The sequence below is a fragment of the Variovorax sp. GW821-FHT09D07 genome (assembly GCF_059416345.1).
Genome location: NZ_JBWKOY010000002.1, coordinates 278767 through 335403, shown reverse-complemented (window position 1 = coordinate 335403; position 56637 = coordinate 278767). Strand labels below are relative to the sequence as shown.

The 56637-nt window shown below is 69.4% G+C and carries 54 protein-coding genes (2 of these 54 cut by a window edge); 25 read left to right on the top strand and 29 right to left on the bottom strand.

What is annotated here, in order from left to right:
* On the top strand, positions 1–335 hold the 3' portion of the coding sequence (locus AC07OX_RS07865; protein WP_495260725.1) for a LuxR C-terminal-related transcriptional regulator. Its footprint begins 268 nt before the window's first position; only the last 335 of its 603 coding nucleotides appear in the window; its start codon lies beyond the left edge, outside the window; it ends in the stop codon at positions 333–335.
* Between the two features lie 90 nt (positions 336–425).
* On the opposite strand, the gene AC07OX_RS07860 is transcribed toward AC07OX_RS07865, so the two are convergent.
* Both AC07OX_RS07860 and shkS read right to left on the bottom strand, forming a co-directional pair.
* Positions 426–1619 (bottom strand): hypothetical protein, encoded by a 1194-nt coding sequence (locus AC07OX_RS07860; protein ID WP_495260726.1) that lies wholly within the window; start codon positions 1617–1619, stop codon positions 426–428.
* 104 nt (positions 1620–1723) lie between these two features.
* Positions 1724–3139, bottom strand: a complete 1416-nt coding sequence (gene shkS, locus AC07OX_RS07855; RefSeq protein ID WP_070061585.1) for a surface-behavior sensor histidine kinase ShkS — start codon at positions 3137–3139, stop codon at positions 1724–1726.
* Between the two features lie 198 nt (positions 3140–3337).
* Between shkS and AC07OX_RS07850 the strand changes: the two genes are divergently transcribed.
* On the top strand, positions 3338–3739 hold the full coding sequence (locus AC07OX_RS07850; protein ID WP_307586370.1) for a phage holin family protein: 402 nt from the start codon (positions 3338–3340) through the stop codon (positions 3737–3739).
* Between the two features lie 28 nt (positions 3740–3767).
* Here AC07OX_RS07850 and AC07OX_RS07845 read toward each other — a convergent pair whose 3' ends face one another.
* Positions 3768–5132 (bottom strand): amidohydrolase, encoded by a 1365-nt coding sequence (locus AC07OX_RS07845; protein WP_495260727.1) that lies wholly within the window; start codon positions 5130–5132, stop codon positions 3768–3770.
* A 182-nt stretch (positions 5133–5314) separates the two neighbouring features.
* Here AC07OX_RS07845 and AC07OX_RS07840 point away from each other — a divergent pair, with 182 nt between their 5' ends.
* From AC07OX_RS07840 to AC07OX_RS07825, 4 genes are all read left to right on the top strand, one after another.
* Positions 5315–6265, top strand: a complete 951-nt coding sequence (locus AC07OX_RS07840) for a LysR substrate-binding domain-containing protein (RefSeq protein WP_495260728.1) — start codon at positions 5315–5317, stop codon at positions 6263–6265.
* A gap of 206 nt (positions 6266–6471) precedes the next feature.
* On the top strand, positions 6472–7707 hold the full coding sequence (locus tag AC07OX_RS07835) for an efflux RND transporter periplasmic adaptor subunit (protein WP_495260729.1): 1236 nt from the start codon (positions 6472–6474) through the stop codon (positions 7705–7707).
* Positions 7708–7716: 9 nt separating this feature from the next.
* The gene (locus AC07OX_RS07830) at positions 7717–10881 is read left to right on the top strand and encodes an efflux RND transporter permease subunit (protein WP_159278060.1); all 3165 of its coding nucleotides are present in this window, start codon (positions 7717–7719) and stop codon (positions 10879–10881) included.
* Positions 10881–12338 (top strand): efflux transporter outer membrane subunit, encoded by a 1458-nt coding sequence (locus AC07OX_RS07825; protein ID WP_495260730.1) that lies wholly within the window; start codon positions 10881–10883, stop codon positions 12336–12338. Before AC07OX_RS07830 ends, AC07OX_RS07825 begins: the two co-directional genes overlap by 1 nt.
* A 12-nt stretch (positions 12339–12350) precedes the next feature.
* Here AC07OX_RS07825 and AC07OX_RS07820 read toward each other — a convergent pair whose 3' ends face one another.
* Positions 12351–13778 carry a short-chain fatty acyl-CoA regulator family protein gene (locus tag AC07OX_RS07820; RefSeq protein WP_495260731.1) on the bottom strand — a complete coding sequence of 476 codons (1428 nt, stop codon included), beginning with the start codon at positions 13776–13778 and terminating at the stop codon, positions 12351–12353.
* A 120-nt stretch (positions 13779–13898) separates the two neighbouring features.
* On the opposite strand from AC07OX_RS07820, the gene AC07OX_RS07815 reads away from it, so the two are divergent.
* The 5 genes from AC07OX_RS07815 (at position 13899) to AC07OX_RS07795 (ending at position 20205) form a co-directional block, all read left to right on the top strand.
* A complete protein-coding gene (locus tag AC07OX_RS07815) occupies positions 13899–14309 on the top strand; it encodes an acyl-CoA thioesterase (protein WP_062469424.1) in 411 nt (136 codons plus the stop codon).
* Positions 14306–15463, top strand: coding sequence for a bifunctional 2-methylcitrate synthase/citrate synthase (prpC, locus tag AC07OX_RS07810; protein ID WP_095744095.1), 1158 nt, complete (start codon positions 14306–14308; stop codon positions 15461–15463). Before AC07OX_RS07815 ends, prpC begins: the two co-directional genes overlap by 4 nt.
* A gap of 61 nt (positions 15464–15524) precedes the next feature.
* Positions 15525–18119: a Fe/S-dependent 2-methylisocitrate dehydratase AcnD gene (acnD, locus tag AC07OX_RS07805; protein WP_495260732.1), complete on the top strand. Its 2595-nt coding sequence runs from the start codon at positions 15525–15527 to the stop codon at positions 18117–18119.
* A 2-nt stretch (positions 18120–18121) separates the two neighbouring features.
* Positions 18122–19312 carry a 2-methylaconitate cis-trans isomerase PrpF gene (gene prpF, locus AC07OX_RS07800; RefSeq protein WP_495260733.1) on the top strand — a complete coding sequence of 397 codons (1191 nt, stop codon included), beginning with the start codon at positions 18122–18124 and terminating at the stop codon, positions 19310–19312.
* Between the two features lie 29 nt (positions 19313–19341).
* Positions 19342–20205: an isocitrate lyase/PEP mutase family protein gene (locus AC07OX_RS07795; RefSeq protein ID WP_495260734.1), complete on the top strand. Its 864-nt coding sequence runs from the start codon at positions 19342–19344 to the stop codon at positions 20203–20205.
* Between the two features lie 6 nt (positions 20206–20211).
* Here AC07OX_RS07795 and AC07OX_RS07790 read toward each other — a convergent pair whose 3' ends face one another.
* The 24 genes from AC07OX_RS07790 to fliE form a co-directional block, all read right to left on the bottom strand.
* Complete coding sequence (locus tag AC07OX_RS07790; RefSeq protein ID WP_070061574.1) at positions 20212–20946, bottom strand: RNA polymerase sigma factor FliA; 735 nt, start codon at positions 20944–20946, stop codon at positions 20212–20214.
* Positions 20947–20971: 25 nt separating this feature from the next.
* On the bottom strand, positions 20972–21775 hold the full coding sequence (locus AC07OX_RS07785) for a MinD/ParA family ATP-binding protein (RefSeq protein WP_495260735.1): 804 nt from the start codon (positions 21773–21775) through the stop codon (positions 20972–20974).
* A 5-nt stretch (positions 21776–21780) separates the two neighbouring features.
* Positions 21781–24105 (bottom strand): flagellar biosynthesis GTPase FlhF, encoded by a 2325-nt coding sequence (gene flhF, locus AC07OX_RS07780; RefSeq protein WP_495260736.1) that lies wholly within the window; start codon positions 24103–24105, stop codon positions 21781–21783.
* The gene (flhA, locus tag AC07OX_RS07775; protein WP_070061571.1) at positions 24102–26207 is read right to left on the bottom strand and encodes a flagellar biosynthesis protein FlhA; all 2106 of its coding nucleotides are present in this window, start codon (positions 26205–26207) and stop codon (positions 24102–24104) included. The genes flhF and flhA overlap by 4 nt, the downstream gene beginning before the upstream one ends.
* On the bottom strand, positions 26204–27346 hold the full coding sequence (flhB, locus tag AC07OX_RS07770; protein WP_095744088.1) for a flagellar biosynthesis protein FlhB: 1143 nt from the start codon (positions 27344–27346) through the stop codon (positions 26204–26206). Before flhB ends, flhA begins: the two co-directional genes overlap by 4 nt.
* 134 nt (positions 27347–27480) lie before the next feature.
* Positions 27481–28125 (bottom strand): protein phosphatase CheZ, encoded by a 645-nt coding sequence (gene cheZ / locus AC07OX_RS07765; protein ID WP_062469395.1) that lies wholly within the window; start codon positions 28123–28125, stop codon positions 27481–27483.
* A complete protein-coding gene (cheY, locus tag AC07OX_RS07760) occupies positions 28122–28514 on the bottom strand; it encodes a chemotaxis response regulator CheY (RefSeq protein ID WP_056582361.1) in 393 nt (130 codons plus the stop codon). The genes cheZ and cheY overlap by 4 nt, the downstream gene beginning before the upstream one ends.
* A 37-nt stretch (positions 28515–28551) precedes the next feature.
* Entirely contained in the window at positions 28552–29643 is a 1092-nt protein-coding gene (locus AC07OX_RS07755) for a protein-glutamate methylesterase/protein-glutamine glutaminase (protein WP_354343279.1), read from the bottom strand.
* A 2-nt stretch (positions 29644–29645) separates the two neighbouring features.
* Positions 29646–30239: a chemoreceptor glutamine deamidase CheD gene (gene cheD / locus AC07OX_RS07750; RefSeq protein ID WP_095946640.1), complete on the bottom strand. Its 594-nt coding sequence runs from the start codon at positions 30237–30239 to the stop codon at positions 29646–29648.
* Positions 30236–31096: a CheR family methyltransferase gene (locus AC07OX_RS07745; RefSeq protein ID WP_223301367.1), complete on the bottom strand. Its 861-nt coding sequence runs from the start codon at positions 31094–31096 to the stop codon at positions 30236–30238. Before AC07OX_RS07745 ends, cheD begins: the two co-directional genes overlap by 4 nt.
* Before the next feature lie 58 nt (positions 31097–31154).
* Positions 31155–32441 carry an EAL and HDOD domain-containing protein gene (locus AC07OX_RS07740; RefSeq protein WP_495260737.1) on the bottom strand — a complete coding sequence of 429 codons (1287 nt, stop codon included), beginning with the start codon at positions 32439–32441 and terminating at the stop codon, positions 31155–31157.
* Between the two features lie 22 nt (positions 32442–32463).
* Positions 32464–34479, bottom strand: coding sequence for a chemotaxis protein CheA (gene cheA / locus AC07OX_RS07735; RefSeq protein WP_495260738.1), 2016 nt, complete (start codon positions 34477–34479; stop codon positions 32464–32466).
* Between the two features lie 52 nt (positions 34480–34531).
* Positions 34532–35440: a flagellar motor protein MotB gene (motB, locus tag AC07OX_RS07730; protein ID WP_139700362.1), complete on the bottom strand. Its 909-nt coding sequence runs from the start codon at positions 35438–35440 to the stop codon at positions 34532–34534.
* 13 nt (positions 35441–35453) lie between these two features.
* A complete protein-coding gene (gene motA, locus AC07OX_RS07725; protein WP_070061563.1) occupies positions 35454–36314 on the bottom strand; it encodes a flagellar motor stator protein MotA in 861 nt (286 codons plus the stop codon).
* A gap of 62 nt (positions 36315–36376) precedes the next feature.
* Entirely contained in the window at positions 36377–36967 is a 591-nt protein-coding gene (gene flhC, locus AC07OX_RS07720) for a flagellar transcriptional regulator FlhC (protein ID WP_062469371.1), read from the bottom strand.
* Positions 36964–37332, bottom strand: coding sequence for a flagellar transcriptional regulator FlhD (flhD, locus tag AC07OX_RS07715; protein WP_370680118.1), 369 nt, complete (start codon positions 37330–37332; stop codon positions 36964–36966). The genes flhC and flhD overlap by 4 nt, the downstream gene beginning before the upstream one ends.
* Positions 37333–37682: 350 nt before the next feature.
* Entirely contained in the window at positions 37683–37967 is a 285-nt protein-coding gene (locus AC07OX_RS07710) for an EscU/YscU/HrcU family type III secretion system export apparatus switch protein (protein ID WP_492685892.1), read from the bottom strand.
* Positions 37964–39199, bottom strand: a complete 1236-nt coding sequence (gene fliK, locus AC07OX_RS07705; RefSeq protein WP_495260893.1) for a flagellar hook-length control protein FliK — start codon at positions 39197–39199, stop codon at positions 37964–37966. Before fliK ends, AC07OX_RS07710 begins: the two co-directional genes overlap by 4 nt.
* Positions 39200–39230: 31 nt before the next feature.
* Positions 39231–39596, bottom strand: a complete 366-nt coding sequence (locus tag AC07OX_RS07700; RefSeq protein WP_223301366.1) for a flagellar protein FliT — start codon at positions 39594–39596, stop codon at positions 39231–39233.
* A complete protein-coding gene (gene fliS / locus AC07OX_RS07695) occupies positions 39596–40015 on the bottom strand; it encodes a flagellar export chaperone FliS (RefSeq protein ID WP_070061560.1) in 420 nt (139 codons plus the stop codon). Before fliS ends, AC07OX_RS07700 begins: the two co-directional genes overlap by 1 nt.
* A 14-nt stretch (positions 40016–40029) precedes the next feature.
* A complete protein-coding gene (gene fliD / locus AC07OX_RS07690; protein ID WP_495260739.1) occupies positions 40030–41478 on the bottom strand; it encodes a flagellar filament capping protein FliD in 1449 nt (482 codons plus the stop codon).
* Positions 41479–41532: 54 nt separating this feature from the next.
* Positions 41533–41898: a flagellar protein FlaG gene (locus AC07OX_RS07685; RefSeq protein ID WP_095744080.1), complete on the bottom strand. Its 366-nt coding sequence runs from the start codon at positions 41896–41898 to the stop codon at positions 41533–41535.
* Positions 41899–42061: 163 nt separating this feature from the next.
* Positions 42062–43708, bottom strand: a complete 1647-nt coding sequence (locus AC07OX_RS07680; protein ID WP_159274394.1) for a flagellin N-terminal helical domain-containing protein — start codon at positions 43706–43708, stop codon at positions 42062–42064.
* Positions 43709–43875: 167 nt separating this feature from the next.
* Positions 43876–44193, bottom strand: a complete 318-nt coding sequence (gene fliE, locus AC07OX_RS07675) for a flagellar hook-basal body complex protein FliE (protein WP_159274393.1) — start codon at positions 44191–44193, stop codon at positions 43876–43878.
* A 280-nt stretch (positions 44194–44473) separates the two neighbouring features.
* Here fliE and fliF point away from each other — a divergent pair, with 280 nt between their 5' ends.
* The 14 genes from fliF to AC07OX_RS07605 all read left to right on the top strand — a co-directional run bounded on the left by fliF (position 44474) and on the right by AC07OX_RS07605 (position 56525).
* Complete coding sequence (gene fliF / locus AC07OX_RS07670; RefSeq protein ID WP_495260740.1) at positions 44474–46174, top strand: flagellar basal-body MS-ring/collar protein FliF; 1701 nt, start codon at positions 44474–44476, stop codon at positions 46172–46174.
* Complete coding sequence (gene fliG / locus AC07OX_RS07665) at positions 46167–47168, top strand: flagellar motor switch protein FliG (protein WP_062469343.1); 1002 nt, start codon at positions 46167–46169, stop codon at positions 47166–47168. The genes fliF and fliG overlap by 8 nt, the downstream gene beginning before the upstream one ends.
* Complete coding sequence (fliH, locus tag AC07OX_RS07660) at positions 47155–47919, top strand: flagellar assembly protein FliH (protein WP_495260741.1); 765 nt, start codon at positions 47155–47157, stop codon at positions 47917–47919. The genes fliG and fliH overlap by 14 nt, the downstream gene beginning before the upstream one ends.
* A gap of 4 nt (positions 47920–47923) precedes the next feature.
* Complete coding sequence (gene fliI, locus AC07OX_RS07655) at positions 47924–49351, top strand: flagellar protein export ATPase FliI (RefSeq protein ID WP_495260742.1); 1428 nt, start codon at positions 47924–47926, stop codon at positions 49349–49351.
* On the top strand, positions 49348–49806 hold the full coding sequence (gene fliJ / locus AC07OX_RS07650; protein ID WP_495260743.1) for a flagellar export protein FliJ: 459 nt from the start codon (positions 49348–49350) through the stop codon (positions 49804–49806). The genes fliI and fliJ overlap by 4 nt, the downstream gene beginning before the upstream one ends.
* 28 nt (positions 49807–49834) lie before the next feature.
* Complete coding sequence (locus AC07OX_RS07645) at positions 49835–51157, top strand: flagellar hook-length control protein FliK (protein WP_495260744.1); 1323 nt, start codon at positions 49835–49837, stop codon at positions 51155–51157.
* A gap of 116 nt (positions 51158–51273) precedes the next feature.
* On the top strand, positions 51274–51789 hold the full coding sequence (gene fliL / locus AC07OX_RS07640; RefSeq protein ID WP_495260745.1) for a flagellar basal body-associated protein FliL: 516 nt from the start codon (positions 51274–51276) through the stop codon (positions 51787–51789).
* A 30-nt stretch (positions 51790–51819) separates the two neighbouring features.
* Positions 51820–52821 carry a flagellar motor switch protein FliM gene (gene fliM, locus AC07OX_RS07635; protein ID WP_062469328.1) on the top strand — a complete coding sequence of 334 codons (1002 nt, stop codon included), beginning with the start codon at positions 51820–51822 and terminating at the stop codon, positions 52819–52821.
* The gene (fliN, locus tag AC07OX_RS07630; RefSeq protein WP_062469325.1) at positions 52814–53242 is read left to right on the top strand and encodes a flagellar motor switch protein FliN; all 429 of its coding nucleotides are present in this window, start codon (positions 52814–52816) and stop codon (positions 53240–53242) included. Before fliM ends, fliN begins: the two co-directional genes overlap by 8 nt.
* Positions 53239–53721, top strand: a complete 483-nt coding sequence (fliO, locus tag AC07OX_RS07625; RefSeq protein ID WP_495260746.1) for a flagellar biosynthetic protein FliO — start codon at positions 53239–53241, stop codon at positions 53719–53721. Before fliN ends, fliO begins: the two co-directional genes overlap by 4 nt.
* Positions 53718–54476 carry a flagellar type III secretion system pore protein FliP gene (fliP, locus tag AC07OX_RS07620; RefSeq protein WP_062469318.1) on the top strand — a complete coding sequence of 253 codons (759 nt, stop codon included), beginning with the start codon at positions 53718–53720 and terminating at the stop codon, positions 54474–54476. The genes fliO and fliP overlap by 4 nt, the downstream gene beginning before the upstream one ends.
* Positions 54473–54742, top strand: coding sequence for a flagellar biosynthesis protein FliQ (gene fliQ / locus AC07OX_RS07615; RefSeq protein ID WP_062469313.1), 270 nt, complete (start codon positions 54473–54475; stop codon positions 54740–54742). Before fliP ends, fliQ begins: the two co-directional genes overlap by 4 nt.
* Positions 54739–55536, top strand: a complete 798-nt coding sequence (fliR, locus tag AC07OX_RS07610) for a flagellar biosynthetic protein FliR (protein ID WP_495260747.1) — start codon at positions 54739–54741, stop codon at positions 55534–55536. The genes fliQ and fliR overlap by 4 nt, the downstream gene beginning before the upstream one ends.
* Positions 55537–55646: 110 nt before the next feature.
* Positions 55647–56525, top strand: coding sequence for a hypothetical protein (locus AC07OX_RS07605; protein ID WP_495260748.1), 879 nt, complete (start codon positions 55647–55649; stop codon positions 56523–56525).
* Between the two features lie 33 nt (positions 56526–56558).
* Here the strand turns inward: AC07OX_RS07605 and AC07OX_RS07600 are convergent, their stop codons facing one another.
* Positions 56559–56637, bottom strand: partial view of a LytR/AlgR family response regulator transcription factor gene (locus AC07OX_RS07600; protein WP_495260749.1) — the final stretch only. 716 nt of this gene lie beyond the right edge of the window; 79 of the gene's 795 nt are visible here — the last part of the coding sequence; the start codon falls outside the window, past its right edge — the gene reads right to left on this strand; its stop codon occupies positions 56559–56561.

Sequence of the window (56637 nt, the reverse complement as noted above, 5' to 3'; positions counted from 1 at the left end):
AAGACGCCTGCATCGAGGCCGGCGCCGACACCTACATCGAAAAGTCGGCCAGCTCCAACGAGCTGGCAGCCGCCCTGCGCGGCCTGCTGATGGCCGGGTCGGAAGACGACACCGAGGAGATGCCGGCCGCCAACAGCGGCAAGCTCTCCAAGCGCCAGACCCAGCTGATCGCCATGCTCGACAAGGGCATGAGCAACCGCGACATCGCGACCGACCTGGAGATCAGCGAACACACGGTGAAGGTGCACCTGTGGCGCCTGTTCCGCCGTCTGAGCGTGAAGAGCCGTACGCAGGCCTTGCACTATGCAAGAACGAATGGGCTGCTGTCGGGCTGAGCCTGAACCAGAGCTGGCTTGATCAGGAACCGCGCCTCGTGCGCGGTTTTTTCATGGAGGCGCCCCCTGCAGGCGCCTCCGTTCATCCGCTCAGGAGGGCTTTCGCCGGTACACAAGCTGATGCACGACCTCGACGGTGTAGATCCCCTGCGTGTTCGGAACCACTTGATAGACCGCCGCATTGAGGTCGAGCTCGACGTTCTCGGAAAACTCCGTGTCGAAGGTCTTTGAATAGACGGGGACCTTGACGTACGGACTGTCCCGATCGGTGATCAACGTGACCTCGATGCGAACCGAGGTCTGCCCTGTCACCTCCCACCCGAGAGGCGCGTTGGCCGGCACCACCGTTCCGGCAATGCGGTATCGCGCCTTGGGCCGCTGGATGGCAACGCGCGGATCATCCGGCCAGTAGATCATCCGGGCCCCTTCCAGGCTGTAGCGGAAGGAGAACCCGTTGCTCTTGCCGATCGGGGTCCGCGCCAATGCCCCGGGATTTGCCGTCACTTCATAGGCCGCACTGACCGGTGTGGCCGGCGTGTCAGCCGGCAGGGTTCCGGGGGTCGCAACGACGGTCTCACCCATTCGGCGGACCAGGAAGTCCAGACTTCCTGCCGAACCGGAACCCATCGAACGCCCCTCGAGTTCGAGCGGGGAATTGATCGCAAAGCAATCCCGCGCATCGAGTGCTGCCGGCCAGAAATCCTTGAAGTGCGTGTCGGGCCGATAGCCGCCGCAGCTCGCATCGGGGATGTACCTGTTTCCGTTGTCCGGCGTGGCAAGCGTCTCGATCAACGCGAACTTGAGATGCGGCCCCGTCGCCGCCGGCGCGGTGGGCGTGACCGTCAGGTAGGCCGCCTCGCTGTCCTTCACCCCGTCGTTCACCACCAGGCGAACGACGAACTCGCCGGGAACGTCCGGGAGGAAAGAAGGGGTTGCACTGTCGGCGCTCGTGAGCACCGCCTTGCTGGTCAAGGGCTTGGACTGCAGCACCCACACGTAGCGCAGCGAACGCCCTTGTGCCGCCTGGCTCGTGCGGCCGTCGAGCTTGAGGACCAGCCCCAGGGTCGTATCGACGGGTTTTGCCACGCGGGCTTGCGGCGGTTCATCCCCGACGGGTGCCGGTGTCTCCGGCTCCGAGGGGCCGGAAGGCCCGCCCGTGCTCGTGCCCGAATTTGGCAAAGGCAGGCCGAAGACAGGCCCTCCACCGCCGCCACCTCCGCCACCGCATGCGGTCAGCAATGCGAGCGCCGCAACGCCCAACGCGTGTTTGAACTGAATAGCCATATCCGCTCGATCCTCCCTTGTGTATTGACAGGGAAGATAGCAGAGCCGGCGACGCATTCGCGCGCTCGCCGCGGCTTCGCGGCACCTGTGTGATCGAGCGCCGCTCAGCCGCCCGACGCACTCACCCGCGCCTGCGCCACCGCCTCGTCGGCATCGTGCAGCGCCACGCGGAACACGCTGCCGCTGCCCAGGCGCGAGCGCACGCTGACCGGGTGGCCCAGCACGTGCGACAGCCGCGCGACGATGGCCAGGCCGAGGCCGAAGCCGTCGGAGGTGCCGGCGTGGTCGGCGACCTTGTAGAACTCCAGGAACACGTCGCGCAGGTGCTCGGGTGCGATGCCGATGCCGGTGTCCCACACCTCCACGCGCATGCCCTCGCGGGTCTGGCGCGCGGCCAGCAGCACGCCGCCTTCGGTCGTGTACTTGATGGCATTGGCGAGCAGGTTGCCGATCATGCGGCGCACGCGGATCGGGTCGGTGAGGAACGAGCCCTCGGTCACGTGCACCCGGAAGTCCAGGCCCCGGCTCTCGGCCACGGGGCGGTACTGCAGCTCCAGGTCGTGCAGCAGCTCGGCCACGTCGACGCGCTCGATGTGCAGGCGCACCTGACCCGCGTCGATGCGCGCCAGGTCGAACATGGAGTCGAACAGCGCGTTCACCGCGTGGGTGGCGCGCACGATCTTCGGAGCCAGTTCGAGCACCAGCTCGGGCTCGTTGCGCAGCCAGTCAGCGTACAGCGACAGCGCCAGCACGGGCTGGCGCATGTCGTGCGCGGCGCTGGCCAGGAAGCGGTTCTTCATGGCCACGGCCGACACCGCCGCCTGCCGCTGCTGCGTGAGCGACTTGATCAGGATGTGGTTGTGGAACAGCAGCTCCAGGCTGTTGCGCGCGGTCTCATGGATGTTGCGGCCGGCGCGCAGCAGCAGGAACCAGTGCAGCGCCGGCAGCAGCGGCATGAGGTAGCCGTACTGGAAATGCGGATGCTGCATGGTGACGGCCACCAGGCGCACCAGCACCGCGCCGAGCATGGTGATGAACAGCGTATTGACGTAGCGCTTGAGCAGCGGCGGGTGCAGCGCCAGCCCGTTGAGCGGGAAGGTGCCCACGCCGGCCACGATGAGCCAGCTCATGAACTGGTTGACCTGCGGCGTGCGCTCGAAGAACAGCAGCACCGAGCAGCCCCAGACCACCGCGCTGGTGCTCCACACGAAGCCGTAGCGGTCGGTGAACTGCTGCTGCGCGACCGCGCTGCGCCCGGCATAGCGCACGGCGTACACGCGCGCGCCCCAGGCCCGGCAGGCGGTGGCGATGATGCCGGCGGCCAGCCAGGTCAGCAGCTCCCAGCGGGGCACGTGGCCCCAGCTCAGGCCGACCATGGCGGGCATGAGCGCCGCCGAGACGAGGTAGGAGCCGCGCGCCGAGCGCATCAGGCTGCGGATGAGTTCTCCGCGCACCCACGACTCGGCCTCGTCGGCCGACGCCGGAGCGGGTGTCACGCTTGCGATCGACGCATTCGCCATGGATGCATGACCGTGGTGGATTCGGCCAAACCAGAGAAAGATGGAGACAGGCGCCTGCGCAGGCGCCGGAAGTTCGCGATCTTAACGGCCTGTCGGCCATGGTTTCGGGAAGTAACCGCAGAAAATCCGCCCGCCCCGCGCAGCGGTCCGCCGCGACGCCCCGTTTACCATGCGGGCTGCCGACACACACCGCACGCCATGCTGAACAACATCACCCCTTTCCTCGTCCACTGGGCCATCACCGGCATCTCGCTGTGGGTCGCCAGCCATCTCTTCAAGGGGCTCAAGTTCGACAGCACCGCGGCGCTGATCGTGTCGGCGCTGCTGCTCGGGCTGGCCAACGCCATCGTCAAGCCGCTGCTGATCTTCCTGACGCTGCCGCTGACGCTGCTGACCTTCGGCCTGTTCCTGTTGGTCATCAACGCGCTGATGATCCTGCTGGTGGCGGCGCTGGTGAAGGGCTTCAAGGTGTCGGGCTTCTGGACCGCGCTGTTCGCGAGCATCTTCGTCTCGCTGCTGAGCATCGTCATCGGCTCATTCGTGACGGGCGGCGACCCGGCCGAGCAGATCCAGATGCCGCAGGGCGGCAACTGGCTCTGACGGGCTCGGGCCGGCCTGAGCGCAGCGCCTAGCGCTGCGCTCCCGCCATGTAATCCACCGTCAGCTGCGTCAACGTGCGCACGCCCACCAGCAGGCTGGCCTCGTCGACGAAGAAGCGCGGCGAGTGGTTGGGCTCGGCCTTGTTCGCGTCGCGGCCGGGCGGCGTGGCGCCGATCATCACGAACAGGCCGGGCGCCTTCTGCGCGAAGAACGAGAAGTCTTCCCCGCCGGTGCCCTTCGGGATCACGATCGGCGTGGCGCCGGGCACGCGCTGCAGGCTGGGCACCATCTTCGCGGTCAGGGCCGGGTCGTTCACGGTGGGGGCGTAGCCGTCGGCCTCGACACGGACCTCGGCCGTGCCGCCGCCGCTTTGCGCGATGTGCGAGGCGGTCTCGCCCATGCGCTTGATGATGAACTGGCGCATCTCGTCGTCGTAGGTGCGCAGCGTGCCGCTCATCTCCACAGAGTCGGGAATGATGTTGTAGCGCGTGCCCGCGTTGAAGGTGCCCACGCTGAGCACCGAGGGCTCCTTGGTCACGTTGACCTGGCGGCTCGCGATGGTCTGGAAGCCCAGCACGATCTGCGAGCCCAGCACGATCGGGTCGACCCCGCTCCAGGGCTGCGAGCCGTGCGTCTGGCGGCCCTTCACGCTGACCTTGAAGGTGTCCGAGCTCGCGGTGATGGGGCCGCTCTTGTAGCCGATCTGCCCGGTGTTCAGCGCCGAAACCACGTGCAGGCCGAACACCGCGTCGGGCTTGGGCGCGTCGAAGGCGCCTTCGGCCAGCATGCGGCGCGCGCCGCCGATCTCGGCATTGGGCAGCTTCTCTTCGGCCGGCTGGAAGATCAGCTTCACCGTGCCCGGCAGCTGCGCCTGCATCGAGGCCAGCACCTCGGCCACGCCCATGAGGATCGCCACGTGGCCGTCGTGCCCGCAGGCGTGCATGACGTCGACCGTGGCGAAGCCCCACTGGGCACGCGCCTTGGAGGCGAAGGGCACGTCGACCTGTTCCTTCACGGGCAGCGCGTCCATGTCGGCGCGCAGCGCCACCACCGGGCCGGGCTTGCCGCCGCGCAGCGTGGCGACCACGCCGGTCACGGCCACGCCTTCGCGCACCTCGTAGCCCAGCGCCTTCAGATGGGCCGCGACCAGTGCGGCAGTGCGCTTTTCCTGGTTGCCCAGCTCGGGGTGCTGGTGGATGTCGCGGCGCCAGTCGATCACCTTCTGCTCGATGGCCTTGGAGCGCTCGGCAATCAGCGGGTACAGCGGCACGGCGGCGGCCGGTGCGGGTGAGGCCGCTGCGACAGGGGCGTCCTGCGCCGAGGCGCACAGGGACGAGACGGCAAGGACGATGGGCAGGCACAGGCGCGTGGCCGGACGGAATCGGTGGGACATGGTGATGTGTTGTCTGAAAAGCAAGAAAGGGAAGGACCCGCCGGGCGGGAGCCCTTCGTCCGCACGGCCCCCTCGGGCCGGCAGCCGATGCGCCCTTGTCTGCCGCCCGACCCCGTGAGCGTAGGAAGGCCACCGATTGGCGTCCAATCGCTTTTGCATCGACTGATAATGATTGCCTATCGATGGCCGCCGACACGCCCACCCCGTCTTCCGTGCTGCACGAGCGGCTGCTCGCGCGCCTGCGCCTGCGCCACCTGAAGCTCATCGACGCGCTGGCCGCGCACTCGCACCTGCGCCGCGCGGCCGACGCGATCCACATCAGCCAGCCGGCGGCCACACAGATGCTGCAGGAGGTCGAGGGCCTGCTCGACACCCCGCTGTTCGAGCGCCACGCGCGCGGCATGCGCATCACCGAGGCCGGGCGCCTGCTGGCGCTGCACGCGCGCATGGTGATCGACGCCATGCAGGTGGCCAGCGACGGCCTCGCGGCGCTGGCCGCGCAGGAGACGCGCGCGCTGCGCATCGGCGCCATCGAGGCGGCCATCGCCAGCGTGCTGCAGCCCGCGCTGAACCTGCTGCATGCCAAGCACCCCAAGCTGCGCCTGTTCATCGAGGAAGGCAACATCGAGCGGCTCACGATCGGCCTGCGCGCGGGCGCCTTCGACGCCGTGCTGCTGCGCCAGCCGGCGCGCGTGCCCGACGCCCACCGCTTCGTGCCGCTGCGCAGCGACGAGGTGGTGCTCATCGCCGGCATCGGCCACCCGGCCGTGCAGCGCAAGCGCCTGCGGCTGCGCGACCTCGCCGATTCGCGCTGGGTGCTGCCGCCCGCGCACTTCGCGGTGCGCCAAGTGATGGAGGCCGCCTGGGCCGCCGAGCGGATCGTGCCGCGCCCGCATGCCATCCAGGTGCTCACGCCGCAGCTGGTGCGCGCCCTGCTCTCGCAGCCCGACGTGGTGGTGCCGGTGCCGCGCACCGTGCTCGACCAGCTCGACCGCTCGGCCGTGGCCGAGCTGCCGCTGCGCATGAACGCGCCCATCGCGCCGCTGGGCATCCTCTACCGCACCGACAACGAGGTCGGCCCGCTGCAGCTGCTGGTCGATTTCCTCGTCGCGCAGGCAAAGAAGAAGCCATAGAGAGCGCTTCAGTCGGGTTTTTCGTGCGGGCAATGCCCCGCTTCACACCCGCTTAACTGTGGGGCCGCACACTCGACGCCACCCGCCAGTCCCCTCGGGACATGGCACGGTTTCCGCTCTGTAAAGTTCGCCGCCCCCGCGCCGCGGCATTGAACTCGACGGCGCGAGCCCGCTCCATCTTTGGCTTTCGTTACTTCTGCCTGTCCATGCCCGTCCACTTTGCCTCCCGCTCCGCCCCGCTCCTCACGGCCCTGTGCATCGCCGCCGCCCTCGCGGGGTGCTCGCGCACCAATGTGGAGGCCGCCGGCGCGGCCAAGGCGGCCAACGCCCCGGCGAAAGAAGTCGGCATCGTCACGCTCAAGTCAGAGGTGCTGGCCCTGAGCACCGAGCTGCCCGGTCGCACCGCGGCCCCGGTGATCGCCGAGATCCGCCCGCAGGTCGGCGGCATCCTCAAGGAGCGGCTCTTCACCGAAGGCTCGCAGGTCAAGGCCGGCCAGGTGCTCTACCAGCTCGACCCCGCCTCGCTGCAGGCGGCCCACGCCAGCGCGCAGGCCAGCGTGCGCAAGGCCGAGTCGGCCCTGGCCACGGCCCGCACCGTGGCCAAGCGCAATGCCGAGCTGGTGAAGATCGACGCCATCAGCCGCCAGGTGTTCGACGAGACCCAGGCCGCCGAGCAGCAGGCCGAGGCCGACCTCGGCGTGGCCCGCGCCGCCGAGCAGACCGCGCGCATCCAGCTGGGCTACACGCGCATCACCTCGCCGATCACCGGCTGGGCCGAGCTGTCCACCGTCACGCCGGGCGCGCTGGTCACAGCCAACCAGGCGGCGGCCATGACCACCGTGCAGCAGCTCGACCCGATCCACGTGCACGTCACGCAGTCGAGCAGCGAGCTGCTGCGCCTCAAGCGCGAGCTGGCCAGCGGCCGGCTGCAGCGCGCCAGCGAGGCCGAGGCGCGCATCCAGCTGCTGCTGGAAGACGGCAGCCCCTACCCGCACGCGGGCCGCCTCACCTTCAGCGGCGTGACGGTCGATGCCGGCACCGGCAGCGTCACGCTGCGCGCCGTGGTGCCCAACCCCGACAAGCTGCTGATGCCCGGCATGTACGTGCGCGCCGTGCTGCAGGAAGGCGTGAACGACGCCGCGCTGCTGGTGCCGCAACAGGCCGTCACGCGCGCGCCCGACGGCAGCGCCTCCACGCTGGTGATCGACGCCGAGGACAAGGTCCAGAAGCGGCCCATCCGCATCGGCCGCGCCGTCGGCACGCGCTGGCAAGTCATCGACGGCCTGGCCGCGGGCGACCGCGTGCTCATGGAAGGCTCGCAGCGCGTGAAGGTGGGCGACAAGGTGCGCACGGTCGACCTGGGCGCGAAGCCGGCCGGCACCTCCGTCGCGAGCGCCACGCCTGACACCACGTCGGCCGCTTCCGCCACCCTCGCACGCTGAGGCCGACCCATGGCCCAGTTCTTCATCGACCGCCCCATCTTCGCGTGGGTGCTCTCCATCGTCGTCATGCTCGCCGGCCTGATGGCCATCCGCACGCTGCCGCTGGAGCAGTACCCCGACATCGCGCCGCCGCGCGTGTCCATCAACGCCACCTACACCGGCGCCTCGGCCAAGACGGTCGAAGACTCCGTCACCCAGGTCATCGAGCAGCAGATGAAGGGGCTGGACAACCTGCTGTACATGCAGTCGACCAGCAACTCGTCGGGCGTGGCGCGCCTGTCGCTCACCTTCAATGCGGGCACCAACATCGACGTGGCCCAGATGCAGGTGCAGAACAAGCTGCAGCAGGCCATGTCGCGCCTGCCGCAGCAGGTGCAAAGCCGCGGCGTCACCGTCACCAAGGGCGGCAACGACTTCCTGCTGATCGTCTCGATGTTCTCCGGCGACGGCAGCGCCTCGGCGGTGGACGTGGGCGACTACATCAGCAGCAACCTGGTCGACGTCATCAGCCGCGTCGACGGCGTGGGCGAGGTGCAGACGCTGGGCACCGGCTACGCCATGCGCCTGTGGCTGGACCCCGACAAGCTGCGCAAGTACGCGCTCATGCCCTCCGATGTGGGCAGCGCCATCACCGCGCAGAACGCGCAGGTCTCGGCCGGACAGCTCGGCGCGCTGCCGGCCGGTGCGCAGCAGCAGCTCAACGCCACCATCACCGCGCGCAGCAAGCTGAAGACGGTCGAGGAGTTCGAGAACGTGGTGCTGCGCGCCACGCCCGACGGCGCCGTGGTGCGCCTGCGCGACGTGGCCCGCGTCGAGCTGGGCGCCGAGAACCTCACGGTGCGCTCGGTGCTCGGCGGTCGCCCGGGCGCCGGCATGGGCATCGTGCTGGCCGACGGCGCCAACGCAGTGCAGGTGGCCGAGGCCGTGAAGGCCAAGGTGGCCGAGCTGCAGCCGCTCTTTCCGAACCAGATGCAGACCTTCGTGAGCTACGACACCACGCCCTTCGTGAGCGCGTCCATCGACGAGGTGGTGAAGGCGCTGGCCGAGGCCATGGTGCTGGTCGTGCTGGTGATGTACATCTTCTTGCAGAACTTCCGCGCCACGCTGATCCCGGCCATTGCCGTGCCGGTGGTGCTGCTGGGCACCTTCGGCGTGCTCTCCGTGGCGGGCTACTCGATCAACACGCTCACCATGTTCGGCATGGTGCTGGCCATCGGCCTCTTGGTGGACGACGCCATCGTGGTGGTGGAGAACGTCGAGCGCGTGATGCACGAGGAGGGCCTGTCGCCCAAGGAGGCCACGCGCAAGTCGATGGCCGAGATCACGCCCGCGCTGGTGGGCATTGCGCTGGTGCTGTCGGCCGTGTTCATTCCGATGGCCTTCTTCGGCGGCTCGACCGGCGTGATCTACCGCCAGTTCTCGATCACCATCGTCTCGGCCATGGCGCTGTCGGTGTTCGTGGCGCTCACGCTCACGCCGGCGCTGTGCGCCACGCTGCTCAAGCCCGTGGCCAAGGGCGGCCACGCGGCCCCTCGCAAGGGCGTGCTGGGCGCGGTCGACCGTTTCTTCGCGGGCTTCAACCGCCGCTTCGACCAGGGCGCCGACCGCTACCAGGGCATCGTCGGCGGCATCGTGCGGCGCGGCAAGCGCAGCCTCGTGGTGTACCTGCTGATCGCGGCCGTGATGGCGCTGCTCTTCATGCGCCTGCCCACCTCCTTCCTTCCCGATGAAGACCAGGCCTTCCTGCAGGTGCAGGTGACGCTGCCGCCGGGTGCGTCGGATGCGCGCTTGCAGCCGGTGGTCACGCAGATGCAGGACTACTTCACCAAGCAGCCCGAGGTGGTGAGCGTGAACGTCATCACCGGGCAGAACGGCGACCAGAGTTCGGCGCGCGCCTTCGTGAAGCTGAAGGACTGGGCCGAGCGCGAAGGCGCCGGCCAGTCGGCCGCCGAACTCGCGCGGCGCGCCAACAAGGAGCTCTCGACCATCCGCGACGCGCGCATCTTCGTGCTGCTGCCGCCGGCGGTGCGCGGGCTCGGCGCCAACGCGGGCTTCAACTTCCACCTGAAGGACATCAACGGGCTGGGCCACGACGCACTGGTGAAGGCGCGCGACCAGCTCATCGACCTGCTCTCCAAGCGCCCCGAGGTCGCGAACGTGCGCAGCAACAACCTGGACGACACGCCGCAGTTCGCGGTGGACATCGACGACGCGCGCGCCGGCGCGGCCAGCCTGGCCACGTCCGACATCGACAGCACCCTGTCGAGCGCGATGGGCGGCACCTACATCAACGACTTCCTGGACAACGGCCGCGTCAAGCGCGTGTACATGCAGGGCGACACGGCCTTTCGCATGCTGCCCACCGACATCGACCGCTGGAGCGTGCGCAACAGCCTGGGCCAGATGGTGCCGTTCCCGGCCTTCTCCAGCTCGCGCTGGACCTATGGCTCGCCGCAGCTGCAGCGCTACAACGGCAGCCCGAGCTACGAGTTCGTCGGCGATGCCGCACCGGGCGTGAGCTCGGGCGACGCCATGGCCGCCGTCGACGAAGTGATGAAGCAGATGCCCGCCGGCATCGGCTACGAATGGACCGGCGCCTCGTTCCAGGAGCGCCTGTCGGGCGCGCAGGCGCCAGTGCTGTATGCCATCTCGATCCTGTTCGTGTTCCTGTGCCTCGCGGCCCTGTACGAGAGCTGGTCGGTGCCGTTCTCGGTGATCCTGGTGGTGCCGCTGGGCATCGTCGGCGCGCTGCTGTTCACCAGCCTGCGCGGCCTGAGCAACGACGTGTACTTCCAGGTCGGCCTGCTGACCACGGTGGGGCTGTCGTCGAAGAACGCGATCCTGATCGTCGAGTTCGCCAAGCAGCTGCAGGAGCAGGGCAAGGGCGTGATCGAGGCGACGCTGGAGGCCGTGCGGCTGCGGCTGCGCCCCATCCTCATGACCTCGCTGGCCTTCGGCTTCGGCGTGCTGCCGCTGGCCATCGGCACCGGCGCGGGCGCAGGCGGCCGCCAGTCGATCGGCACCGCGGTGCTGGGCGGCATGGTGGTCGGCACGGCGCTGGGCATCTTCTTCGTGCCGCTGTTCTTCGCGATGATCCGCGGCTGGCTGGAAGGCCGCCGCAAGCCGGCCGACACGCCGCCGGATGCCTTGCCCGCGGAACAGGGAGCCCAGTGATGACGCGCACCACCCTGCCCCGCCTTCCCCTGCGCGCACTGGCCTGCGCCGCCCTGGCCTCGGTCGTGCTCGCCGGCTGCGTCAACCTCGCGCCCGCGTACGAAACGCCGGCCTCGCCGGTGCCCTCGGCCCTGCCCTCGGCCGGCGTCGCCACGGCCACGCCCCTGGACATCGGCTGGCGCGACTTCTTCGTCGACAAGCAGCTGCAGGGCGTGATCGAACTCGCGCTCGCCAACAACCGCGACCTGCGCGTGGCGGCGCTCAACATCGAGCGTGCGCGCGCCCAGTACGGCATCGCGCGGGCCGACCTGTTCCCCACCGTGAACGCCGGCGCGGCCGGCACGCGCTCGCGCACGCCGGGCAGCCTGTCGACCAGCGGCGAATCGCGCATCGCCTCGCAGTACAGCGCCAACCTCGGCATGACGGCCTACGAGCTCGACCTGTTCGGGCGCGTGCGCAACCTCGGCGAGTCGGCGCTGCAGGGCTACTTCCAGACCGAGGAGACGCAGCGCAGCACGCAGATCAGCCTCGTGGCCTCCGTCGCTACGGCGTGGCTGCAACTGGCTGCCGACGAGCAGCGCCTGCAGCTGGCGCGCGGCACGCTCGAGAGCCAGCGCAAGTCCTTCGAGCTGGTGCAGCGCAGCCACGCGCTCGGCGCGCAGTCGGGCCTGGCGCTGGCGCAGGCGCAGAGCACCGTCGATGCCGCGCGCGCCGACGCCGCGGCCTTCGACAGCCAGGTCGAGCAGGACCGCAATGCGCTCGCGCTGCTGGTCGGCGCCACGCCGCCGCCCGAGCTGCTGCCGAGCGCCGCGATGACTGCCGACGTGGCGCAACTGCTCGTGCCCCCGGCCGGCCTGTCGTCGAGCGTGCTGCAGCAGCGGCCCGACGTGCGCGCCGCCGAGCACGCGCTGCGCGCGAGCAATGCCGACATCGGCGCGGCGCGCGCGGCCTTCTTCCCCCGCATCGCGCTCACCGCCTCGGCCGGCACCGCGAGCAGCACGCTCTCGGGCCTGTTCACCAGCGGCAGCAAGGCCTGGAGCTTCGCGCCGTCGATCAGCGTGCCGATCTTCGACGGCGGCGCCAACCGCGCCAACCTGCAGGTGGCGCAGGCACAGCAGAAGATCCAGATCGCGACCTACGAGAAGGCCGTGCAGACCGCCTTCCGCGAGGTGGCCGACGCCCTGGCCGAACGCCGCACGCTGGCCGAGCGCCTCGACGCGCAGCGCTCGCTGCGCAGCGCCACCTCGCGCAGCTTCGAGCTCTCGCAGTCGCTCTTCAAGAGCGGTGCCGCCAACTACCTCGACGTGCTGGACGCGCAGCGCAGCGACTATGCGGCGCAGCAGACGCTGATCGGTTTGCAGCTCACGGAGCAGACGAACCGGCTGGCGATCTACAAGGCGCTGGGGGGTGGGTGGAGCGAGGCGCCCGGCACGCAGCAACCTGCGCAAGGCGACTGATGCGCCGCCGCCCTACGCACCAGCCACAGCGTAGGGCGTGAACCTGCTTTCGTTCTCGTTCACATCCAGCGGCCGCCCGATGAACGGGAACGCCCGCTGCGGGCAGGCCACGCGCTCGCACACCTTGCAGCCCATGCCGATGGGCGTGGGCACGTCGGGGTCCTTCAGGTCCAGGCCCTTGGCGTAGACCAGGCGCGGGGCGTGGCGGATGTCGCAGCCCAGGCCGATCGAGAAGGTCTTGCTCGGTGAGCCGAAGCCGCGCTGGCCGTGCGACACGGTGCGCGCGATCCACAGGTAGGCGCGGCCGTCGGGCATGCGCGCCAGCTGCGGCAGCACGCGCCCGGGCTGCTCGAAGGCCTCGTACACGTTCCACAACGGGCAGGTGCCGCCGGTCTTCGAGAAGTGGAAGTGCGTGGCCGACTGCCGCTTGGAGATGTTGCCGGCCCGGTCCACGCGGATGAAGAAGAAGGGCACGCCCGACGCGCCCGGGCGCTGCAGGCTGCTCAGGCGGTGGCAGACGGTTTCGAAGCCCACGCCGAACTGGCGCGCGAGCAGGTCGATGTCGTAGCGCAGCGCCTCGGCCGCCTGCAGGAACGGGCCATACGGCAACAGCACGGCCGCCGCGAAGTAGTTGGCCAGCCCGATGCGCGCGAGCGCGTGGGCCGGCGCGTCGCCGAAATCGGCCTGCACGACCAGCGACTCGATGAGTGCGGCCTGCTCCAGCAGCGCGAGCTGCGTGGCCAGCTGGAAGGCCTGCTGGCCCGGCTCCAGGCCGGCCGACAGGCGCAGCACGCGGCGGGCCGGGTCGTAGCGGCGCTGGCTGTCGAGCGCGCCCTCCGCTTCGTCGCCCGGCACCACGCGCACGCCGTGGGCCGAAAGAAGCCGCTGCTGGAGCCATTCGGCGAGCGGTCCGCCGTTCGCACGGGCCTCGGCGGCGAGCGATTCGGCGGCGGTGTCGAGCGGGTCGAAATGGTTCTGGTGGGCAAAGAAGAAATCGCGCACCACCTCGAAAGGCATCGGCCGGCTGCGCGAGATGTCGCCGCGCCCGTCGCCCAGTTCGGCGGCCATGAGCTCCAGCCGCTCCTGCGCCTCCTGGTGGCGGCGGTGCAAGGCGAGCAGCGCGCGCGCCACGGCCGGCATCTGCGACGCCACCTCGCGCAGCTCGGGCAGCGCCACGGCCTCGCCGCCGGGGTTGTCCGCCAGCGCCTCGCGCATGCGGGCCACGAGCCGCGCCTCTTCGTCTTCGGAGAACTGCTGCACGTCGACGCCGAGCGTCTTGCTGATGCGCAGCAGCACGGCCACGGTGAGCGGGCGCTGGTTCTGCTCGATCTGGTTCAGGTAGCTCGGCGACAGGCCCAGCATCTGGGCCAGCGCCACCTGCGTGAGGCCGCGTTCGGCGCGCAGCGTGCGCAGGCGCACGCCCATGAAGGTCTTGCTCATCGGGTCACCTCGTGGGTCTTTGCGATATTCGCAATATTTGCAAAATCAGCCATCTTCATTCGCAATGATTCGCCAATTCAGGCCTTCATTATGGGCGTTCGATTGCGTAAATTGCGAAGCATGACAAACCGATCCGCCGCCATCGAGCTGACCGACATCGTGTTCCCCGAGCACGCCAACCACTACGGCACGCTGTTCGGCGGCAACGCCCTGCTGCTGATGTCCAAGGCCGCCTTCCTCGCCGCGCGCGCCTTCGCGAAGTCCGACGTGGTGATGGCCAGCCTGGGCGACGCGCAGTTCTTGGCGCCCGTGCCCGTCGGCCATGTGCTGCGCCTGCGGGCCTGGGTGACGCGCGCCGGACGCAGCTCGCTCACGGTCTGCGTCACCGGCGCGGCCGAGCCGCCCGACGGCGAAGCCCGCCCCTCGCTGAAAGGCCTGTTCGAGATGGTGGCCGTCGATGGCCGCGGCCGTCCGGCGCGCCTGCGCAACACCTACCTGAACACCGTGCCTACAGACAAGGAACCCGCATGAACGACACCGCCACCCCTATCGGCTTCAAGCCCAAGAAATCCGTCGCCCTGTCGGGCGTGACCGCCGGCAACACCGCCCTGTGCACCGTGGGCCGCACCGGCAACGACCTGCACTACCGCGGCTACGACATCCTGGACATCGCCGAGGTCTGCGAGTTCGAGGAAATCGCGCACCTGCTGGTGCACGGCAAGCTGCCCACGGCTGCCGAGCTGCGCGCCTACAAGGCCAAGCTCAAGGCCATGCGCGGCCTGCCCGCGAGCCTGAAGGAGGCGCTGGAGCAACTGCCCGCCAGCGCGCATCCGATGGATGTGATGCGCACCGGCGTCTCGTCGCTGGGCTGCCTGCTGCCCGAGAAGGAAGACCACAACCTGCCCGGCGCGCGCGACATCGCCGACCGCCTGATGGCCTCGCTCGGCTCGATGCTGCTGTACTGGTACCACTGGTCGACCCAAGGCCGGCGCATCGAAGTGGAAACCGACGACGACTCCATCGGCGCGCACTTCCTGCACCTGCTGCACGGGCGCAAGCCCAGCGCACAGTGGGAGCGCGCGATGCACACCTCGCTCAACCTCTATGCCGAGCACGAGTTCAACGCCTCGACCTTCACGGCGCGCGTGGTCGCGGGCACGGGCTCGGATGTGTACTCGGCCATCACCGGTGCCATCGGCGCGCTGCGCGGCCCCAAGCACGGCGGCGCGAACGAGGTGGCCTTCGAGATCCAGAAGCGCTACGACGCACCCGACGAAGCCGAGGCCGACATCCGCCGCCGCGTCGCCGCCAAGGAGGTCGTGATCGGCTTCGGCCACCCCGTCTACACCGTGAGCGACCCGCGCAACGTGGTCATCAAGGGCGTGGCGCGCACGCTGTCGCAGGAGGCCGGCTCGACCAAGATGTTCGACATTGCCGAGCGGCTCGAGGCCGTGATGTGGGACGTGAAGCAGATGTTCCCCAACCTCGACTGGTTCAGCGCCGTGAGCTACCACATGATGGGCGTGCCCACGGCCATGTTCACGCCGTTGTTCGTCATCGCGCGCACCTCGGGCTGGGCGGCGCACATCATCGAACAGCGCATCGACAACAAGATCATCCGGCCCAGCGCCAACTACACGGGCCCCGAAGACCTGAAGTTCGCGCCGATCCAGGATCGGAAGTAAAAACACGAGAAGAAGAAAAAGCGCCCGTGCCTGCGCGCGGGTGCCGAGCGACAAGCGCCCCATGAACACCGACTACCGCAAGAACCTTCCCGGCACCGCGCTGGACTACTTCGATGCGCGCGCAGCCGTCGAAGCCATCCAGGCCGGCGCCTGGGCCACGATGCCCTACACCGCGCGCGTGCATGCCGAAAACCTCGTGCGCCGCTGCGACCCGGCGATCCTCGTGCAAAGCCTCACGCAGCTCATCGAGCGCCGGCGCGACCATGACTTTCCGTGGTTCCCCGCGCGCGTGGTCTGCCACGACATCCTGGGCCAGACCGCGCTGGTCGACCTGGCCGGCCTGCGCGACGCCATCGCCGAACAGGGCGGCGACCCGTCGCAGGTGAACCCCGTGGTGCCGGTGCAGCTCATCGTCGACCATTCGCTGGCGGTGGAGTGCGGCGGCTTCGACCCCGATGCCTTCGCGAAGAACCGCGCCATCGAGGACCGGCGCAACGAAGACCGCTTTCACTTCATCGAATGGACGAAGCGGGCCTTCCGCAACATGGAGGTGATCCCGCCGGGGAACGGGATCATGCACCAGATCAACCTGGAGCGGATGTCGCCCGTCGTGCACACGCAGGACGGCGTGGCCTACCCCGACACGCTGGTGGGCACCGACAGCCACACGCCGCACGTCGATGCGCTGGGCGTCGTCGCCGTGGGCGTGGGCGGGCTCGAGGCCGAGAACGTGATGCTCGGCCGCGCCTCGTGGATGCGGCTGCCCGACATCGTCGGCGTGCGCCTCGCAGGTCGGCCGCAGCCGGGCATCACGGCCACCGACGTCGTGCTCGCGCTGACCGAGTTCCTGCGCGCAGCGAAGGTCGTGGGCGCGTACCTGGAGTTCCACGGCGAAGGCGCGGCCAGCCTCACGCTGGGCGACCGCGCGACCATCTCCAACATGGCGCCCGAGTACGGCGCCACCGCCGCGATGTTCGCCATCGACACGCAGACGCTCGACTACCTGCGCCTCACGGGCCGCGCCGACGAGCAGGTGCGCCTGGTCGAGGTCTATGCGAAGCAGGCGGGCCTGTGGGCCGACACGCTCGCCGAGGTCGTGTACGAGCGCGTGCTGCAGTTCGACCTGTCGAGCGTCGTGCGCAACATGGCCGGCCCCTCGAACCCGCATGCGCGCGTCGCCACGGCCGACCTCGCGGCGCGCGGCATCGCCGCCCCGTGGGACGAGGTGCCCGGCCAGATGCCCGACGGCGCCGTGATCATCGCGGCCATCACCAGCTGCACCAACACCAGCAACCCGCGCAACGTGATCGCCGCGGGCCTGCTCGCGCGCAACGCCAACCGCGTGGGGCTGGCGCGCAAGCCGTGGGTCAAGACCTCGCTGGCGCCCGGCTCGAAAGCGGTCACGCTGTACCTGGAAGATGCGGGCCTGATGCGCGAGCTCGAACAGCTCGGCTTCGGCGTGGTCGCCTATGCCTGCACCTCGTGCAACGGCATGTCGGGCGCGCTCGACCCGGTCATCCAGCAGGAGATCGTCGATCGCGACCTGTACGCCACCGCCGTGCTCTCGGGCAACCGCAACTTCGACGGCCGCATCCACCCGTACGCGAAGCAGGCCTTCCTGGCCTCGCCGCCGCTGGTGGTGGCCTACGCCATCGCGGGCACGGTGCGCTTCGACATCGAGAAGGACGTGCTCACCGTCGTCGACGGTAAGGAGATTCGCCTGAAGGACCTCTGGCCCAGCGACGAAGAAATCGACGCGATCGTCAAGGCCAGCGTGAAGCCCGCGCACTTCCGCCAGGTGTACGAGCCGATGTTCGCGATCCAGCCCGACACGGGCGAGCAGGTCGCGCCGCTGTACGACTGGCGCCCCGCCTCCACCTACATCCGCCGCCCGCCCTACTGGGAAGGCGCACTGGCCGGCGAACGCACGCTCACGGGCATGCGGCCGCTGGCGATCCTGCCGGACAACATCACGACCGACCACCTGTCGCCATCGAACGCGATCCTGCTGGACAGCGCGGCCGGCCAGTACCTGCACCGCATGGGCCTGCCCGAGGACGACTTCAACTCCTACGCCACCCACCGCGGCGATCACCTCACGGCGCAGCGCGCCACCTTCGCCAACCCCACGCTGAAGAACGAGATGGTGCGCAAGGCCGACGGCACGGTGCGCGCCGGCTCGCTCGCGCGCGTGGAGCCCGAGGGCGAGGTGATGCGCATGTGGGAGGCCATCGAGACCTACATGCTGCGCAAGCAGCCGCTGATCATCGTGGCCGGCGCCGACTACGGCCAGGGCTCGTCGCGCGACTGGGCCGCCAAGGGCGTGCGGCTGGCCGGCGTGGAAGCGATCGCGGCCGAGGGCTTCGAGCGCATCCACCGCACCAACCTGATCGGCATGGGCGTGCTGCCGCTCGAATTCAAGCCGGGCGCGAATCGCCTCACACTGGGCCTGGACGGCACCGAGACCTACGATGTGACCGGCGCGCGCACCCCGCGCGCCGACCTCGTGCTGGTCGTGCACCGTCGCAATGGCGAACGGCTCGACGTGCCCATGACCTGCCGCCTCGACACCGCCGAAGAGGTCTCCATCTACGAAGCCGGCGGGGTGCTGCAGCGCTTTGCGCAGGACTTCCTCGCCGCCACGAAAGCCGACTGACGATGCCGCACCTTCCGCAGATCAAGATCCCCGCCACCTACATGCGCGGCGGCACCAGCAAGGGCGTGTTCTTCCGCCTGCAGGACCTGCCCGAGGCCGCGCAGGTGCCGGGCCCCGCGCGCGACGCGCTGCTGCTGCGCGTGATCGGCAGCCCCGACCCCTACGGCAAGCAGATCGACGGCATGGGCGCCGCGACGTCGAGCACGAGCAAGACCGTCATCCTCTCGAAGAGCGAACGGCCCGGCCATGACGTGGACTACCTGTTCGGGCAGGTGTCGATCGACCGGCCCTTCGTCGACTGGAGCGGCAACTGCGGCAACCTTTCGTCGGCCGTGGGCCCGTTCGCGATCAGCAACGGCCTCATCGATGCGGCTCGCGTGCCGCGCGATGGCGTGGCGGTCGTGCGCATCTGGCAGGCCAACATCGGCAAGACCATCGTCGCGCACGTGCCGATGACCGGCGGTGCGGTGCAGGAGACCGGCGATTTCGAACTCGACGGCGTGACCTTCCCCTCGGCCGAGGTGCAGCTCGAATTCATGGACCCCGCCGCCGAGGAAGACGGCGCGGGCGGCGCGATGTTCCCGACCGGGAACCTCGTCGACGACCTGGAGGTGCCCGGCCTCGGCACGCTGCAGGCCACGATGATCAACGCCGGCATCCCCACCGTCTTCGTGAACGCCGACGCCCTCGGCTACACGGGCACCGAGCTGCAGGACGCGATCAACGGCGATGCCGCCGCGCTCGCCCGCTTCGAGGCCATCCGCGCGCACGGTGCGCTGCGCATGGGCCTCATCCGCACGCTCGATGAAGCGGCCAGCCGCCAGCACACGCCCAAGGTCGCCTTCGTGGCGAAGCCCGCGGGCTACACCGCATCAAGCGGCAAGGCCGTGGCGGCCGGCGACATCGACCTGCTCGTGCGCGCACTGTCGATGGGCAAGCTGCACCACGCCATGATGGGCACGGCGGCCGTGGCCATCGGCACGGCCGCCGCCATTCCCGGCACGCTGGTGAACCTCGCGGCCGGCGGCGGCGCGCGCGAGGCCGTGCGCTTCGGTCACCCCTCGGGCACCTTGCGCGTGGGCGCGCAGGCCCGCCAGGTCGATGGCGAATGGCAGGTGACCAAGGCGGTGATGAGCCGCAGCGCCCGCGTCTTGATGGAAGGCTGGGTCCGTGTGCCCGGCGACACCCTTTGAGCTTTCAGATCCATTCACAGGAAATCCCGATGTCGACTCGCAAGACCCTCCGTTCCCTGGCCGAGGCCCGCCGTGGCGTGCTCGTGCCGGGCGCTTTCAACGCGCTGTCGGCGCGCGTCATCGAGGACCTGGGCTTCGAGGCCATCTACGTCACCGGCGCGGGCGTCACCAACATGTGGTTCGGCCTGCCCGACCAGGGCTTCATGGGCCTGCACGAGATCGCCGACCACACGGCGCGCATCCGCGACGCGGTGAACCTGCCGCTGATCGTCGATGCCGACACCGGCTTCGGCAACGCGCTGAACGTGCGCCACACGGTGCGCGTGCTGGAACGCGCGGGCGCCGACTGCATCCAGTTCGAGGACCAGGTCGCGCCCAAGCGCTGCGGCCATTTCTCGGGCAAGGAGGTGATCTCCACCGAGGAAGCCGTCAACAAGATCAAGGCCGCTGTGGATGCACGCACCGACCCCGACCTGCTCATCCTGGCGCGCACCGATGCGGCCGCCACGCTGGGCTTCGAGGCCGCGATCGAGCGCGCGCAGAAGTTCAGCGAGGCCGGCGCCGACATCCTGTTCGTCGAAGCCGTCACCACGGCCGACGAGATCCGTGCGCTGCCGCAGCGCCTGCACAAGCCGCAACTCATGAACATGGTGATCGGTGGCAAGACACCGATCTTCGGCGCCGAGGAACTCGGCGGCCTGGGCTACGGCATCGTGCTGTACGCCAACGCCGCGCTGCAGGGCGCGCTGGCCGGCATGCAGAAGGCGCTCACGGTGCTGCGCGACACGCGGCGCATGGACGAAGACCCGTCGCTGGTCGCGCCCTTCGCCGAGCGGCAGCGGCTGGTGCGCAAGCCCGAGCTCGATGCGCTCGACGCGCGCTACGCCAGCTGAGTTTCTCTACAGAGAATCCTTCAGCTTCGCACGCAGCCGGCTCACCGCCTGGCCGTGCAGCTGGCACACGCGCGACTGGCTCACCTCGAGCACCGCGCCGATCTCGCGCAGGTTCAGCTCTTCCTCGTAGTAGAGCTTGAGCAGCAGCTGGTCGCGCTCGGGCAGCGCGCCAATGGCGTCCACCAGCTGGTGGCGAAAGCCGCTTTCGAGCAGGCGCGCCAGCGGGTCGTCGAAGTCGCCGCGCCCCTTGCGCGCCTCTTGGGCATGCAGGTCGAGGAAGGGGTTGTCGGGGTCGCCCTTGGCGAAGTCTTCGACGTACAGAAGCTGGCAGCCCTGGATGTCCTGCAGCATCGACTGGTAGGTGTCCAGGTCGACCTTCAGCTCCTTCGCGATCTCGCCTTCGGTGGGCGCGCGGCCCAGCCGGTGGCCCAGTGCCTGGATCGCCTTCTCGATGCCGCGCGCCGACTGGCGCAGCCCGCGCGACCCCCAGTCGCTGGCGCGCAGCTCGTCGAGCATGGCGCCGCGGATGCGCTGGCTGACGAAGGTCTCGAACTGCGCGCCGCGGTGGTCCTGGTAGCGGCTCGATGCATCGAGCAGGCCGAGCATGCCGGCCTGGATCAGGTCGTCCAGCTCCACGCTGGCCGGCAGCCGCGCCATCATCTGCAGCGCGATGCGGCGCACCAGCGGCTGGTGCTGTTCCAGCAGATGCGATTTCTCGATGGTGCCCTGTGCGGTGTACACGGCCGTCCGTCCTCGTGGTCGTGCCTCAGGCCGCGAGCGCCTGCGGGAACACGGCCGGCCGCGCGGGCGGGCGCCAGGTCCAGCGGCCCATGTCGTCGGCGATGGCGCGGAAATCGACCGCCGCCGCGCTGGCCGCAAAGGCCTCGACCACGGTCTGGCGCAGCCGGGCCGCATCAGCCAGCCACGGGTCGGTGCGCACCCAGCCCACGGGCAACAGCGACAGCGCGAGGTAGCGGCTGGCGGCTTGCGCGAGGTTGTGCATGACCTGCTGCGCCGTGCCCGCATCGGCCACGCCGTTGAGCAGGAAGCGCAGCTGCTTCAGCGCATGCGCGCGGTGCAGGCGCTTGATGCCCGCGTAGGCCGAGGTGATGGCTGCCGGGTGCGGCTGCAGCACCAGCAGCAGTTCGTCGGCGCCCTGCGCCAGCGGCGACAGGCAACCTTCGTCGTCGAAGGCCGCATCGACGAGCACGATGCCGCGCGGCCACAGCGTGCGCGGGTCAATGGTCGCGCCGGGCGAAGCGGGCAGCACCTGCACGCCGCACACCGCGCTCGCAGCGGCCTGGTCGATGCGCAACCGCCGCCCCGCCACATCGGCCAGCGTGCCGCGTGGGCCAAGCGCCCACACATCGCACACCGAGCGTCCCTTCGGGTGATGTTCATCCAGCAACAGCACGTCCTTGCCCTGCTGCGCCAGCGCCGCGCCCAGGCTCATCGCAGCCGTGGTCGCGCCCGCGCCGGGGCCCATGCCCGCGACCGCGACGACGCGCACCGGTGCCTGCCCGAGCAGCCGGCGCAGCCCGTCGGCCTGGTCCGTGACGCGTGCGCTCATCGCCTTCAGCCCAGGCGTTCCAGCGCGCGCGGCGCTTGCGCGGGCGCTGCCGATTCGTTGCCCAGCGCATCGAGCAGCAGGAACAGCTTGCCCACGCCCGCGTACAGCGCGCCGCCGGTCAGCGCGCGGCCGGCGCGCGTGGCGCGGCCCGTGAGCTGGCCCAGCAGCAGGCGCGTGCGGTCGGCCCATTCGCCTTCGGCCTGCAGCAGGCGCCACACGGTGGTCGTGACCTGGCCGGCGACGAGCAGGCGCTTCATCATGTGCGGATCGCCGGGCTCGCCCATGCCGCCCACGAGCTGCACGCCATCGCGCAGCAGGCGGAAGCACGGCTCGGCGTCGGCGGCCCAGCCCTGCCATTGCGCGAGCTGCGGTGCGCCCACTTCGTCGCCCAGGTTGGTGAGCACGCAGGTGTGCGACAGCAGCTTGCGGCTGCGCGCATCGACCACGCGCACGGCCACGCAGCGCAGCGTGGGCAGGGTGTCGCGGTCGACGGCGGTGCGCGGCAACACCTCGACCTGCGCTTCGCATTGCAGCGCGGCCTTGCCGCGATAGCGCACGGGCCGTTCGGTCGTGTCGTCGAACGCGAAGGCCAGGCGCGCGAGCGTGGTCGCGGCGCCGGTGTGCACGTCCGTCACGGCCGTGCTGCCCGGCGCGCGCGCCAGCCACTGCGTGCCTTCGGTCTGCCACGCCAGCATCTGTTCGACCGCAGGCGGCTTGCCCAGCACATGCACCAATCGTTTGCCGAAATCCTGTTGCTGCAGCCACTGCGCCTGACGCGATCCCGGCTGCGCCGACTGGCGGGCCGCAGCAGTCGAAAGCCACTGGTTCGGTGCCGCCAGCGGCAGGCCGTTGCGGTCCGACAGCAGCAGGCTGCCATGGCACACGTAGGCGTCGCCGCTGTCGGTCGCGCGCAGGCCCACCTGCCCGGCCAGCGCGAGCACATGGGTGTCGCATCCCGCAGCCACCTCGCCGCGCGCAAACACCGACAGCTCGTGCAGCACGGCCTTGGCATCAATGGCCTCGTCGCCCGCCTGGCGCCACAACGTGCGCGCGCCATCGAAGCCGATGTGCGCCCCAGCCAGTGCGCCGGCAGTGGTCGCCAGTTCCTGCGCGTCGTGCGCCATCGCACGGATCAGGCTCTGGTAGCGCAAGCGCAGGCGATCGGTCTCGCCCTGCACCTGCGGCGAAGGCGCGGCCTCGTCGGGCAGGTCGGCTTCGGCCGGCACGAAGAGCGGGCTGTGCTGGCGCGGCTGGAACACGCTGTCGATCAGCTGCGCGCGGTCGGCACGCACCAGGTTCTCGGGCACCTTCTGGCCGCCCGAGATGTAGTGCACCGGCAGGCGGTGGCGGATCACGGTGTCGATCAGCGCGCCCGGGTGCGTGGCCTCGTCGACCTTGGTGAAGATGCAGCCCGCCAGCGCATGGCCCTGGCGGTAGGCGTGCACCACCTCGTTGAGCGTGTCGCCGTGGCTGGTGGCGTTGAGCAGCAGCAGCCGCTTCACCGGCCGCTGGCTGCTGCCGAGCATGGCGATCTGCTCGGGCACGGCGCGGTCGCGCTGGCTCATGCCGACGGTGTCGATGAGCACCATGTGGCGGTCGCGCAGGTCGTGCAGCACCAGCTGCAGGTCGGCCGCGTCCTTCACGGCATGCACCGGCACGTTGAGGATCTGGCCGTAGATGCGCAGCTGCTCGTAGGCGCCGATGCGGTAGCTGTCGGTGGTGACGAGCGCGAGCTTGTCGGCGCCGAAGCGCATCACGCAGCGCGCGGCCAGCTTGGCGGTGGTGGTGGTCTTGCCGACGCCGGTCGGTCCCATCAAGGCGTAGACGCCGCCCTGCGCGAACAGCGCGTCTTCGTCCTCATGCACCGGCACCGCGCGCACGAGCTCGGAGCGCACGAAGGCCATGCCGTCGGCGTAGCTCTGGCCCGTGGGCAGTTTCTCGAGCATGGCCTTCGACAGGCGCGCGCTGAAGCCCGCGCCCAGCAGCGTGCGCAGCAGGCGACCGCGCACCGGGTCGCGGCGCTGGCTGTCGCTCCAGACCACGCTGGCGAGCTGTTCCTCGATCATGCCGCGCATCGAATGGAGTTCGCTGAGCACGGTGGGGTCGGCGGGTGCGGCCGTGGCAGGTGCGGCTGCGGGCACCGCCGCCTGCACCGTCTGCTGCACATCGCCCTCGGCCATGGCGACGATCTCGACGCCCTGCGCGGTGGCGCGGTGCGTGAGCACGATGGCCTCGGCGCCGAGCGATTCGCGCACCAGGCGCAGGGCCTCGCGGCCGGTGGCGGCGACGAATTTGCGTGCGGTGGTGCGCACGTCGGTCTGTGGATTCAAACGGCTCGTCCTCCAATGGCGGCGGTGATCTTGATGGTCCGGGCGTCAGGGATCTCGGCGTGCGAGAGCACCTTGAGCTGCGGCAGGCTGCGCCGCAAAAAGCGCGACAGCAGCACGCGCAGCGCGTGCTGCACGACCAGCACCGGCGCCAGCCCCATCTGCTCCTGGCGCACGATGGCGGCCTGCGCCTGCTTGAGCAGGTTGTCGGCAATGCCCGGCTCGATGCCGCTGCTGTTGTTCAGGGCCTGCTGCAGCACGCTGTCGAGCGAGCCGTCCAGGCCGATCACCTGCATCTCCTCGTCGCCCGGGAACAGCTGCTGCGTGATGGCGCGGCCCAGCGCCAGGCGCGTGAGCGTGGTGAGCTCGGTCGGGTCTTTCACCGTGGGCGCGTGCTCGGCCATCACGTCGAGGATGGTGCGCATGTCACGGATCGGCACCTCTTCGTCGAGCAGGTTCTGCAGCACCTTGTGCAGCGTGCTCAGCGACAGCACCTTGGGCACCAGGTCTTCGGTGAGCTTGGGCGCGGTCTTGGCGATCTGGTCGAGCAGCTGCTGCACCTCCTGGCGGCCCAGCAGTTCGGCCGCGTGGGTGTGGATCAGGTGGTTCAGGTGCGTGGCCATCACGGTGCAGGCATCGACCACGGTGTAGCCGTACACCTGCGCCTGCTGGCGCAGGCTGGCGTCGATCCAGGTGGCCTCCAGGCCGAAGGCCGGGTCGCGCGTGGGCGTGCCGGTCAGCGTGCCCGTCACCTGGCCGGGGTTGATCGCCATCCACTGGTTGGGAAAAGCTTCGCCGCGGCCGATCTCCACGTCCTTCAGGCTGATGACGTAGGCGTTGGGCTTGATCTCCAGGTTGTCGCGGATGTGGACCACCGGCACCAGGAAGCCCAGCTCCTGCGCGATCTTCTTGCGGATGCTCTTGATGCGGCCCAGCAGCTCGCCCTGCTGCGACTGGTCCACCAGCGGGATCAGCCGGTAGCCGACCTGCATGCCCAGCGGGTCGACCATGGCCACGTCGTCCCAGGTGGCTTCGGCCTGCTCGGCCGCGACGGGCACGCCTGCCCCTTGCGTTGCGGCGGCGGCTGCCTGCTGCGCGGCGACCTGCGGCTTGCGCTGCACCAGCCGCTTGCCGAGCCACACCAGGCCGCCCGCGATCAGCAGGAAGGCCAGGTTCGGCATGCCGGGGATCATGCCCAGCAGGCCGACGATGCCGGCCGTGAGGAACAGCACCTGCGGGTTGGAAAAGAGCTGGCCCGTGAGCTGGCTGCCCACGTCCTCGTCGGTGGTCACGCGCGAGACGATCACGCCGGCCGCGGTGGAGATCACCAGCGCCGGAATCTGCGCCACCAGGCCGTCGCCGATGGCCAGCAGCGTGTAGGTCTTGCCGGCCGTGGAGAAGTCGAGCCCGTGCTGCAGCATGCCGACCACCAGGCCGCCGATGATGTTGATCACCATGATGAGCAGGCCCGCAATGGCGTCGCCGCGCACGAACTTGCTGGCGCCGTCCATCGAGCCGTAGAAGTCGGCCTCCTGCGCCACCTCGGCGCGGCGCTTGCGGGCGATCTCCTCGCCGATCAGGCCGGCGTTGAGGTCGGCGTCGATCGCCATCTGCTTGCCCGGCATCGCGTCGAGCATGAAGCGCGCCCCCACCTCGGCGATGCGGCCCGCGCCCTTGGTGATCACCATGAAGTTGATGAGCACGAGGATGATGAACACCATCACGCCCACCGCGAAGTTGCCGCCCACCAGGAAGTGGCCGAAAGCCTCGATCACCTTGCCGGCCGCGTCGGGCCCGGTGTGGCCGTGCATCAGCACCACGCGCGTGGAGGCGACGTTGAGCGACAGGCGCAGCAGCGTCGAGAACAGCAGCACCGCCGGGAAGGCCGCGAAATCGAGCGCCTTCATGGTGTACATGCTCACCAGCAGCACCATCACCGACAGCGCGATGTTGAAGGTGAACAGCAGGTCGAGCAGGAAGGGCGGCAGCGGCAGCACCATCATGCTCAGGATGAGGATGATGAGGATCGGGCCCGCCAGGCCCTTGAACTGCGAGCCGGAGAAGATCCGCGCCGGCAGGCGCATCAGGTCGTTCAGTCCGTTCATGCCACCGCCGGCGAATACTGCAGGTCGGCCGGCACCGGCAGGTCGGTCGGCGTGCGCGGCGCCTCGCCGCCCTCGCTGTTCCAGCGCTTGAGCTGGTACACCCAGGCCAGCACCTCGGCCACGGCCGTGTACAGCCCGGCCGGAATTTCCTCGCCCAGCTTCGTGTGGCGGTAGAGCGCGCGCGTGAGCGGCGGCGCCTCCAGGATCGCGACCTTGTGCTCCTTCGCCATCTCGCGGATGCGCGCGGCCACCAGCTCGGTGCCCTTGGCGACCACGCGCGGTGCGCGCATGTCGCTGTCCAGGTACTGCAGCGCAACGGCGAAGTGCGTCGGGTTGGTGAGCACGATGTCGGCCTTGGGCACCTCGGCCATCATGCGGCGGCGCGCCATCTGCTGCTGTTGCCGGCGGATCTGCGCCTTGATGTGCGGATCGCCTTCGCTTTCCTTGTGCTCCTGGCGCACGTCCTCGCGCGACATGCGCAGCTTGCGGTAGTAGTTCCAGAGTTGAAACGGCACGTCGACGAGCGCGACGAGGAAGAGCGTGGCGGCGATGAGCGCGCAGTGCTTGGCCACCAGCACCAGTGCATGCGGCAGCGCCTCGTGCGCGGGCTGCGACATGAGCGCCATCACGGCCTCGATGTCGTCCACGATGACCCACCACGCCACGCCGCCGATCAGCGCCGACTTGGCCAGCGCCTTCACGAGTTCGGCCAGCGCCTGCGCCGAGACCATGCGGCCGATGCCGGCCAGGGGATTGAGCTTGCCGAAGTTGGGCGCGACGGCCTTGCCGGAGAACATCCAGCCGCCGAGCATCAGCGGCGCGGCCACGGCGGCCACGACCATCATGGCGAACAGCGGCCCGATGGCCATGAGTGCATGCAGCACCATGAGCCCGCTCTGCGAGAGCATGTGGGCGGGGTCGAAGGCGCTGGCGCGTTCGAACTGCAGGCCGCGTCGCAGCGCGCCGCTCAGGCTCGCGCCGAGCGACTCGGCCGCCAGCCACAGGCCGGCGCTCGCGGTGGCGAGCATGACGAAGGTGGTGAGCTCGCGCGAACGGGCCACGTTGCCTTCCTCGCGCGCCTTCTCCAGGCGCCGCTCGGAGGCGGGTTCCGTTTTCTCGAGATCGCTTTCCTCAGCCATTCATGCTCCGAACCAGCACTGGCGAAGTACGCCTTGCCCAGAACCAAATTATTGGATCCGGTGGTGCGGAACAATCTGCCGATCAGGGCCGGTATCGCCCTGCAATTCGGCCAATCAAGCAGGCTGCGAGCGGCTCAGAAACCGAGGCTCTCGAGCAGGTCGTCGACCTGTGCCTGGTCGGTCACGGCGTCGGGGTTGCCGGGCTTCACCTGCGGCCCGTTCTGCAGGCTCTGCACGGCCTCGTGGCGCTTCTCGGGCGGCGAGTTGTCGATCAGCACCTGCAGCAGCTGCGTCTCGACGTCGTTGACGACTTCCATCATCTTCTTGATGACCTGGCCCGTGAGGTCCTGGAAGTCCTGCGCCATCAGGATCTCCATGAGCTGCGTGTTGATGGCGCTGGCGCGCTGGGGCACGTCGTTCAGGTAGCCGCGCGTGTCCAGCACGAGCTCGCGCGCCTGGTCGAGTTCGATCGGGTTCTCGAACCACTGGTCCCAGCGCTGCGTCAGGGCCTTGGCGTCGGTGGCCAGGGCTTCCTGCAGCGGCTGCGCGACGTCGATGGCGTTGAGCGCGCGGTGCGCCGCCCGCTCGGTGGTGGCCGCCACGTAGTTGAGGCGGTCGCGCGCATCGGGAATGGCCTGCGCGGCCTTGGCCACCTGCTTGTCCAGGCCCAGCTCGCGCAGCCCTTCGCGCAGCTGGCGCGTGAGGTGGCCGATGCGGCCGAGCAGTTCCTCGGTGGTGTTGTTGGTGGCGTCTGCCGCGCCGGCGGTGTCCTGGCTCATGCCTTGGCCAGCTTCTCGAAGATCTTGGTGATCTTCTCTTCCAGCGTCGCCGCGGTGAAGGGCTTCACCACGTAGCCGTTGGCGCCGGCCTGCGCGGCCGCGACGATGTTTTCCTTCTTGGCCTCGGCCGTGACCATCAGCACCGGCAGCGTCTTCAGCTCGGGGTCGGCGCGGATGGTCTGCAGCATGGTCAGGCCGTCCATGTTGGGCATGTTCCAGTCGGAGACCACGAAGCCGAAGCTGCCGCCGCGCAGCTTCTCCAGGCCGGCCACGCCGTCCTCGGCCTCGTCGACGTTGAGGAACTCCAGCTCCTTCAACAGGTTGCGCACGATGCGCCGCATGGTCGGGAAGTCATCCACCACCAGGATCTTGATGCTCTTGTCGATCACGATTTTTTCCAGCTCCACAGGTCGTTGTTCAAACTCGTCATACCCGGTTCGCACGTTCACCGAACGTGCGAAGGTGCGCCATCACGCGGCGACTGATCTCGTTCAGCGGCGACACCTCGTCCACCGCGCCCAGCGCCACCGCCTCGCGCGGCATGCCGAAGACCACGCAGCTGGCCTCGTCCTGCGCCAGCGTGTGCGCGCCCGCGCGCCGCATGCGCAGCAGGCCCTCGGCGCCGTCCTTGCCCATGCCGGTAAGGATGATCCCGATGGCGTTCTTGCCCGCGTGCTTCGCCGCCGAATCGAACAGCACGTCGATCGAAGGCCGGTGGCGGTTCACGGGCGGCTCCTGGTCCAGGTGCGCCACGTAGTTGGCGCCGCTGCGCGCCAGCGACAGGTGAAAGCCGCCCGGCGCGATATAGGCATGGCCCGGCAGCACGCGCTCGCCCTGCTCCGCCTCCTTCACGCGGATGCGGCACAGGCCGTCCAGACGCTGCGCGAAGGAGCGCGTGAAGCCGGCCGGCATGTGCTGCGCGATGAGCACCGCGGGCGCATCGGGCGGCAGCGGCTGCAGCACCTCGCGGATGGCCTCGGTGCCGCCGGTGGAGGCACCGATGATGAGCAGCTTCTCGGTGCTCAGCAGCGGGCTGCGCAGCAGCGCCTCGGGCGCGGCCTCGTGGGCGGGCCGCGCCGCCGTGGCCGCTGGGCGCGCGGGCAGCAGCCGCGCACTGGCCGCCGTGCGGATCTTGCCGGCGATGAGTTCGGTGTAGTTGAGCAGGCCGTCGCGCACGCCCAGGCGCGGCTTGGTCACGAAGTCGATGGCGCCCAGCTCCAGCGCGCGCAGCGCGATCTCCGAGCCGCGCTCGGTGAGCGAAGACACCATGACCACCGGCATCGGCCGCAGGCGCATGAGCTTCTCGAGAAACTCCAGGCCGTCCATGCGCGGCATTTCCACGTCGAGCGTGAGCACGTCGGGGTTGGTGACCTTGATGAGGTCGCGCGCCACCAGCGGGTCGGCCGCGGTGCCGACCACGGTCATGTCGCTCTGGCTGTTGATGATCTCGGTCATCACGCTGCGGATCAGCGCCGAATCGTCGACGCAGAGCACCTTGATCTTTTTCTTGCTTGGCAGGCTCACCGGCTTCCTTTGGTTCTGTCGATCTCGTGCGGCGCGGCGGGCACCGACAGCCGGCGCAGCAACTCGCCTTCGTCGCGGCGCACCCGCAGCACCTCGGTCTGCGCGCGCAGGCGGCGCACCACGGCCTTGCCGCTCTCGGGCAGGAAGCACACGCGGCGCGCATGCGGTCCGCGCAGGTCCTGCGCCGCCACTTCGATGCGTTCCGCCTCCAGGTAGCGCAGCACGAAGTCGGCATTGCGGTCGCCGATGTTGAGCGTGGTCATGCCGGCCAGCACGGCTCCGCCACCGAACACCTTGGCCTGCAGCCGCTCGCGCCGCGCGCCCGCGCGCACCAGCTCGCGCACCAGCACGTCCATGGCATAGGCGCCGTAGCGCATCGAGCCGCCGCCGGGCTCGCCGTCGTCGGGCAGCATGAAGTGGTTCATGCCGGCCACGCCCGCCTGGGCGTCGTGCAGGCAGGCGGCCACGCAGGAGCCGAGCACGGTGCTCAGCACGGTGTGGTCGGTGGTCACGTAGTACTCCGAGGGCAGCAGCTTGACGGCCATGCGCCCGACATCGCGGTCGAAGTAGTGATGGCTCGCCAGGCTCATGCGGTGCCCGGCGTGCGCGACAGCTCGTACACCGTCTGCCCCAGCGGGCGGAAGGCCGGGTTGACGAGCGAGGCGTTCTCGGAGTGCCCGGCGAACAGCAGGCCGCCCGGCTTGAGCAGCGGCGCGAAGCGGTCGAGCACCTTCTTCTGCGTCGGCTTGTCGAAATAGATCATCACGTTGCGGCAGAAGATCGCGTCCACCGGCTCCTTCACCGACCAGGCACTGTCCAGCAGGTTGACGCGCGAGAACTTCACCAGCGTGGCCACTTCGGGGCGCACGCGCACCTTGCCGGCGTTGGTGCCGGTGCCCTTGTTGAAGAAGCGCCGCAGCCGCTCGGGCGACAGGCGCCGCACCTGCTCGGTGGTGAAGACGCCGGTGGCGGCCTTGGCCAGCACCGCGGTGTCGATGTCGCTGGCGATGACGCGGGCCGAACCTGCGCGCTCGCCCAGCGCTTCCATCAGCGTGATGGCGATCGAGTACGGCTCCTCGCCCGTCGAGGCGGCGGCGCACCACACGGTGACCGGGCCCGGCCGCTTGCGCACATGGTCGGCCAGCGTGGGAAAGTGGTGCGCCTCGCGAAAGAACGAGGTGAGGTTGGTGGTGAGCGCGTTGATGAACAGCTGCCACTCGTCGCCGTCGTGGCGCGCCTCGAGCTGGTCCAGGTACGGCGCGAACGCCGGCAGCTGCAGCTCGCGCAGGCGCCGCGACAGCCGGCTGTACACCATCTGCCGCTTCTGCTCGCCCAGGGCGATGCCGGCGCGGCGATGGATGAGGGTCCGGATTCTGGAGAAGTCGTGGTCGGTAAAGTGGAACTCGGTCGTCACAGCCAGCCTGGAAGCGTGACTTTCAATGGTCACGGAAACCGCCGTTTCCAATCGGCCGATCAGACGCGCAAAAGCCTTGCATTTCCGGGGGTCAGGCGGGTGGCGCGGTCACGGCCGGGCCGGCGTCGAGCGCCCACACCAGCGCCGACAGCTGCGCGGCATTGACCTGCGCGGCGCTCAAGAAGAGCGCTTCCGACAGGCGCGCCGCGCGGCCGTCGTCGGTCTCGCAGCTTTCGGCCAGCGCCACGAAGGGGCCGTAGACGCCGCTGCGCGAAAGAATGGCCTGCTGCACCGCCTCGGTGAGCTGCACCTTGCGCAGCACGCCTTCCATCGGCACGCCCAGCAGCTGGTCGAGCAGCGAGAACATGCCGGCCACGAACAGGTTGTCGGCCTCGCTGGGCGGCAGCATGCCCTGCCCCATCAGTTCGACAAAGCGGCCACGCAGGATGGCCTTCTTCATCATGAAGGGCGAACTGACCTTGTTGCTGGTGGCCAGCAGCAGCGACAGCCAGCGGTACAGCGGCGAGTAGCCGAGCATGGCGACCGCATGGCGCAGCGAGTGGATCTCCACAGCCAGTCCGACCGAGGGCGAGTTGATGTAGCGCAGCAGCCGGTAGGTGAGCGCCGCGTCGTGCTTGAGCGCACCCTCGATGGCGCGCACGTCCTCGTTGCGCAGGATCATCTGCATCAGGTGCACGATGAGCTGCGACTCGGGCTGCAGCGCGTCGGCGCTGTCGCGCGCCGGCGGCAGGCGCACGGCGCCGTCGACGAAGACCTGCACGCCGCGTGCGGCGCAGGCCTCGAACTCGGCCCAGTTCGCCACGCGCGCGGCGATGGGCGCGGGGCCGGCGGGCGACACGTCCGCCAGGTGGGAGGGCAGCACCTCGCGGTGCGTGACGATGGCGCGCAGCTCATCGTCGTCCGGCAGCGCGACGCCGCCGCACAGCATGAAGCCGAAGCCCTGCTCGCGCAGGAACAGCAGGATGGAGCGCATGTCGGCGTCCATCAGCTCGTCGGCCTTCATGCACAGCACGACGTTGCGCGGCGGCAGCGACTGCAGCTCGCTCTGGAACAGCGCATCGACCGTGACGTCGACGAACACCATCTGCCCGCCCAGCAACCAGCCGTGGCCGCCCGGGTTCAGGTGCAGGCCCAGCGTGTCCATGAGCGCCTTGACGCCGGCCGCGGCACCCGCGTCGGTGCCCTGCCCGGCCGCGCGCCAGGCCATGCGGTAGCCGACCACGCGGCGCTTGCCGTCCAGCAGCATGGCGTAGGCCACGTGGCCGTCGGCACCCACGGCGGGCGCGATGGCGGGCGTCGTGTCGGCTTGCGCGCCGTTGCCGTCGACGCCGGGGCGCCGGAAGAAATCGAACCTCATGCGGCCGTCCCTCGCGTCGGGATCAGGAAGCCAGCGCGTCGGTGCGGCGCGCGGCGCCCGCCAGGGCCGCCGCGCTGGCGGCCTGCGCGCGCTGGATGCGCGGCATCGCGCCCACGTCGACGATGAAGGCCACGCTGCCGTCGCCCACGATGGTGGCGGCCGAAATGCCGGGCACCTTGCGGTAGTTGGTCTCCAGGTTCTTCACCACCACCTGGTGCTGGCCGAGCAGCTCGTCGACCAGGAGCGCGAAGCGGCTGTCGTCGGCCTGCACGATCACCAGGATGCCCTGCGTGGGCTGCGTCTGCGCGCCGGCCACGTCGAACACGCGGTGCAGCTCGATGAGCGGCAGGTACTCGCCGCGCACGCGGATCACGTGGCCGTCGGCGGTGATGGAGTGCAGGTGCTCCGGCAGCGGCTGCAGCGACTCGATCACGTAGCTCAGCGGCAGGATGTACGCCTCGCTGCCCACGCGCACCGACATGCCGTTGAGGATGGCCAGCGTGAGCGGCAGCACGATGCGCGTGGACGTGCCCTGGCCGCCGCGCGAATGAATCTCCACATGGCCGCCCATCTCCTGGATGTTGCGCTTGACCACGTCCATGCCCACGCCGCGCCCCGAGATGTCGGTCACCTGCTCGGCCGTGGAGAAGCCGGGCGCGAAGATCAGCTGCCACACCTCTTCGTCGGGCATGGCGTCGTTCACCGGCAGGCCCTGCTGGCGCGCCTTGTCGAGGATGCGCTCGCGGTTCAGGCCGGCGCCGTCGTCGCTCACCTCGATCACGATGTTGCCGCCGTGGTGCTGCGCCGACAGCAGCAGCTGGCCGGTGGCGTCCTTGCCCTTGGCCAGGCGCACCTCGGGGGCCTCGATGCCGTGGTCCAGGCTGTTGCGCACCAGGTGCGTGAGCGGATCGACGATGCGTTCGATGAGCCCCTTGTCGAGCTCGGTCTCCTTGCCGTAGGTGTCCAGGCGCACCTGCTTGCCGAGCTTGGCGCTCACGTCGCGGATCACGCGCGGAAAGCGGCTGAACACGTAGTCCATCGGCATCATGCGGATCGACATCACCGATTCCTGCAGGTCGCGCGCGTTGCGCTCCAGGTGGCCCAGGCCGCTCAGGAAGCGCTCGTAGGCCACGGGGTCGAGCACGGTCGCGGCCTGCGTGAGCATCGACTGCGTGATGACGAGCTCGCCCACGAGGTTGATGAGCTGGTCGACCTTCTCGACGTCGACGCGGATGGAGCTGGACTCCTTGGCGCTGGCCGGCGCAGACGCGGCGGCAGCCGATGCAGGGGCCGGTGCGGCGGGTGGCTGCACGACGGGTTCTGCCACTGCGACCACGGGTGGGGCCACGTCGGCCACCTCGCGCGTGATGTCGATCTGCGATTCGTCGATGACGAAGCAGCACACGGCCACGATGTCGTCGGGGTCGCAGGTGGTGGCCAGCCGCACGGTCAGCTGGTCGTTGCTGCGCGTGCGCGTCAGCACGGTGCCCAGGTTGGCCAGCTCGCCGGCGAGCAGCTCGCATTCGCTGTCGGACAGGCGCGCGAAGCGCACGACCAGCACGCCGTCGCTGCTGCCGCCGTCATCGGCCGGCGCAGCGGCTTGCACGACAGGCACCGGTGCGGGCGCGGGTGCCGGCACGGGCGCGGCGGCGTTGTTCTCCATCGCCAGCTGCTGCAGCACGCCGCAGATGTGGGCGACCCTCTCGGCGTCCGGCTCCTTGCCGGCCTGGTAGGCGGTGAGTTGTTCTTGCAAGGCGTCCTTCGTTTCCAGAAAGGCATCGATCATCGGAGCGCTCAGGTGCAGCTGCCCGTGGCGGGCCCTGTCCAGCAGCGTTTCGAGCACGTGCGTGGTGTGGGTCAAGGCGGTGAAACCGAACGTGGCCGCGCCGCCCTTGATCGAGTGCGCCGCGCGGAAGATGGCGTTGAGCTGCTCGCCGTCGGGCGCCTCGACGTCGAGGTCGAGCAACAGCTGCTCCATCTCCGCCAGCAGCTCGATGGCTTCGACGAAGAAGGCCTGGGTGAATTGACTGAGGTCCATCTGTGGTGCTCCGGGGCCCGCGCGCTTGCGCGAAGCCGCTTCCTTGTTCTTGTTATCCCGCCGTGTGTCCCGCCGCGGTGCGCGCCTGCGCGGCCGGTGGCGGCAGGCCGATGCGCGTGGCGCCGGCGTCGTTGCTGTTCTCGCGCTCGATGCGCTCCTGCGTGCGGTGGTTCAACAGGATGATGCTGATGCGGCGGTTGATGGGGTTGCGCGGGTCGGCGCGGTCCAGGTGCATGCTGTCGGCCAGGCCGATCACGCGCAGCACCTTGTCCTCGGTCATGCCGCCCGTGACCAGCTCGCGGCGCGAGGCGTTGGCGCGGTCGGCCGAGAGCTCCCAGTTGCCGTACGCACGGTCGTTGGTGTAGACGATGGCGTCGGTGTGGCCCGACAGCGTGAGCTTGTTGGGCAGGCCGTTGAGCACGGGCGCCAGCTCGCGAAGAATGGCGCGCATGTGCGGCACCACGCGGGCGCTGGCCAGCTCGAACATCGGGCGGTTCTCGCTGTCCACGATCTGCAGGCGCAGGCCTTCGGTCGTGATGTCGATGAGGATCTGCGAGCGGAACTGCTGGAACACCGGGCTCTTCTCGATCAGCTCGTCGAGCTTCTTCTTCATCTCGGCCAGGCGGCTGGCGTCGGCCGCGTCCTCGCTGTCGGCCTCGGTGTGGCGCACCTCGCCCTCGGCGTGCATCACGTCGGCGCCGCCGCCGGGGATCATGCTGGTGCTCATGCTGCTCTTGTCGCCGCCGGCCAGCGCCACGCGCAGCGGCATGCGGAAATGCTCGGCAATGCCTTCGCGCTGCTTGGGGCTGGAGATCGACAGCAGCCACATCACGAGGAAGAAGGCCATCATGGCCGTCATGAAGTCGGCATAGGCGATCTTCCAGCCGCCGCCCGCATGGCCGCCGCCGTGCCCGCCGCCGTGGGCGCGCTTGATGATGATGCGGGGCTTCGCGTCGCTCATGGCCGTCGGGGAATCAGCGTGCCTTGACTTCGCGCACGTGGTCGTCCAGCTCGGTGAACGAGGGGCGCTCGGTCGAGAACAGCACCTTGCGGCCGAACTCCACGGCCAGCTGCGGCGCGTAGCCGTTCAGGCTGGCCAGCAGCGTGACCTTGGCGCACTGGTAGATCTTCATGCCCTCTTCGACCTTCTGCTCGATCAGCGAGGCCAGCGGCGACACGAAGCCGTAGGCCAGCAGCACGCCCAGGAAGGTGCCGACCATGGCGTGCGCGATGAGCGCGCCCATCTCCGACGGCGGCAGGTGGGCCGAACCCAGCGCATGCACCACGCCCATCACGGCCGCGACGATGCCCAGCGCGGGCAGCGCGTCGCCCACGCGCGAGAGGCTGTGCCCGGGCACGGCGGCCTCATGGCGGATGGTGTCGATCTCGTGGTCCATGAGGGCCTCGATCTCGTGGGCGTCGGTGTTGCCGCTGATGACCAGGCGCAGGTAGTCGCACAGGAACACGGTGATGCCCTCGTGCGCCAGGATGGTCGGGTAGCGGCCGAAGATCTCGCTTTGCTCCGGCGCTTCCACGTCGGACTCGAGCTTCATCATGCCCTCCTTGCGGGCCTTGGCGAGCAGCTCGTACAGCAGCGCCAGCAGGTCCATGTAGAGCTGGCGGTTGTGCTTCGAGGAACGCAGCAGGAGCGGCAGCTCCCGGATGGTCGCCTTGATGGTCTTGCCGTTGTTGCCCGCGATGAACGCGCCGAGCGCGGAGCCGCCGATCATGAGCAGCTCCACGGGCTGGAACAGCACGCCGAAATGCCCGCCCATGAGGCCGTAGCCGCCGAAGACGGCGCCGATCACCACCAGATATCCCACCAGAACCAGCACGCGCTTCCCCTATGCCCTGAGGCGTCCAAAACAAAAAACCCGCGCCGGGCGCCGGGGCACTTTCACGAGACGGCGCCGCCGATGTCGAGCACCGGGCCGCCGGCAATGAGGCCGCCGCGGCGCACCGGTTCGAGCTTGGGCTTGCGCGCCTTGCCCGCGCGCGAAGGCGGGCGGCACAGCACGCACACATAGCCGTGCTTGTGGTCGTGGGCATGCGCCACGAAGTGGCCGCCGCAGCGGCTGCACGGGCTCAGCTGCAGCATGTCGCTGTCGAAGAAACGCACCATGGTCTCGGCGCGCGTGAAGTCGAGCACGACCTCGCTGCCCTGCGACTCGACCTGCTCGGTGTACAGGCGGTAGGCCTTGATGAGCGCGGGCAGCTCGCCCTCGCCGGCCTCGTCGCGCATGAAGCGGTAGATGTTGTAGAACATCGACGAGTGGATGTTGGCCAGCCAGGTCATGTACCAGTCGGTGGAGAACGGCAGCAGGCCCTTGGGCGGCGAGACGCCCTTGAGTTCCTTGTACAGGCGGATCAGGCGCTCGCGGCTGAGCGCGACCACGGCCTCCAGGAACTGCAGGCGCGCACCCAGGCCGATGAGCTCGACCGCGAGCTGCACCTGCCGGACCTCGCCCAGGATGCTCTTGGCAGTCATGCGCTGGCCGAACCTGCTTTGCGCATCTGCGGCTGGGCTTGGGCCTGCGCCTGGCGCGCGCTCATCAGGATCGACATGTGGGCCTGCTGCAGCGCGGGCTCCTTGCCCTCGCCGACCACCGCGAACATGGGCCGGTCGTCCAGGCGGAAGCTGCACAGCAGGAAGTTGGACGCGGCCAGCTTCACGATCTGGCTGAGCGACATGTTCATGAGCAGATCGGCCAGTTCGCGCCCCACGCCGAGGCGGAACATGGCTTCCGCCCGGTCCCGCTTCACGAGCTTCTGCGCGAGCAGCATGTAGGCCAGATTGATCTCGCCGATTTCCTTCGAAATCACGCCGCCTGCGTTGACATTGCAATTTTCCACGTCTACTTCCATTTCCGATTCCATGTCGACTCCGCACGTCCATCCAACATGTATACATTATATACACACTTATTTACACTTCGAAGACAAAGTAGACCAAAAAGTAAAAGGGTTTCGACGCGGTTTCCGACAGAAGGCTTCAGGCCTCCCTCTGGGGAAGCGGTTTCAGTCCTGGCACCGGCGCGCGGTCACGGAGCGCAAGCAATTGTTACGGGCGTGCGTATTCCGGCAATTGGCAATCCCCTCGCCAATTGAATTTATAAAGACTATCGAACACCGACGAGCGTTAATCGGCGGCTTTATTCATTGTCTTTCAATAGGTCAATGACTTTCCATAGAACAACCGCCGATCAAGGCGCCGCAGCCTCGGCGCCGCCTTCCAGCCGGTGGATCCAGGCCATCACTTCCGCGACCGCCTGGTACAGCTGCGGCGGGATCTGGCGGTCGAGGTCAATCTGCATCAGCAGCTTCACGAGGTCGGCCGACGCATGCACATACAGCCCGTGCGCGCGCGCCTCGCGCAGGATCGATTCGGCCACCACGCCATAGCCCTTGGCGACGACGACGGGGGCCTTGCGCGTGTCCGCGTGCGAGAGCACGACGGCGCTGTGGCGATTGCGAAGCTCGTCGGTCATGCCGTCGCCTTCTCCATGACCTGCAACTGCTGCAGTTGAAGCCCGACGGCCTCGAAGCGTTGCGCGAGCCGGCCGGCGTCGCCGCGCAGGCGGGCCACGGTGGCGTGCTCGCGCGCCTGCAGCTGCGCCTGCACGGTCGGGCCGCTGAGGCTCAGGCGCAGGTCGACTTCGCCCAGGCGCGGCAGCACGAGCGACACGGTGGTCGACCAGCGGCGCGCGGCTTCTTCCTCGGCGGGTTCGCCTTCGCGTGCGTTGGAGCTGGCGGGGTCTTCCTCGATGGTCCACGCCATCGGCACCTCGGGCCAGGCGTGGCCGCTCCAGCGGAAGGCGGCGCTGGCCAGCAGATCGAGCTGCTGGTGCACGACGGTGACCGCTTGCGGATGGATCACTTCGGCGCTGCGCGGGGTGGGCGTGCTGGCGACGTCGGCCGCAGCGCGTGCGTGCTCTGCGATGCGGGGCGCAGGCATTTCCGGCGCGGGATCGGAGAGGCCGTAGGCCGCCTGCACGCGCGCCGCATCCGGTGCGGGCGCGGCGGCGGTCTCGCTGCGCGCAGCGCCACGCGCAGCTTGTGCGATGTCGGCTTCCGGCGCGTCGACCTGCGGGGCCTGCGCCTGCGCCTGCGCATTCCGCGCGGGCGGCGTCGCGACATCGACCGCAGCCAGCACCGTCGCCGCAGCCACCACGCCCTGCCCTGCTGCCGCCGTTGTCGTCGTCATCGCCGCCATCACCGGACTCGCCCAGCGCGCCTGCGGCTCCCGCGCCATCTGCGCGAGCGTGCGCGTGCCGGCCGCGAACTCGGCCAGGTGCGATTCGTAGAAGAGCCCGCTGTCCGCCACCGTCTGCGCCAGCGTGCCCGCGAGTGCCGCGGTGTTCGTGCCCTGGCGCGCGACGGGCAGCAGCAACGGCGCCTCGCCCCGCACCGGCCCCGGCGCGGCCTGCAGGTCGGCCAGCACCGCGCCGATCACGCGCGCGGCCAGCGACAGGCGGGTGTCGATCGAAGGCGGTGCACCGCCGGCGGGCGGCGCAGCCACCTCGCCACCGGACGCGCCCGAGGGCACCAGCCGGTCCAGCGCCGCGCGCGACGGCAAGCGCACGTCGTTCGCCGTCTTCGGCACGGCCACCGCCGCACCGGGCGCGCCCACCGTGGTCTCCGGCCGCAGGCCGAGCAGGTCGAGCGGCGGCGTCAGGCGCGCGGCCCTCAGTGCATCGATCAGTCCGGTGAGTCCCAGCATGGCCACGGTGGTGTCGTCCTGTCGGCTCGCGTCAGTGCGCGAGGCCGTAGGCCTTGCCCAGGTTCTTCTGGTGGTTGAGCGAATCCATGCGGCGGATCAGGTCGTCGAGTTGCGGCTTGATGAGCCCCGACAGCTCGGCCTGCTCGGTGCAGATGCGTTCGAGCAGGCGCAGCACCAGGTCGCGCTGCGCGGGCTCCAGCGACGCCAGCGGCTGGATCGCCTTCAGGCGCTCGACCGACGCCGAGCACCGGGCCTCCAGCTCGGGCAGTTGCCCCCATTCCTTGGCACGGGCCAGCGCCAGCATCGTCGAGATGCACGCAGCCAGCTGCTCGTAGCAATGGACGATCTCGCTGCGCACGGCCATCTGTTCCTGCCCCCAGGTCACGCTCTGCATCATCAGTTGGAAGGCCTGTCGTCGATCTCGCGCCAGGCGGACGCCAGGTGGTCGAGCAGGCGGTCGGCCTCGTCCAGCGCCTGCACGTCGTTGCGCAGGTTGGCCAGCAGCAGGCGTTGCACCACGTAGTCGTACAGCGACGAGAGGTTGCCGACGATGTCGCCGCCGGCCTCGCCGGCCGCCTCGGCATCGAGGCTGGCCTTCAGGCCGTTGTCGACGATGTTGATGGCCTTCGAAATCGCCTGCCCCTTGGCGCCGATGTCGCCGGCCGTCATGTGCAGGCGCGCCGCGCCGATGGCGGTCTTCGCGCCGTCGAACAGCATGTGGATCAGTTGCAGCGGCGACGCGCTCATGGCGCGCGTCTCCACGCCGACGCGCGCGTAGACGCCGGCACCGGTGCGGGAGTGGTGAGAGCTGTACATGTCGCTTCCTGTCCTCAGCCCTTGTTGGCGTTCATCGCGTCGAACTGCTGCGCGAGGTATTTCAGCGTGCCGTTCATCTTGTTCATCGCCACGTCCAGCTGCACGAACTGCTTGCGATAGCGCTCCACCGTCGCGTCGGCACGCTCCTTCATCGCGGTGTACTGGGTGTCGAGCTGCTTGAGCGAGCTCGTCACGCCGTCGGTGGCGACCTTGAGCGCGCCCTTGGTGCCGGTGAGGTCGTCGACCAGCGCCGTCAGCTGCTTGCCGTAGCCGGCAGTGCTTCCGGTGCCGCTGGAGAACAGCTTCGCGACGCCCTCCAGGTTGGTGTCGATGGCCTTGTCGAGCTTGTCGTTGTCGATCGCCAGCGTGCCGTCCTTCTGGAACGAGATGCCGATGGACGTGAGCACCTTCAGGTCGTTGGGGCCGCCCACCTGCGGTGCAACCAGCGCCTGGCGGATGCGCGTCTGCAGGTTGCGCAAGGTCGAGTCGCCCACCAGCGGCGCGGCGGCCTTGGCGTCGGTGTCGAAGGCCGTGAGCGACTTCGCGGTGCTCTGCAGCGCGTTGTAGGCCTTCACGAAATCGGTGATGGCCGTCTTCACCGACGTCGTGTTGGCCTTCATCACCAGGCTGAGCTTGCCGGTCTGCACCAGCGTGAGCGTGGTGCCCTGGATGGCGTCGGTCACCGAGTTGCTCGTGCTGGTGACGGCGATGTTGTTGACGGTGAGCTTGGCGTTCTGCGCCGCGGCGGTCTGCTTCAGGTTCTGCGTGCCGGCGGGGTCGTTGCCCAGCAGGTTCTGCAGCGCGGCGTCGCCGTCCACCGAGATGCGCATGGCCGAGGCCTCGCCGGTCTGCGTGGAAGTGAGCACCAGCCGGTTGGGCGTGCCGCTGCCGTCGTTCACGATGGTGGCCGACACGCCCGCATTGGCCGCGTTGATCGCATCGCGGATGCCGCCCAGCGTGTTGTTGGTCGCATCGATGGTGATCGGCTTGGCCGTGCGCGTCGCATCCTTGTCGAAGGTGGCGCCGGTGTACTGGCCGGTCACCGGGTCCAGCGTGCCGCCGGAGACCTTGCCGAAGTCGATGGTGATCTTGCCGCTGCCGATCGCGGTGGTGGTGCTGGCCTGGCCCTTCGCGATGACCGACTGCGCCTGCGCGAGCTGCGAGATGTCGATGGCATAGGTGCCGACCGAGCGCGGGTCGGTGCCGCTCGCCGCCATGATGCCGCTCACGCTCGGCGTGCCGGTGATGGCCTGGAACAGCGCCGGGTCGCCCAGCTTCTTGGCAGCCGCCTGGATGCCGGTGAGCGCGCTTTGCAGCGTGCCGTAGGCCGAGAGCTTGCTGTTGTAACTGGTCTGCTTGGCCTTCAGGGCCACCAGCGGCTGGTTCTCCGCGGTCTGCAGCTGGGTGAGCAATGCGCCCAGGTCAAGGTTGGCGCCAACGCCGATGCTGCTGATCGATGCCATGTCGGGGGTGTCCTGAAATGCGAATGAAATGAAGAGGTCTGGAGCGGGTCGTGATCAGGCTTGCTGGCTCACCAGAAGCCCGGCCTGCCGGTCCATGACCTTGGCGATGCGAACGACCTCTTCGGTCGGAATCTGGCGAATGACTTCGCCGTTGCTGCGGTCGACCACCTTGACGATGAGCTTGTCGGTGTCGCGGTCGACCTCGAACTGCAGGCTGATCGAGCGGCTTTCCAGCGAGGCGTTGACGGACTTCACCGCCATCTCGATCTGCACCGGTGTCGCCTCCTCGACCTCGGCCTCGGCCTTGCGCAGTGCGGCGGCCTCGGCGGCGGCCGCAGCGGCGCCGCCGGTGCGGCCGGCGAGCAGTTGCTGCAGCCAGGGGCTTTCCACGGCGGAGGCGGCGGGTACGGGCTGGGACATGGTCTGCGTTCTTCTTCTGGAGTTCGTTGTCCTGTGCGGCCTCGCCACGAACGTGGCCGCACAGGACAACGCAGGCGGCTTCGGGTCGCCCCGAAGGCCTGCGAGCAAAAAAGCAAGGCACCGGGCGCCACCCTTGTGAGGGGCGCCCGGTGGTCTTAGCGAATCAACGCAGCAGCGACAGCACGCCTTGCGTGGTCTGGTTCGCCTGCGCCAGCACCGAGGTACCGGCCTGCTGCAGGATCTGCGCGCGCGTCATGTTCGACACTTCCACGGCGTAGTCCGAGTCTTCGATGCGCGAACGCGACGACGACAGGTTGGTGATGGTGGTGCCGAGGTTGGCGATCACCGAGTCGAAACGGTTCTGCACCGCACCCAGCGAGGAGCGCAGCTTGTCGACCTTCGACAGGGCGGCGTCCAGGGCCTTGAGCGGGTCGACCGTCGAGGTCTTGCCGCTGCGGGCGTTCAGCGTGAAGGCGCCAGCCTTGGCCGAATCGGCGTAGACCGCATTGCCAGCGCCGTCGGTCACTGCGCCGTTGCTGTGCACGCTGTAGGTCGACACGGTGGTGAGCGAGTTGCCGAGCGAGCCGTCTGCGCCCACGTAGGCGCCAGCAACCGTGCCGCCAGCAGTGATCGTGACACCTGCCACGCCGCCGATGGTCGATGCCGCCACGGCGGTGCCAGCACCTGCGGCCAGCTTGTCGTTCAGCGCGGCGGCCGAGATTTCGTCGCCGGTCACGTCGAAGTTGGCTGCACCGGCGGTGGCCGTGTAGGTGGTGCCGCCGACCTTGATGGTGCCGCCCGTGCCGGTAGCCGACGCCATGCTGGTCGTCAGGCTCGTCAGCGTGGCTGCCTGAACGCCGGCGCCAGCGCTGTTCTGCGTCAGGTTGCCCACGTTGTCGACAAACAATGCAGAGCCGTCGGTCGCCGTGATCGTGCCGGCGCTGTCGATCTTGACGTCCAGCGAGGTGCCGCCGATCGTGACCGTGGCGGTCTTGCTCGAGCCCGCTGCGGGCTGGAGCGAAGCGATCGTGGCAGCGTTCGTGCGGCCCGTTTCACCGAAGGTGAAGGCGGACTTCGCAGCGTTGTAGGTGTAGGTGGAACCTGCGGTGACGACCGAGTCGCCCGCCTTGGCGCCCGCCAGCAGCTGCGAGCGCGTGGCCAACGTGTTGGTGGCCGTGACGTCGTACTTCTGCGTGCCGTTGACCGGCGCGCCGTTGGCGACAGCGCCAGCCAGCGTCAGGTCGTCCTTGGTGGCGGCCTTGTTCAGCGTGCCCGTGCCGTTCACGTTGAAGCTTTCCAGACCCAGGGTCTTGGCGCTGATTTCCTGCAGGTCGATGTCGATGGTTTCGCCGTCGTTCGCGCCCACTTGCACCGTCAGCTTGCCGGCGTTGGCCGACAGGACCTTCACGCCGTTGAACTGGGTCTGCTCCGACACGCGGTTGATTTCGTCCAGGCGCTGGCCGATTTCCGACTGGATCGAGTCCAGGTCGGTGGCCGAGTTGGTGCCGGTGGCGGCTTGCACCGACAGGTCGCGGATGCGCTGCAGGTTGTTGTTGACTTCGGTCAGCGCGCCTTCGGTGGTCTGCGCGATCGAGATGCCGTCGTTGGCGTTACGCGCGGCTTGTGTCAGGCCCTTGATGTTGGCGGTGAAGCGGTTGGCGATGGCCTGGCCGGCGGCGTCGTCCTTGGCGCTGTTGATGCGCATGCCGGAAGACAGGCGCTCGATGGCCGTGTTCAGGGCCGATTGCGACTTGTTGAGGTTGTTCTGCGTGAGAAGAGAAAGGCTGTTCGTATTGATGACTTGCGCCATGTTCGACTCCTGATTGACAAAAGGTTGTGGACTCCGGCCATCGGCCGTAACGCTGGACCCGCTTCCACGGTGAGACTCAAGCCATCGTTGAAGGGGATATCGGCGGGTGTCCGCAAACCTTTAGGGCCGCAACGAAAAAAGTTCTACGTTGCCGCCCCCTTGCCTCGTCATGCCTGCATGCTCATGATTTCCTGGTAGGCCGTCACCAGCCGGTTGCGCACCTGCAGCCCGGTCTGGAACGCCACGTTGGCCTTCTGCAGGTCGACCATCACGTCGTTGAGCGCCACGCCGGGCTTGCCCAGCTCGAAGGATTCGGCCTGCGCATAGGCCTGCTGCTGCGCGCCGCTGATGTTGGCGAGCGAGCGCTGCAGCTCGGCCGCGAAGCCGCCCGCGCCAGCCGGCGCAGTCGTCGCGGGCCCCATGCCGCTGGCGAGCGCGGTGGCGCGCATCTGCTGCAGGACGGATTCGATGGCATTGATGGACATGGGGAAAAGTTCACTTCCAGCTGACTTGACACGGAGCGCGCGAGCGCTCCAACCGGCAGGCAGCGTATCAAGGGAAGACCCCCATTCAAACGCGCAACTGAGGGCAAAACCCCCGGCTGTTCGACCGATCGAATTCCACATCGCCTGCTGACAATCGTTCGCGAAACCACAGGCCGCGCACGACGTCGCCGGCCACCGGCATGACATCCCAACACCGAATTCCCTCTCTCACTCCGGCGCCGGCCCTGCGCGGCGCAACGGCCCCGGCGAAGGCGCGCCGATGAGCACGGCCGCGCCCACGGGCGGCCTGACGGCGGGCGCCAACGGCCTGCCCCCGATGCTGGAGCGCATGCGCGCGCAGCCCCGGCTGCCGCTGATCCTCGGCGCCGCGGCGCTGGTGACGGTGGCGGCCGCTTTCTTCCTGTGGAGCCGCGGCCCTGACTACAAGGTGCTCTACACCAACGTGTCGGACCGCGACGGCGGCGCGATCATCGCGTCGCTGCAGCAGATGAACGTGCCCTACAAGTTCGCCGAGGGCGGCGGCGCGATCCTCATCGCGGGCGACAAGGTCGCCGAGACGCGCCTGAAGCTCGCGGCCCAGGGCCTGCCCAAGGCCGGCGGCGTGGGCTTCGAACTGATGGACAACCAGAAGTTCGGCACCAGCCAGTTCGCCGAGCAGGTCAACTACCAGCGCGGGCTCGAAGGCGAGCTGGCGCGCTCCATCGAATCGATCGGCAGCATCGAGGCCGCGCGCGTGCACCTGGCGCTGCCCAAGCCGTCGCTGTTCGTGCGCGACCAGAAGAAGCCCTCGGCCTCGGTGGTGCTCACGCTGATGCGCGGGCGCAGCATCGACGAAGGCCAGGTGAGCGCCATCGTGCACATGGTGTCCAGCAGCGTGCCCGACCTGGACGCCAAGAGCGTCACGGTGGTTGACCAGCGCGGCAACCTGCTGTCGTCGGCGCGCGGCACCAGCCAGGGGCTGGACGTGAGCCAGCTCAAGTACGCACAGGAGATCGAGCAGGGCTACGTGCGCCGCATCGAAGCCATTCTTCAGCCGCTGGTCGGCGCGAGCAACGTGCGCGCGCAGGTCGCGGCCGAGATCGACTTCTCGGTGGTGGAACACACCGACGAGAAGTACCGGCCCAACCAGGACCCGGCGCAGGCCGCGATCCGCAGCCAGCAGTCGAGCGAATCGGCACAGCACAACGGTGCGCCGCCGGGCGGCGTGCCGGGGGCGCTGTCGAACCAGCCGCCGGTGAACCCGACGGCGCCGATCACCGCGCCCAAACCGCCGAATGCACCGGGCGCACCGAACACGCCGAATGCATCTCCCGCCGCCGCACCGGCCGGCCCGAGCAACACGCGCAAGGACGTCACGACCAACTACGAGCTCGACCGCACCATCCGCCACGTGCAGCAGGCCGCCGGCGGCGTGAAGCGCCTGTCGGTCGCCGTGGTGGTGAACCACCGCGACACGGTCGATGCCGCGGGCAAGGCCAGCGCCCGCGCGCTCGCGCCCGCCGAGCTGGAGCAGATCCGCAACCTCGCCAAGGAAGCGATGGGCTTCAGCCAGGAACGCGGCGACTCGCTCAACGTGGTCAACAGCGCCTTCGCCCGCGATGGCGACAGCGACGCCGGCCCCGCGGCCGACGTGCCGTTCTGGCGCGACCGCGACAACCTCGCGTTCGGCAAGACGCTGGTCCCCTACCTGCTCATCGGCCTGCTCGCGCTGTTCGCCTGGTTCGCCGTGGGGCGCCCGCTGATGCGCCGGCACCTGGCCGCGCCGCCGCCCGCGCCGCCCGTGACCGATGCAAGCGCCGTGGCCCCCACCGGTACGGCCCCGGCCGAGCCCGAAGAAACCCTGCAGCAGCGCGAGTCCGCACGCCAGAAGGCCGACATGGACTACGCCCAGCAGACCGCCGACAAGGACCCCAAGCTCGTGGCCGCCCTGATCCAGCACTGGATGCACACCGATGACTAGCAGCGAAGCAGGCACCCGCAAGAGCGCCATCCTGCTCATGGCGCTGGGCGAAGACCGCGCCGCCGCCGCGCTGCACCTGCTGCCCACCTCCGAGGTGCAGGCGCTGGGCCTGGCCATGTCCAAGCTGAGCGCGGTCTCGCGCGACGAGCTGGCCTCGGTGCTGGCCGAGTTCCGCCAGGAGACCGAGCAGCTGTCGGCCCTGCACCTGGGCTCCACCAGCTACATCCGCGCCGTGCTCAAGAAGGCGCTGGGCGACGACCGCGCGAGCAACCTGCTGGAAGACATCCTGCAGCCCGACGAGCCGCACGGCGGCATCGAGCGCCTGAACGAACTCGAGGCCGGCGAGGTGGCCGAGCTCATCCGCGACGAGCACCCGCAGATCCTTGCGACGCTCTTGGTGCACCTGGACCGCATGAAGGCGTCGGAAGTGCTCGAGAAGCTGCCCGCGCGCCTGCGCCACGACGTGATCATGCGCGTGGCCACCTTCGGCGGCGTGCAGCCTTCGGCGCTGAACGAGCTCACCGAGGTGCTGACCGAGATGCTCGCGGGCCAGGGCCTGCGCCGCAGCCGCCTGGGCGGCGTGCGCACCGCGGCCGAGATCGTCAACCTGATGAGCACCACGGTGGAAGAAGAAGCCATTGCCCATGTGCGCGAACAGGACGAGGCGCTGGCCCAGCGCATCGTCGACGAGATGTTCGTGTTCGAGAACCTGCTGGGCCTGGAAGACCGCAGCATCCAGCGCCTGCTCAAGGACATCGAGAGCGACTCGCTCATCATCGCGCTCAAGGGCGCGCCGCTGGAACTGCGCGACAAGTTCCTCAGCAACATGTCGCAGCGCGCCGCAGAAACGCTGCGCGAGGACATGGAGCTGCGCGGTCCCGTGCGCGTGTCGCAGGTCGAGACCGAACAGAAGGCCATCCTGCAGGTCGCCCGCCGTCTGGCGGACGCCGGCGAGATCGTGATCGCAGCGCCTGGCACCGATGACTTCGTCTGACCCCGGCGCCTTCGGAGGATCGCGCGAGCGCCTCGCCGCCATCCACGCGGCCGCGCGCCAGGCCGGCGCCGGCACGCCCGCGCTGTCGGCGTGGGAGCGCTGGGAGATGGGCACGCTCGATGGCAAGGCGCCGTCGGGCACGGCGCTTTCGCGTCACACGGCGCAGCGCCCTTCTCCACCGCCTGCGCCTCCCGCACCCAAGGTCGACCTCGCCGAGCTGGCCCGCATCCGCAAGGAAGCGCGCGCCGCGGGCGAAGCCGAGGGCCGCGCCGCCGGGCTGGCCGAAGGCCGCCAGGTCGGCCACACCGAAGGCCTGGCCACCGGCCTCGCCGCCGCCAGCGTGCACGCCGAACGCCTGCGCGCGCTCGCCCGCTCGCTGCCCGAAGCCTTGCGCGGCGCCGAGGCCGAACTGGCCGAAGCCGTGCTCGCGCTCGCACTCGACGTGGCGCGCCAGGTGGTGCACCGCAGCTACCAGGCCGAGCCCGAATGGGTGCTGCCGCTGGTGCGCGACCTGCTGCATGCCGAACCCGCGCTGCGCGGCGAACCGCGCCTGCTGCTGCACCCCGACGACCTGGCACTGGTGAAGAACAGCCTGGGCAACGAGATCGAGGCGGCCGGCTGGCAGCTGCGCGCCGACGACAGCCTGGCGCGCGGCGGCTGCCGCGTGCAGTCGGCCACCGGCGAGCTGGACGCCAGCCTGGCCACGCGCTGGGAGCGTGTGGGTGCGGCGCTGCGTGGCGACGCTTCCTGAGCCGATGCAGACCGCGCCCACCAACCCTCATCTGAACAGCGTGCGCGCCGTGCTGGAACAGGCGCGCGCCGACGTCGCCCGTTGCACGACCACCACCGCCTCGGGCCGCCTCACGCGCGCCGTCGGCCTCGTGCTCGAGGCCGTGGGCCTGCAACTGCCTGTGGGCAGCGACTGCCTGATCGAACTGCCGCCCGGCCATCCGCAGCGCCATGCCGAGGCCGAGGTCGTCGGCTTCGCCGGTGACCGTCTCTTCCTCATGTCGCAGACCGAGGTGGCGGGCCTGCTGCCCGGCGCGCGCGTGTTCGCGCGGCCCGGCCTGCGCGAGCCCGGTGCGACCGGCGATGCCCACACCAAGCGCCTGCCCGTGGGCGAAGGCATGCTCGGCCGTGTGGTCGATGCGGCGGGCCGCCCGCTCGACGGGTTGGGCCCGCTCGACGTGGCGCGCCAGGTGCCGCTGGCGGCGCCGCCGATCAACCCGCTGTCGCGCGCGGCCATCGACTCGGTGCTCGACGTGGGCGTGCGCGCCATCAACGCGATGCTCACCGTCGGCCGCGGCCAGCGCATGGGCCTGTTTGCCGGCTCGGGCGTGGGCAAGAGCGTGCTGCTTGGCATGATGGCGCGCTACACCAGCGCCGAGGTGATCGTGGTCGGCCTCATCGGCGAACGCGGTCGCGAGGTGAAGGACTTCATCGAGAACACGCTGGGCGAGGAAGGCCTGGCCCGCGCCGTGGTGGTGGCCGCGCCGGCCGACAACTCGCCGCTGCTGCGCCTGCAGGGTGCGGCCTACGCCACCTGCCTGGCCGAGTACTTTCGCGACCAGGGCAAGGACGTGCTGCTCATCATGGATTCGCTCACGCGCTATGCAATGGCGCAGCGCGAGATTGCGCTGGCCGTGGGCGAGCCGCCCGCCACCAAGGGCTACCCGCCCTCGGTTTTCGCGCGGCTGCCGGCATTGGTCGAACGGGCCGGCAACGGCGCGCGCGACGCGCAGGGGCGCGGCGGCTCGATCACCGCCTTCTACACCGTGCTCTCGGAAGGCGACGACCAGCAGGACCCGATCGCCGATTCGGCGCGCGCGATCCTGGACGGCCACGTCGTGCTCTCGCGCACGCTGGCCGAGGCCGGGCACTACCCGGCCATCGACATCGAGGCCTCGATCAGCCGCGCGATGACGTCGCTGATTGCGCCCGCGCAGTTCGACACCGTGCGCCGCTTCAAGCAGATGCTGTCGCGCTACCAGCGCAACCGCGACCTGATCAGCGTCGGCGCCTACGCGCCGGGGCACGACCTGCAGCTGGACCAGGCGATCGCGATGTACCCGCGCATCGAGGCCTTCCTGCAGCAGTCGATGCACGAACGCACCGGCTACGAGGAGGCCATCGCCCACATGGACAGCCTGTTCACGAACACACCTTCCCCAGGACGCCCATGAGCAGCAGCAAACTCCCCCTCGGCATGCTCATCGACCTGGCGCAGAGCCAGACCGACGACGCCGCGCGCCGCCTGGGCGCACTGCAAAGCGCGCACCTGAGCGCGCAGCAGAAGCTCGAGCTGCTGCTGCAGTACCGCCAGGACTACCACGCGCAGCTGGACACGTTGATGCGCGGCGGCCTGCCGTCGTCGCAGTGGCGCAACTACCGCAACTTCCTCGGCACGCTCGACCACGCGATCGCGCAGCAGCGCGCCATCGCCGAGCGGGCCGGGCACCAGCTCGACCGGGGCCGCACCGACTGGCAGCGCGAGAAGCGCCGCCTCAGCTCCTTCGACACGCTGGCCGATCGCGTGCGCACGCAGGAGCTGATGGCGCAGGCCAAGCGCGAACAGCGCGACAGCGACGAACGCGCCGCCCGCCAGTTCTTCGACCGCGCCTCGCACCCCACCCACTGAATCTCCTCCAGGAACCGACATGCCTCCCATGATCCCGCCGACTGTCACGCCTGCCGCCACCTCGCCGGTCGCGCAGGGCGGCGCACGTGGCCGCAGTGCCGACGAAGCGCAGGGCCGCGCGTTCGGTGCCGCGCTTGAACGGTCGCGCACAAGCCGGGCCGAGAAGGCGTCGGATGCCGACACCGTGGTGGCGGATGCCAAGCCGCTGCGCAAGACGGAGCTTGCTGAAGAGATGCGGGATGCGCAGCCTACGGAGCCCGACCTCGCCTTTCTCGCAGCCGCCGTCACGCCGCAACAGGCATTGGTGCTTGCGGGAGGTGCGGCCACGCAGGGCAGCGGTGCGCCAGAAGCTTCACTGGCGCCGGTCACGCCCGACGCCCAAGCCGGCCTGCCCGCAAGCACGGTGCGTTTGAGCAGCGACGCCGCCGCCACGCCCGCGCCCGCTATCGCCACCGAAGACGCTTCCGCCCCCACCGCTACCGCCGCCGCACAAAGCGCGACGCCCGAAGCCGACAGCGCAGCACCGCCTTCGCTGTACGAGATCGTGCGCGCCGCCGTCGCTGCTCAGCCGATGGCTGTCGATGGCAAGAAGCCGGCGGCCGCACCCGCAGGCCCGCCCGTCGGCACCGCCGCACCGGGCCGCGCGGGCGCACCGCGCACCGTGAGCGCCACCACCACCGAACAACTCGCAGCCGCCGCGCAAGCCCAGCCTGCCGGCGACGCGAAGCCCGCGACAGTGGACGCCGCCCCCGTCGCCGCAGTGTCGGCCAGCACCTCGGGCGACGACACGACGACTCCGTCCACCACCCCGTTCGCGCTTCAACAGCCCGCGACCGTCTCCTCCGAGCGCACGACCGAAAGCCCCGCCGCACGCCCCGCCATGCACACGCTCGCGCCCGAAGTCGGCAGCGAGAAATGGGCACCCGCACTCGGCCAGCAGCTCGCGCGCATGAGCCTCGGCGGCACGCACACGGCCGAGCTGAACCTCAACCCCGCCGGCCTCGGCCCGCTGAAGGTCACGCTGTCGGTCGGCGAGCACCAGGCGCAGGCCGCGTTCGTGTCGGCGCACGAGAGCGTGCGCAAGGCCGTCGAGGCTGCGCTGCCGCAGCTGCGCACCAGCCTGTCGGAGCAGGGCATCACGCTGGGCCAGACCTCGGTCGGCGCGGACACGCGCGCGCCGTTCGGGCAGGACGCCGCGTTCGCGCAGCAACAGCAGCAACAACACCAGCGACAGGGCGCATGGCGACCGCAGGGCACTTCCGCTGCCACCGACATCGCCCGCACGGCAACGGCAGCACCCCGCCCCCTTGCCACCCCACGCACGGGCCCGGGCGTCGACACCTTCGCCTGAAACCGTCCCGCCCGCCGCCCCAATGAACGGATGTGAAGCGCCTTTGTGCGCTTGTTCGGCCGTTCGCCGGCGGGCGACTTCGCAAAGAATAGATCGGACCCGTCCACCGTTTCACCATGGCTACCTCTTCTCCTGCCGCCACCGCGGCTGCGTCGGTCGCGACCGACCCGCCGGCCTCGCGCCGCAACTCGAAACTGCTGATCGGGCTCGTGGCCGTCCTCGGCCTGGCCGTGGCCGGCGCGGCGGCGTACGTCTTCGTGCTGCCCCGCTTCACCGAGCACGCCGCCGCCGAAACGGCCAAGGCGCCGGTGCCCGAGAAACCCATCTTCCTGCTGCTGGAGCCGCTGACCGTCAACCTGCAGTCCGAAGGCCGCTCGCGCTTCCTGCAGATCGGCATGGCGCTGAAGGTGCGCGACGAGCAGGCCAAGGCGCAGATCGTGGAGTTCATGCCCGAGCTGCGCAGCCGCCTGCTGGTGCTGCTGTCGAACCGCCCGCCCGAATCGCTGGTCACCTCGGAAGACAAGGCCCGGCTGGCCACGGAGATCCACGGCGTGCTGAACGCACCGCTGGCCGAGGGCCTGCCCGAGCTGGGCATCGCGAGCGTGTCCTTCAACTCCTTCGTCGTGCAGTGACGACGATGCCCGTTTGCGGACCCGCGATCCATGGCGTATGAACAGGTGCTCTCCCAGGACGAGGTCGATGCGCTGCTGCAGGGCGTCACCGGCGGCGACCTCGACCAGGCCGCCGCGCCCGCGCCGCCGCCCGACGGCCTGCCGGCCTACGACCTCGGTGCGCCCGACCGCGTGGTGCGCAACCGCATGCACACGCTGGAGGTCATCAACGACCGCTTTGCACGCGGCCTGCGCAGCGCGCTGCTGAACTTCATGCGCCGCAGCCCCGACATCTCGGTGGGGCCGGTGCAGATCCAGCAGTTCGGCGAGTTCGTGCGGCACCTGCCGGTGCCCGCGAACATCAACATGGTCCACATGAAGCCGCTGCGCGGCACCGCCCTCTTCGTGTTCGACCCGAAGCTGGTGTTCCTCGTGGTGGACAACCTGTTCGGCAGCGACGGCCGCTACCACGTGCGCGTGGAAGGGCGCGACTTCACGCGCACCGAGCAGCGCATCATCAAGCGCCTGCTCGACCTGTCGCTGCAGTGCTACGGCGACGCCTGGCAGCCGGTGTTTCCGCTGGCCTTCGACTACGTGCGCGCCGAGATGCACGGCAAGCTCGCCAACATCGTGGCGCCCAACGAGGTGGTGATCAACACCACGCTGCAGATCGAGTTCGGCCCCATCGGCGGCTTTTTGCATGTGTGCCTGCCCTATTCGATGATCGAGCCGATCCGCGACCTGCTGTCCAACCCGATCCAGGACGAGGTCGAGGTCGACAAGCGCTGGGTCACGCAGATGTCGCGCCAGATGCAGGCCGCCGACGTCGAGCTCACCGCCGACTTCGTGACCATGCCCTCGACGCTGGGCGAGGTGATGAAGCTGCGCGTGGGCGACGTGATTCCCATCGAGCTGCCGGCGACGGTGGTCGCCAAGGTCGGCGGCGTGCCCGTGATGGCCTGCGGCTACGGCACCTCCAACGAGCGCTACGCCCTGCGCGTGCAACACATGATCTCCCACCAAGACAGCGATTCGAAGAACGACCATGACTGACAACACCTCTGCCGCCAGCGACGCGGACGACTGGGCCAGCGCACTGGCCGAGCAGACCGCGGCCAGCGCGCCCGCGCCCGACCCGGCCGTGGCGCCGGCCACCGCGCAGGTCTTCCAGCAGATCCAGGATGCGCCGGCTGCATCGTCCGCCACGCCCGTGGACATCGCGCGCGTGCTCGACGTGCCGGTGCAGCTCACCGCCGAGATCGGCCGCACGCGCATCACCATCAAGAACCTGCTGCAGCTGTCGCAGGGCTCGGTGGTCGAGCTCGACGGCCTGGCCGGACAACCGCTGGACGTGCTGATCAACGGCTACCTCATTGCGCAGGGCGAGGTCGTGGTGGTGAACGAGAAGTACGGCATCCGCCTGACCGACATCGTCACGCCCTCCGAGCGCATGCAGAAGCTCGCGCGCGCATGAACCTGGCGCGGGTGTCTTCGCTGCTTGCGCGGGGCGCCGCGCTGCTGGCACTGGGCTTTCATGCGGCGCATGCGGCCTTGCCCACCGTGCCCACGCCGGTGCGCGAAGCCGCGCCGCCTTCTGCGGTCGGCGGCGCAGGCCTGCTGCAGGCGGGCTTCGGCATGGCGGCGGTCGTCGGCCTGATCTTCCTGTGCGCGTGGCTGGCGCGGCGCTTCGGCCTGCAGCGGCTGGGCGGCGGCCAGGTCGTGAAGGTGGTGTCCACCGCCATGGTCGGCCCGCGCGAGCGCGTGGTCGTGGTGGAGGTGGCCGGCCAGTGGCTGGTGCTGGGCGTGACCAGCAACCAGGTCCGCACGCTGCACACGCTGCCGGCACAGGCAACGCCTTCCGTTGCAACGCCCGTGCCTGTACAGAACCCGGTGGGCCTGTTCGCCCAGAAGCTGCGCGATTCCCTCGCGGGCAAGGCGCGCACCGCGCCATGACGCGCCCCGCCCTGCACCGCGGCCTGCGCACCGCCCTGCTGCTGCTCGCCGCCACGCTGCCCGCCGCCGCGTGGACCCAGGGGCTGCCCGGCCTCACGAGCACGCCGGGCCCCGGCGGCAGCCAGACCTGGTCGCTGAGCGTGCAGACGCTGGTGCTGCTGACCTCGCTCACCTTCCTGCCCGCGCTGCTGCTGTCGATGACCAGCTTCACGCGCATCCTCATCGTGCTGGGCCTGCTGCGCACCGCCATCGGCACGCAGACCTCGCCGCCCAACCAGATCCTGGTGGGGTTGTCGCTGTTCCTCACCTTCTTCGTGATGTCGCCGGTGTTCGACAAGGCCTACACCGAGGCCTACGTGCCCTTCTCCGAAAGCAAGCTCAGCGCCGAGAAGGCCTTGGAGCGCGGCATCGCGCCCTTCAAGACCTTCATGCTCAAGCAGACGCGCGAGACCGACCTGGCGCTGTTCGCACGGCTCGCCAAGGCGCCCGAGATGCAGGGGCCCGAAGACGTGCCGCTGCGCATCCTGCTGCCGGCCTTCGTGATCAGCGAGCTGAAGACGGCGTTCCAGATCGGCTTCACCATCTTCATTCCCTTTCTCATCATCGACCTCGTGGTGGCGAGCGTGCTGATGTCGATGGGCATGATGATGGTGCCGCCCGCGTCCATCGCGCTGCCCTTCAAGCTCATGCTGTTCGTGCTGGCCGACGGCTGGCAGCTGCTGATCGGCGCGCTCTCGCAGAGCTTCTACTTATGACGCCCGAATCCGTCATGACCATGGGCCACCGGGCCATGGAAATCTCGTTGCTGCTGGGCGCACCGCTGCTGCTGGTGGCGCTGGTGATCGGCCTGGTGGTCAGCATCTTCCAGGCGGCCACGCAGATCAACGAGGCCACGCTGTCCTTCATTCCCAAGCTGCTCGCGGTGTTCGCGACGCTGGTCATCGCCGGGCCGTGGATGCTTGACCGCATGCTCGACTACATGCGCGCCCTGTTCGCCAGCATCCCGCAGATGCTGGCGTGACGCCCTCGGTTTTTTCCGTCACCTCGGGCCAGCTCGAGGCCTGGCTGGTGGCCTTTCTCTGGCCCTTCGTGCGCATGCTGGCCATGGTCTCCACGGCGCCGGTGTTCGGCGAGCCCTGGGCGACGCGCCAGGTGAAGGTGGGCATCGCCGCCGTGCTCACGTTGGTGATCTCGCCCACGCTCGGGCCGCTGCCGGCGGTGCCCGTGGTGTCGGCGGGCGGCCTGTGGATCATCGTGCAGCAGGTGCTGATCGGCGCCGCCATGGGCTTCTCGATGCGCCTCATCTTCACGGCCGTGCTGGCCGCGGGCGAGTACATCGGCCTGCAGATGGGTTTGTCGTTCGCGTCCTTCTTCGACCCCATGAGCCACGGCAGCACGATGGTGGTGTCGCGGTTGCTGAACATGCTGGCGATGCTGATCTTCATGGCGCTGGACGGCCACCTGCTGATGCTGGAGGCGCTGGCCGCGAGCTTTCACACGCTGCCCATCGCCAACGCGCCGCTGGCGGCCGGCGGCTGGATGTTCCTGGTGCTCGCGGGCGGCGACATCTTCGCGAGCGGCCTGCTGCTGGCGCTGCCGCTGATCACCGCGCTGCTCACGCTCAACCTCGCCATGGGCATCCTGAACCGCGCCTCGCCGCAGTTCAGCATCTTCGCGGTGGGCTTTCCGCTCACGCTGCTGGCGGGGCTGGTGATGCTGCAGCTGCTGATGCCGCACCTGGCGGCGTTCCTGGAGCCGCGGTTTGCGGAGTCGCTCTCGAACATGCTGCGGTTCACGCAGGGGTTGCGGCCTTGAGGGCTGGACCTGTGCTTGCGGCCAGTCCGCTGGTTTGAAGGGCAGCAGGGTCACGGGATGGCGCGCCGCTCCCACTAAGATGATTCCGGCCCCAACACGGAAGGTCGCGCATGTCACACCCCATTTATCTGTCCAGCTCCTCCCTGCCCCGGATGCCGGAAGGCAGCCGCAACGAATGGCGCAGCTTCTTCGGCGACGGCGCCGAGCTGGAGGCCAACGCGTTCTTCCCTCTGTTCTGGCGGGCACTCTTCAGCAGCAGCGACATCCGGTACGCGCGCTTCATCGACGAATACGACATCGACGACGAAGCCTCGGCCGTCGACCGCGAGGAATGCCTGGAAGATTTCGGCGCCGACGCGACCTACCCCTACCTCGTCATTGACAAGGCCGCAGCGGTTGCGCGGCTGGCGACACGGCGTGAAGCGATCCTCGGCGCCATCGGAGAGCGCTACCGCCCGATCTACGCGTCCTTTGAAGCACTGATTGCGCAGCACTTCGGGGACTACCTCCTGCTGCGCACCTCTGGCTTGCCAGATGCGGCCGACGCCGAGCCATGGCTGCGCGCCGATCTTGGGGACATCGACGGTCTCCACGACGGCAAGGCGCTCGAAAGCCTGATGTCGGATCTTGCGAGGCACGACGCGGACCCGGTCTGGACATTGAGCGGCCTCGCGTCATCCAGCGATGGCGCCTGGCCCACACCGGCGTTGCGAGAACACTTCCCCGACCCGCGACAACGGAAGGCCCGCAGACCGCCGACCCCACAGCAGATCGACGAACACGATCGCGCGTTCGCGGAACCCAAGGCGCACGCTGCCAAGAGCTGGATCGACCCCGCCCTGGAATGGCTGGGCGCCTTCGTGGCGGCGGGTGCGGCCTTGGGCGCCTATTACTTCACCCAATCCACCTGGCTGGCCGTGCTGGCATTCTTGTGCGTCGCCGTGGCATTGGGCTTCGGCATTGCGAGGCTGCGCGCCCCGAGGCGATGACCCCGGCCCTGGCCATCAACAAGCCTGCTCCCGCTACATCGCGCGAAACAGGTGCCCGAACGCCCGGCTGACCTTGAGCGATCGCGCCAGGCCCCGCACCGACAGGCTGTAG

Coding starts and splice junctions, on each gene's coding strand:
- prpF (WP_495260733.1), top strand. CDS start 18,122: ATGCCGCACCTTCCGCAGATCAAGATCCCCGCCACCTACATGCGCGGC.
- AC07OX_RS07825 (WP_495260730.1), top strand. CDS start 10,881: ATGACGCGCACCACCCTGCCCCGCCTTCCCCTGCGCGCACTGGCCTGC.
- AC07OX_RS07860 (WP_495260726.1), bottom strand. CDS start 1,619: ATGGCTATTCAGTTCAAACACGCGTTGGGCGTTGCGGCGCTCGCATTG.
- AC07OX_RS07815 (WP_062469424.1), top strand. CDS start 13,899: ATGACAAACCGATCCGCCGCCATCGAGCTGACCGACATCGTGTTCCCC.
- fliN (WP_062469325.1), top strand. CDS start 52,814: ATGACTGACAACACCTCTGCCGCCAGCGACGCGGACGACTGGGCCAGC.
- AC07OX_RS07685 (WP_095744080.1), bottom strand. CDS start 41,898: ATGTCCCAGCCCGTACCCGCCGCCTCCGCCGTGGAAAGCCCCTGGCTG.
- fliI (WP_495260742.1), top strand. CDS start 47,924: ATGCAGACCGCGCCCACCAACCCTCATCTGAACAGCGTGCGCGCCGTG.
- fliP (WP_062469318.1), top strand. CDS start 53,718: ATGACGCGCCCCGCCCTGCACCGCGGCCTGCGCACCGCCCTGCTGCTG.
- AC07OX_RS07845 (WP_495260727.1), bottom strand. CDS start 5,132: ATGTCCCACCGATTCCGTCCGGCCACGCGCCTGTGCCTGCCCATCGTC.
- flhC (WP_062469371.1), bottom strand. CDS start 36,967: ATGACTGCCAAGAGCATCCTGGGCGAGGTCCGGCAGGTGCAGCTCGCG.
- AC07OX_RS07830 (WP_159278060.1), top strand. CDS start 7,717: ATGGCCCAGTTCTTCATCGACCGCCCCATCTTCGCGTGGGTGCTCTCC.
- fliJ (WP_495260743.1), top strand. CDS start 49,348: ATGAGCAGCAGCAAACTCCCCCTCGGCATGCTCATCGACCTGGCGCAG.
- prpC (WP_095744095.1), top strand. CDS start 14,306: ATGAACGACACCGCCACCCCTATCGGCTTCAAGCCCAAGAAATCCGTC.
- AC07OX_RS07605 (WP_495260748.1), top strand. CDS start 55,647: ATGTCACACCCCATTTATCTGTCCAGCTCCTCCCTGCCCCGGATGCCG.
- acnD (WP_495260732.1), top strand. CDS start 15,525: ATGAACACCGACTACCGCAAGAACCTTCCCGGCACCGCGCTGGACTAC.
- AC07OX_RS07835 (WP_495260729.1), top strand. CDS start 6,472: ATGCCCGTCCACTTTGCCTCCCGCTCCGCCCCGCTCCTCACGGCCCTG.
- AC07OX_RS07850 (WP_307586370.1), top strand. CDS start 3,338: ATGCTGAACAACATCACCCCTTTCCTCGTCCACTGGGCCATCACCGGC.
- fliD (WP_495260739.1), bottom strand. CDS start 41,478: ATGGCATCGATCAGCAGCATCGGCGTTGGCGCCAACCTTGACCTGGGC.
- AC07OX_RS07645 (WP_495260744.1), top strand. CDS start 49,835: ATGATCCCGCCGACTGTCACGCCTGCCGCCACCTCGCCGGTCGCGCAG.
- cheD (WP_095946640.1), bottom strand. CDS start 30,239: ATGAGCCTGGCGAGCCATCACTACTTCGACCGCGATGTCGGGCGCATG.
- fliE (WP_159274393.1), bottom strand. CDS start 44,193: ATGTCCATCAATGCCATCGAATCCGTCCTGCAGCAGATGCGCGCCACC.
- AC07OX_RS07820 (WP_495260731.1), bottom strand. CDS start 13,778: ATGAGCAAGACCTTCATGGGCGTGCGCCTGCGCACGCTGCGCGCCGAA.
- fliL (WP_495260745.1), top strand. CDS start 51,274: ATGGCTACCTCTTCTCCTGCCGCCACCGCGGCTGCGTCGGTCGCGACC.
- fliS (WP_070061560.1), bottom strand. CDS start 40,015: ATGTACAGCTCTCACCACTCCCGCACCGGTGCCGGCGTCTACGCGCGC.
- shkS (WP_070061585.1), bottom strand. CDS start 3,139: ATGGCGAATGCGTCGATCGCAAGCGTGACACCCGCTCCGGCGTCGGCC.
- AC07OX_RS07680 (WP_159274394.1), bottom strand. CDS start 43,708: ATGGCGCAAGTCATCAATACGAACAGCCTTTCTCTTCTCACGCAGAAC.
- AC07OX_RS07785 (WP_495260735.1), bottom strand. CDS start 21,775: ATGAGCGCACGCGTCACGGACCAGGCCGACGGGCTGCGCCGGCTGCTC.
- fliQ (WP_062469313.1), top strand. CDS start 54,473: ATGACGCCCGAATCCGTCATGACCATGGGCCACCGGGCCATGGAAATC.
- AC07OX_RS07795 (WP_495260734.1), top strand. CDS start 19,342: ATGTCGACTCGCAAGACCCTCCGTTCCCTGGCCGAGGCCCGCCGTGGC.
- cheA (WP_495260738.1), bottom strand. CDS start 34,479: ATGGACCTCAGTCAATTCACCCAGGCCTTCTTCGTCGAAGCCATCGAG.
- fliM (WP_062469328.1), top strand. CDS start 51,820: ATGGCGTATGAACAGGTGCTCTCCCAGGACGAGGTCGATGCGCTGCTG.
- AC07OX_RS07840 (WP_495260728.1), top strand. CDS start 5,315: ATGGCCGCCGACACGCCCACCCCGTCTTCCGTGCTGCACGAGCGGCTG.
- fliH (WP_495260741.1), top strand. CDS start 47,155: ATGACTTCGTCTGACCCCGGCGCCTTCGGAGGATCGCGCGAGCGCCTC.
- fliK (WP_495260893.1), bottom strand. CDS start 39,199: ATGCTGGGACTCACCGGACTGATCGATGCACTGAGGGCCGCGCGCCTG.
- flhB (WP_095744088.1), bottom strand. CDS start 27,346: ATGGCTGAGGAAAGCGATCTCGAGAAAACGGAACCCGCCTCCGAGCGG.
- cheZ (WP_062469395.1), bottom strand. CDS start 28,125: ATGAGCCAGGACACCGCCGGCGCGGCAGACGCCACCAACAACACCACC.
- flhA (WP_070061571.1), bottom strand. CDS start 26,207: ATGAACGGACTGAACGACCTGATGCGCCTGCCGGCGCGGATCTTCTCC.
- AC07OX_RS07740 (WP_495260737.1), bottom strand. CDS start 32,441: ATGAGGTTCGATTTCTTCCGGCGCCCCGGCGTCGACGGCAACGGCGCG.
- fliO (WP_495260746.1), top strand. CDS start 53,239: ATGAACCTGGCGCGGGTGTCTTCGCTGCTTGCGCGGGGCGCCGCGCTG.
- motB (WP_139700362.1), bottom strand. CDS start 35,440: ATGAGCGACGCGAAGCCCCGCATCATCATCAAGCGCGCCCACGGCGGC.
- fliG (WP_062469343.1), top strand. CDS start 46,167: ATGACTAGCAGCGAAGCAGGCACCCGCAAGAGCGCCATCCTGCTCATG.
- fliF (WP_495260740.1), top strand. CDS start 44,474: ATGAGCACGGCCGCGCCCACGGGCGGCCTGACGGCGGGCGCCAACGGC.
- AC07OX_RS07710 (WP_492685892.1), bottom strand. CDS start 37,967: ATGACCGACGAGCTTCGCAATCGCCACAGCGCCGTCGTGCTCTCGCAC.
- AC07OX_RS07700 (WP_223301366.1), bottom strand. CDS start 39,596: ATGATGCAGAGCGTGACCTGGGGGCAGGAACAGATGGCCGTGCGCAGC.